Origin of the sequence: Embleya sp. NPDC005575 (assembly GCF_040605455.1) — a bacterium.
Classification (GTDB): domain Bacteria; phylum Actinomycetota; class Actinomycetes; order Streptomycetales; family Streptomycetaceae; genus Embleya.
On record NZ_JBEXCV010000003.1, the window covers coordinates 1 to 57,671 of the forward strand.

General features: G+C 69.9%; 50 protein-coding genes (1 of these 50 running past the window's edge). 36 read left to right on the top strand and 14 right to left on the bottom strand.

Annotated features, from left to right (window positions below):
* Nucleotides 1-88: 88 nt before the first annotated feature.
* Complete coding sequence (locus tag ABZS54_RS01295; RefSeq protein ID WP_355529362.1) at nucleotides 89-880, top strand: inositol monophosphatase family protein; 792 nt, start codon at nucleotides 89-91, stop codon at nucleotides 878-880.
* A gap of 154 nt (nucleotides 881-1,034) precedes the next feature.
* Here the strand turns inward: ABZS54_RS01295 and ABZS54_RS01300 are convergent, their stop codons facing one another.
* On the bottom strand, nucleotides 1,035-1,208 hold the full coding sequence (locus tag ABZS54_RS01300; protein WP_020555845.1) for a hypothetical protein: 174 nt from the start codon (nucleotides 1,206-1,208) through the stop codon (nucleotides 1,035-1,037).
* A gap of 331 nt (nucleotides 1,209-1,539) precedes the next feature.
* On the opposite strand from ABZS54_RS01300, the gene ABZS54_RS01305 reads away from it, so the two are divergent.
* The 3 genes from ABZS54_RS01305 to ABZS54_RS01315 all read left to right on the top strand — a co-directional run bounded on the left by ABZS54_RS01305 (nucleotide 1,540) and on the right by ABZS54_RS01315 (nucleotide 4,853).
* On the top strand, nucleotides 1,540-2,193 hold the full coding sequence (locus tag ABZS54_RS01305; RefSeq protein ID WP_020555846.1) for a response regulator transcription factor: 654 nt from the start codon (nucleotides 1,540-1,542) through the stop codon (nucleotides 2,191-2,193).
* A gap of 308 nt (nucleotides 2,194-2,501) precedes the next feature.
* The gene (locus tag ABZS54_RS01310; protein ID WP_355529631.1) at nucleotides 2,502-3,686 is read left to right on the top strand and encodes a HAMP domain-containing sensor histidine kinase; all 1,185 of its coding nucleotides are present in this window, start codon (nucleotides 2,502-2,504) and stop codon (nucleotides 3,684-3,686) included.
* A gap of 216 nt (nucleotides 3,687-3,902) precedes the next feature.
* A complete protein-coding gene (locus tag ABZS54_RS01315) occupies nucleotides 3,903-4,853 on the top strand; it encodes an acyl-ACP desaturase (protein WP_020555848.1) in 951 nt (316 codons plus the stop codon).
* 72 nt (nucleotides 4,854-4,925) lie between these two features.
* Here the strand turns inward: ABZS54_RS01315 and ABZS54_RS01320 are convergent, their stop codons facing one another.
* The 3 genes from ABZS54_RS01320 to ABZS54_RS01330 form a co-directional block, all read right to left on the bottom strand.
* Nucleotides 4,926-6,122: an ABC transporter permease gene (locus tag ABZS54_RS01320; protein ID WP_355529367.1), complete on the bottom strand. Its 1,197-nt coding sequence runs from the start codon at nucleotides 6,120-6,122 to the stop codon at nucleotides 4,926-4,928.
* Complete coding sequence (locus tag ABZS54_RS01325) at nucleotides 6,119-7,024, bottom strand: ATP-binding cassette domain-containing protein (RefSeq protein ID WP_355529370.1); 906 nt, start codon at nucleotides 7,022-7,024, stop codon at nucleotides 6,119-6,121. Before ABZS54_RS01325 ends, ABZS54_RS01320 begins: the two co-directional genes overlap by 4 nt.
* Before the next feature lie 122 nt (nucleotides 7,025-7,146).
* Nucleotides 7,147-7,665 carry a gamma carbonic anhydrase family protein gene (locus tag ABZS54_RS01330; protein ID WP_355529373.1) on the bottom strand — a complete coding sequence of 173 codons (519 nt, stop codon included), beginning with the start codon at nucleotides 7,663-7,665 and terminating at the stop codon, nucleotides 7,147-7,149.
* A gap of 248 nt (nucleotides 7,666-7,913) precedes the next feature.
* On the opposite strand from ABZS54_RS01330, the gene ABZS54_RS01335 reads away from it, so the two are divergent.
* Complete coding sequence (locus ABZS54_RS01335) at nucleotides 7,914-8,210, top strand: DUF4193 domain-containing protein (RefSeq protein WP_020555852.1); 297 nt, start codon at nucleotides 7,914-7,916, stop codon at nucleotides 8,208-8,210.
* Nucleotides 8,211-8,488: 278 nt separating this feature from the next.
* Here ABZS54_RS01335 and ABZS54_RS01340 read toward each other — a convergent pair whose 3' ends face one another.
* Together ABZS54_RS01340 and ABZS54_RS01345 are read right to left on the bottom strand one after the other, a co-directional pair.
* Entirely contained in the window at nucleotides 8,489-8,938 is a 450-nt protein-coding gene (locus ABZS54_RS01340) for a DUF3093 domain-containing protein (protein ID WP_355529376.1), read from the bottom strand.
* Between the two features lie 32 nt (nucleotides 8,939-8,970).
* Nucleotides 8,971-9,864, bottom strand: a complete 894-nt coding sequence (locus tag ABZS54_RS01345; RefSeq protein WP_355529379.1) for an SDR family oxidoreductase — start codon at nucleotides 9,862-9,864, stop codon at nucleotides 8,971-8,973.
* Between the two features lie 137 nt (nucleotides 9,865-10,001).
* Between ABZS54_RS01345 and ABZS54_RS01350 the strand changes: the two genes are divergently transcribed.
* The 12 genes from ABZS54_RS01350 to ABZS54_RS01405 all read left to right on the top strand — a co-directional run bounded on the left by ABZS54_RS01350 (nucleotide 10,002) and on the right by ABZS54_RS01405 (nucleotide 23,182).
* Nucleotides 10,002-10,544: a PaaI family thioesterase gene (locus ABZS54_RS01350; RefSeq protein ID WP_355529634.1), complete on the top strand. Its 543-nt coding sequence runs from the start codon at nucleotides 10,002-10,004 to the stop codon at nucleotides 10,542-10,544.
* Entirely contained in the window at nucleotides 10,541-11,068 is a 528-nt protein-coding gene (gene dut, locus ABZS54_RS01355; RefSeq protein WP_355529382.1) for a dUTP diphosphatase, read from the top strand. Before ABZS54_RS01350 ends, dut begins: the two co-directional genes overlap by 4 nt.
* Before the next feature lies 1 nt (nucleotide 11,069).
* Entirely contained in the window at nucleotides 11,070-11,888 is an 819-nt protein-coding gene (locus ABZS54_RS01360; protein ID WP_355529384.1) for a DUF3710 domain-containing protein, read from the top strand.
* A 382-nt stretch (nucleotides 11,889-12,270) separates the two neighbouring features.
* Nucleotides 12,271-12,360 carry a K(+)-transporting ATPase subunit F gene (gene kdpF, locus ABZS54_RS01365; RefSeq protein WP_020555859.1) on the top strand — a complete coding sequence of 30 codons (90 nt, stop codon included), beginning with the start codon at nucleotides 12,271-12,273 and terminating at the stop codon, nucleotides 12,358-12,360.
* A complete protein-coding gene (kdpA, locus tag ABZS54_RS01370) occupies nucleotides 12,361-14,025 on the top strand; it encodes a potassium-transporting ATPase subunit KdpA (RefSeq protein ID WP_355529387.1) in 1,665 nt (554 codons plus the stop codon).
* Nucleotides 14,022-16,136, top strand: a complete 2,115-nt coding sequence (gene kdpB, locus ABZS54_RS01375) for a potassium-transporting ATPase subunit KdpB (protein WP_355529390.1) — start codon at nucleotides 14,022-14,024, stop codon at nucleotides 16,134-16,136. The genes kdpA and kdpB overlap by 4 nt, the downstream gene beginning before the upstream one ends.
* Nucleotides 16,137-16,141: 5 nt before the next feature.
* Entirely contained in the window at nucleotides 16,142-16,876 is a 735-nt protein-coding gene (locus ABZS54_RS01380) for a potassium-transporting ATPase subunit C (RefSeq protein ID WP_355529393.1), read from the top strand.
* A gap of 77 nt (nucleotides 16,877-16,953) precedes the next feature.
* Entirely contained in the window at nucleotides 16,954-19,518 is a 2,565-nt protein-coding gene (locus tag ABZS54_RS01385; protein ID WP_355529396.1) for a sensor histidine kinase KdpD, read from the top strand.
* On the top strand, nucleotides 19,515-20,189 hold the full coding sequence (locus tag ABZS54_RS01390; RefSeq protein ID WP_020554145.1) for a response regulator: 675 nt from the start codon (nucleotides 19,515-19,517) through the stop codon (nucleotides 20,187-20,189). The genes ABZS54_RS01385 and ABZS54_RS01390 overlap by 4 nt, the downstream gene beginning before the upstream one ends.
* Nucleotides 20,190-20,278: 89 nt before the next feature.
* Nucleotides 20,279-20,680: an OB-fold nucleic acid binding domain-containing protein gene (locus tag ABZS54_RS01395; protein WP_079026800.1), complete on the top strand. Its 402-nt coding sequence runs from the start codon at nucleotides 20,279-20,281 to the stop codon at nucleotides 20,678-20,680.
* Nucleotides 20,681-20,696: 16 nt separating this feature from the next.
* Entirely contained in the window at nucleotides 20,697-21,434 is a 738-nt protein-coding gene (locus tag ABZS54_RS01400) for a DUF3159 domain-containing protein (RefSeq protein ID WP_355529401.1), read from the top strand.
* A 362-nt stretch (nucleotides 21,435-21,796) separates the two neighbouring features.
* Nucleotides 21,797-23,182, top strand: coding sequence for a transcriptional regulator (locus ABZS54_RS01405; protein WP_355529404.1), 1,386 nt, complete (start codon nucleotides 21,797-21,799; stop codon nucleotides 23,180-23,182).
* A 24-nt stretch (nucleotides 23,183-23,206) separates the two neighbouring features.
* On the opposite strand, the gene ABZS54_RS01410 is transcribed toward ABZS54_RS01405, so the two are convergent.
* Together ABZS54_RS01410 and ABZS54_RS01415 are read right to left on the bottom strand one after the other, a co-directional pair.
* On the bottom strand, nucleotides 23,207-23,863 hold the full coding sequence (locus tag ABZS54_RS01410; RefSeq protein ID WP_355529407.1) for a TrkA family potassium uptake protein: 657 nt from the start codon (nucleotides 23,861-23,863) through the stop codon (nucleotides 23,207-23,209).
* Nucleotides 23,863-24,525: a TrkA family potassium uptake protein gene (locus tag ABZS54_RS01415; protein ID WP_355529409.1), complete on the bottom strand. Its 663-nt coding sequence runs from the start codon at nucleotides 24,523-24,525 to the stop codon at nucleotides 23,863-23,865. The genes ABZS54_RS01410 and ABZS54_RS01415 overlap by 1 nt, the downstream gene beginning before the upstream one ends.
* 149 nt (nucleotides 24,526-24,674) lie before the next feature.
* Here ABZS54_RS01415 and ABZS54_RS01420 point away from each other — a divergent pair, with 149 nt between their 5' ends.
* The gene (locus ABZS54_RS01420) at nucleotides 24,675-26,732 is read left to right on the top strand and encodes an APC family permease (RefSeq protein WP_355529412.1); all 2,058 of its coding nucleotides are present in this window, start codon (nucleotides 24,675-24,677) and stop codon (nucleotides 26,730-26,732) included.
* A 253-nt stretch (nucleotides 26,733-26,985) separates the two neighbouring features.
* On the top strand, nucleotides 26,986-28,344 hold the full coding sequence (locus ABZS54_RS01425; RefSeq protein WP_355529415.1) for a class I SAM-dependent RNA methyltransferase: 1,359 nt from the start codon (nucleotides 26,986-26,988) through the stop codon (nucleotides 28,342-28,344).
* A gap of 414 nt (nucleotides 28,345-28,758) precedes the next feature.
* Here ABZS54_RS01425 and ABZS54_RS01430 read toward each other — a convergent pair whose 3' ends face one another.
* Nucleotides 28,759-30,039, bottom strand: a complete 1,281-nt coding sequence (locus ABZS54_RS01430) for a hypothetical protein (RefSeq protein WP_355529418.1) — start codon at nucleotides 30,037-30,039, stop codon at nucleotides 28,759-28,761.
* The gene (locus ABZS54_RS01435) at nucleotides 30,036-30,392 is read right to left on the bottom strand and encodes a hypothetical protein (RefSeq protein ID WP_355529421.1); all 357 of its coding nucleotides are present in this window, start codon (nucleotides 30,390-30,392) and stop codon (nucleotides 30,036-30,038) included. Before ABZS54_RS01435 ends, ABZS54_RS01430 begins: the two co-directional genes overlap by 4 nt.
* A 399-nt stretch (nucleotides 30,393-30,791) precedes the next feature.
* On the opposite strand from ABZS54_RS01435, the gene ABZS54_RS01440 reads away from it, so the two are divergent.
* A complete protein-coding gene (locus ABZS54_RS01440) occupies nucleotides 30,792-31,343 on the top strand; it encodes a hypothetical protein (protein WP_355529424.1) in 552 nt (183 codons plus the stop codon).
* Nucleotides 31,344-31,481: 138 nt separating this feature from the next.
* Nucleotides 31,482-32,405 carry an LLM class F420-dependent oxidoreductase gene (locus ABZS54_RS01445; protein WP_355529426.1) on the top strand — a complete coding sequence of 308 codons (924 nt, stop codon included), beginning with the start codon at nucleotides 31,482-31,484 and terminating at the stop codon, nucleotides 32,403-32,405.
* Nucleotides 32,406-32,536: 131 nt separating this feature from the next.
* Here the strand turns inward: ABZS54_RS01445 and ABZS54_RS01450 are convergent, their stop codons facing one another.
* The 3 genes from ABZS54_RS01450 to ABZS54_RS01460 form a co-directional block, all read right to left on the bottom strand.
* Nucleotides 32,537-34,219 carry a hypothetical protein gene (locus ABZS54_RS01450; protein WP_355529429.1) on the bottom strand — a complete coding sequence of 561 codons (1,683 nt, stop codon included), beginning with the start codon at nucleotides 34,217-34,219 and terminating at the stop codon, nucleotides 32,537-32,539.
* Between the two features lie 21 nt (nucleotides 34,220-34,240).
* On the bottom strand, nucleotides 34,241-35,011 hold the full coding sequence (locus ABZS54_RS01455; RefSeq protein ID WP_355529432.1) for a hypothetical protein: 771 nt from the start codon (nucleotides 35,009-35,011) through the stop codon (nucleotides 34,241-34,243).
* A gap of 368 nt (nucleotides 35,012-35,379) precedes the next feature.
* Nucleotides 35,380-36,345, bottom strand: a complete 966-nt coding sequence (locus ABZS54_RS01460; RefSeq protein ID WP_355529435.1) for a substrate-binding domain-containing protein — start codon at nucleotides 36,343-36,345, stop codon at nucleotides 35,380-35,382.
* 371 nt (nucleotides 36,346-36,716) lie between these two features.
* On the opposite strand from ABZS54_RS01460, the gene pstC reads away from it, so the two are divergent.
* From pstC to ABZS54_RS01535, 15 genes are all read left to right on the top strand, one after another.
* A complete protein-coding gene (gene pstC / locus ABZS54_RS01465) occupies nucleotides 36,717-37,733 on the top strand; it encodes a phosphate ABC transporter permease subunit PstC (protein WP_355529438.1) in 1,017 nt (338 codons plus the stop codon).
* Between the two features lie 56 nt (nucleotides 37,734-37,789).
* Nucleotides 37,790-38,965, top strand: coding sequence for a phosphate ABC transporter permease PstA (pstA, locus tag ABZS54_RS01470; protein ID WP_355529441.1), 1,176 nt, complete (start codon nucleotides 37,790-37,792; stop codon nucleotides 38,963-38,965).
* On the top strand, nucleotides 38,962-40,560 hold the full coding sequence (gene pstS / locus ABZS54_RS01475) for a phosphate ABC transporter substrate-binding protein PstS (RefSeq protein ID WP_355529444.1): 1,599 nt from the start codon (nucleotides 38,962-38,964) through the stop codon (nucleotides 40,558-40,560). The genes pstA and pstS overlap by 4 nt, the downstream gene beginning before the upstream one ends.
* 181 nt (nucleotides 40,561-40,741) lie before the next feature.
* Entirely contained in the window at nucleotides 40,742-43,009 is a 2,268-nt protein-coding gene (locus tag ABZS54_RS01480) for a hypothetical protein (RefSeq protein WP_355529447.1), read from the top strand.
* Nucleotides 43,006-43,968: a class D sortase gene (locus ABZS54_RS01485; protein WP_355529449.1), complete on the top strand. Its 963-nt coding sequence runs from the start codon at nucleotides 43,006-43,008 to the stop codon at nucleotides 43,966-43,968. Before ABZS54_RS01480 ends, ABZS54_RS01485 begins: the two co-directional genes overlap by 4 nt.
* Before the next feature lie 181 nt (nucleotides 43,969-44,149).
* Nucleotides 44,150-44,866 (top strand): phosphate ABC transporter ATP-binding protein, encoded by a 717-nt coding sequence (locus ABZS54_RS01490; protein ID WP_355529637.1) that lies wholly within the window; start codon nucleotides 44,150-44,152, stop codon nucleotides 44,864-44,866.
* A complete protein-coding gene (locus ABZS54_RS01495) occupies nucleotides 44,844-45,230 on the top strand; it encodes a hypothetical protein (RefSeq protein ID WP_355529452.1) in 387 nt (128 codons plus the stop codon). The genes ABZS54_RS01490 and ABZS54_RS01495 overlap by 23 nt, the downstream gene beginning before the upstream one ends.
* A 107-nt stretch (nucleotides 45,231-45,337) precedes the next feature.
* Nucleotides 45,338-46,222, top strand: a complete 885-nt coding sequence (locus ABZS54_RS01500) for a MerR family transcriptional regulator (protein ID WP_355529455.1) — start codon at nucleotides 45,338-45,340, stop codon at nucleotides 46,220-46,222.
* A 133-nt stretch (nucleotides 46,223-46,355) separates the two neighbouring features.
* Nucleotides 46,356-48,146, top strand: coding sequence for a 3' terminal RNA ribose 2'-O-methyltransferase Hen1 (locus ABZS54_RS01505; protein ID WP_355529458.1), 1,791 nt, complete (start codon nucleotides 46,356-46,358; stop codon nucleotides 48,144-48,146).
* Nucleotides 48,143-50,743 carry a polynucleotide kinase-phosphatase gene (locus ABZS54_RS01510; RefSeq protein WP_355529461.1) on the top strand — a complete coding sequence of 867 codons (2,601 nt, stop codon included), beginning with the start codon at nucleotides 48,143-48,145 and terminating at the stop codon, nucleotides 50,741-50,743. The genes ABZS54_RS01505 and ABZS54_RS01510 overlap by 4 nt, the downstream gene beginning before the upstream one ends.
* Before the next feature lie 273 nt (nucleotides 50,744-51,016).
* The gene (locus ABZS54_RS01515; protein ID WP_355529463.1) at nucleotides 51,017-52,444 is read left to right on the top strand and encodes an amino acid permease; all 1,428 of its coding nucleotides are present in this window, start codon (nucleotides 51,017-51,019) and stop codon (nucleotides 52,442-52,444) included.
* A gap of 220 nt (nucleotides 52,445-52,664) precedes the next feature.
* Nucleotides 52,665-53,891 (top strand): arginine deiminase, encoded by a 1,227-nt coding sequence (locus ABZS54_RS01520; protein ID WP_355529466.1) that lies wholly within the window; start codon nucleotides 52,665-52,667, stop codon nucleotides 53,889-53,891.
* Nucleotides 53,892-54,020: 129 nt separating this feature from the next.
* Nucleotides 54,021-55,022 carry an ornithine carbamoyltransferase gene (argF, locus tag ABZS54_RS01525; protein WP_355529469.1) on the top strand — a complete coding sequence of 334 codons (1,002 nt, stop codon included), beginning with the start codon at nucleotides 54,021-54,023 and terminating at the stop codon, nucleotides 55,020-55,022.
* A gap of 157 nt (nucleotides 55,023-55,179) precedes the next feature.
* Nucleotides 55,180-56,115: a carbamate kinase gene (gene arcC / locus ABZS54_RS01530; protein WP_355529472.1), complete on the top strand. Its 936-nt coding sequence runs from the start codon at nucleotides 55,180-55,182 to the stop codon at nucleotides 56,113-56,115.
* A gap of 205 nt (nucleotides 56,116-56,320) precedes the next feature.
* On the top strand, nucleotides 56,321-57,364 hold the full coding sequence (locus ABZS54_RS01535) for a hypothetical protein (RefSeq protein ID WP_355529475.1): 1,044 nt from the start codon (nucleotides 56,321-56,323) through the stop codon (nucleotides 57,362-57,364).
* 206 nt (nucleotides 57,365-57,570) lie between these two features.
* Here the strand turns inward: ABZS54_RS01535 and ABZS54_RS01540 are convergent, their stop codons facing one another.
* Nucleotides 57,571-57,671, bottom strand: the final stretch of a protein-coding gene (locus tag ABZS54_RS01540) for a TerD family protein (protein ID WP_355529477.1). The gene runs 1,195 nt beyond the window's last position; the window shows 101 of its 1,296 coding nt (coding positions 1,196-1,296); the start codon falls outside the window, past its right edge — the gene reads right to left on this strand; it ends in the stop codon at nucleotides 57,571-57,573.

Sequence of the window (57,671 nt, forward strand, 5' to 3'; positions counted from 1 at the left end):
GCGGGCGCTGCGCGCCGACCCGGAGGCGGCCGCCCGGGCGCCGCGCGGAGCGGCGCTGCTCGGGTAGTCGCGCCGGCAGGATGGGCCCATGACGATCGACACCGCGGAACTCCTGGCCATCGCTCGCGACGCGGCCCGGCACACCGGCGGCTTCCTGTTGCACGAGCGTCCCGCCGACCTCGGCGTCGCGGCGACCAAGAGCAGCCCCACCGACGTGGTCACCGAGATGGACACGGCCGCGGAGAAACTGATCATCGAACGGATCCGCGCCCACCGACCGCACGACGGCTTCCTCGGCGAGGAGGGCGACGAGAGTGCGGGCAGCAGCGGCGTGCGCTGGGTGATCGACCCGATCGACGGCACCGTGAACTACCTGTACGACCTGCCCGGCTGGTGCGTGTCGATCGCCGCCGAGACGGCCGAGGGCACCCTGTTGGGCGTGGTCGAGGTGCCGGTGGTCGGCGAGACCTTCCACGCCGTGCGCGGCGGCGGCGCCTATCGCAACGGCAAGCCGATCCACTGCCGCCCCGCGTCGGCGCCGGCCCGGGCGCTGGTGGCGACCGGATTCGGCTACACCGTCGAGCGGCGCACCCGGCAGGCCGTGGTGATCGGTGCGCTGCTGCCGCGCGTGCGCGACCTGCGCCGGGGCGGTTCGGCCGCGATCGATCTGTGCTCGGTGGCCGCGGGCCGAGTCGACGCCTACTACGAGCGCGGCCTGAACCCCTGGGACATCGCGGCGGGCGCGCTGATCGCCCGCGAGGCCGGCGCCGAGGTGATCGAGGACCTGTGGCCCGAGGCCGACGGGTCGAGCGTGTGCCTGGCCGCGCCCACCGGGCTGCGTGCCGAACTCGAGACCGCCCTGGCCGCCCTGCACGCGTAGACCCGGAGCGTGCACGGGGCCCGGATCGCGTGATCCGGGCCCCGCCCACGCTCGGCCCGACAGCCGAACCCCCGGCGTCCGCTCGGGGACCTCGCCGGGGGAAAGAAACCGTGTGCCTGGTGTTCGCCTGTGATTCGGGTGATCTCGCCGTGGCTCAGGCGCTTTCGGGAAGCACCCGCACGCCGTGCTCCGACGCCATCCGCAGGAGGTCGTCCAGCTCCGACTGCTCGACCTCGACGAGGAAGTCGTCGCCGGTGTCGCAGGCCTGCTTCAGCGCTTGCTCGGTCTCACGTATGCGTCGCAGTACGCCGGCCGTGAATTCGTCCATAAGGCCGCCCCAATGTCACTCGTCGTCGCCGGTTTCGGATGTCCTCCCCCCGCACAACGCCGGGGAAACACCGATCCGGGCCTTTGGCGAAGCCCGGTCGAGGGGTCTGACCAGGGGACTTGTCCTACCCAACGGCACGGTGTCGGACTTTCCGGGGCGTACCGGAATCCTTCCCTCCCTCGGGGGGTGCCGTAACGTTCGCGACCCGACCGGCTCGACCGGCCGGCCCCGCCCGCCCCGGGCCGCCGGTCGGCTTACCGGGGCTTTACCGGGGCGCGGGGGAAGATGGACAACGGATCCATCCCCTTTCTTCGAGCAGGAGGCACAGCCGGTGCGGGTTCTCGTAGTCGAGGACGAGCAGCTCCTGGCGGACGCGGTCGCAACCGGGTTGCGCCGGGAAGCCATGGCCGTCGACGTCGTGTACGACGGGGAGGCGGCGCTGGAGCGGATCGCCGTCAACGACTACGACGTGGTGGTGCTCGACCGGGATCTGCCGATCGTGCACGGCGACGATGTGTGCCGGGCGGTGGTGGAGACCGGCATTCCGATGCGGGTGCTGATGCTCACCGCTGCCGGCGACGTCAGCGATCGGGTCGAGGGCCTGGAGTTGGGCGCGGACGACTACCTGCCCAAGCCGTTCGCGTTCAGCGAGCTGATCGCCCGGGTGCGCGCGCTCGGCCGACGGGCCGTCTCCCCACTGCCGCCGGTGCTGGAGCGGGCCGGCATCCGGCTCGACCCGAACCGGCGCGAGGTGTTGCGCGAGGGCGTCCCGGTGCACCTTTCGCCCAAGGAATTCGCGGTGCTGGACGTGCTGATGCGCGCCGACGGTGCCGTGGTCTCGGCCGAGCAACTGCTCGAGAAGGCCTGGGACGAGAACACCGACCCGTTCACCAATGTCGTCCGCGTCACCGTCATGACGCTGCGCCGCAAGCTCGGCGAGCCGCCCGTCATCCTGACCGTGCCCGGCGCCGGATACCGCATTTGAGGACCGCCATGAACGACAGCTCTCGGGCCGTCCCGGCGGAAGCCGGAAGTACCGCAGCCGGCTCCGCGCAGCCGGCTGCGGGCGCCTCGACCGCGCCCGCGAAGCCGATCTCGACGCCCGCGAAGCCGAGCCCGGCGCCCAAACCCGGTCCACCGCCGCGTCCGGGCCGCCCACCCCAGCCGCCGCGTCCCAGTGCGCCGCCCGGCGCGCCGCCCAAGCCCAACCGCGAGCCCGCCCGCGACCCGCAGCGCCCGACCACCGGCGGTCGGCGGCTGATCCTGGGCCGGGACGCCGACGACGCGGCGGAGATGTCGCGGCTGTCGCGGATGGCCCCCTCGCAGCTGCCCGCGCTGCTGCGGTCCACCATCAAGATGCGACTGACCGCGCTGTACGGCGGGATGTTCCTGATCGCCGGCGTGCTGCTGCTCAGCACCGTCTACCTGCTCGTGCGGCAGAGCCTGAACGAGGGCCGGCTGAACCTGAGCCTGGCGCCGAACACGTTGATGACCATCAACGGCGTGCCGATGACGCCCGAACAGTTCGAGCAATGGCAGACGATCCAGCAGATCCACCAGCGCGACGCCGCGCTGAACTCGCTGCTCCAGCAGTCGCTGCTGGCGTTGTTGTTGTTGTCGGTGATCGCCTTCGGCTTCGGCTACGTGATGGCGGGCCGGGTGTTGCGCCCACTGGAGCGGATCACCTCGATCGCCCGCGAGGTGGCCGGATCCAACCTGCACCGCCGGATCGACCTGGACGGGCCGGACGACGAGTTCAAGGAGCTCTCGGACACCTTCGACGACATGCTGGACCGGCTGGATCGTTCGTTGGAGTCGCAACGCAAGTTCGTCGCCAACGCGTCGCACGAGTTGCGCACGCCACTGGCGATCAACCGCACCCTCCTGGAGGTCGCGCTCGGCGACCCGGACGCGTCCGTCGAGCTCAAACAGCTCGGCAAGACGCTGCTGGCCACCAACGAGCGCAGCGAGGGCCTGATCGAGGGCCTGCTGCTGCTGGCCCGCAGCGACAACGAGCTGACCGAGCGCAAGCCGGTGGATCTGGCCGAGGTGGCCCGCCGCGCGGTGGACCAGACCGGCGCGGAGGCGGCCGAGCGCAAGGTGCGCCTGCACGACGAACTCGGTCCCGCCGTGCTCCAGGGCAACGGCGTGCTGCTGGAACGGGTCGCGATGAACCTGATCCAAAACGCGGTGCGCTACAACCGGCCCGACGGCACGGTCGACATCTCCACCGAGTCCGCCGCGGGCGTCGCGGTGCTGACCGTGGTCAACACCGGGCCGGTGGTGCCCGGCTACGAGGTGGACAACATGTTCGAGCCGTTCCGGCGGCTGCGCACGGAGCGGATCGCCAGCGACAAGGGCGTGGGGCTCGGGCTGTCCATCGTGCGCTCGATCGTGCGCGCGCACGGTGGCTGGATCGAGGTCGAGCCGCGGGAAGAGGGCGGTCTGATGATGCGGATCGGCTTCCCGGTGGGCTGATCGACGCCGGCCGCCGCCCGGTGCGGTCGGCAGCCGCGACCCGATTTCGTCGTACATACGTACGAGAGTCGTGGATCACATTTCCGTCTTGGGGTGGAACCAACCTACGCTGTCGTAAGTTACGGAATCGTAGGGACGCGTCGTGCGGGCGATGCACAGCGCCGTCCTCCGTGTCTGCCGCTGTACGACGTTGTCTGCCTATGCCCTGGAGAGCCGATGAACCTTCTCGCCCCCGCCCCCACCGGTGAGCACCTGCTTCGCGAGTTGGAGCAGGTCGTCGCCGTCGAGCTGGACCGCCACCTCGCGGTGGCCAAGGAGTGGTTCCCGCACGAGTACGTGCCGTGGAGCGCCGGTCGCGACTTCGACGGCGTGCTCGGAGGCGAGGCGTGGACCCCGGAGGAGTCCGGGCTCACCGACGTCGGCCGGATAGCGCTGACCCTGAACCTGCTGACCGAGGACAACCTGCCCAGCTACCACTACGAGATCGCCGCGATGTTCGGCCGCGACGGCGCGTGGGGCACCTGGGTGCACCGCTGGACGGCGGAGGAGGGCCGGCACGGCATCGCGATCCGCGACTACCTGATGGCCGCCCGCGCCGTGGACCCGGTCGCGCTGGAGCGCTCGCGGATGGAGCACATGGAGGCCGGCTACCAGGGCGACCACATGGACAATCCGCTGCATGTGATCGCCTACGTGACCTTCCAGGAGCTGGCCACCCGGGTCTCGCACCGCAACTCGGGCCGCACGTGTGGCGACCCGATCGCCGAGCAGCTGCTCGCGAAGGTGGCCACCGACGAGAACCTGCACATGGTCTTCTACCGCAACCTGCTCAAGGCCGCCTTCGAGATCGCCCCGGACCAGGCGATGCGCGCGGTCACCGAGATGGTCACCGACTTCCGGATGCCCGGGCACGGGATCAGCGGCTTCGAGCGCGCGGCGGCCAAGCTCGCGGTGGGCGGCGTGTACAACCTGCCGATCCACCAGAACGACGTGATCCTGCCGGTGCTGCGGAACCTCAAGATCATGGAGCGCACGGACCTGGGTCCGGAGGGCGAGAAGGCCCGTGAGGAGCTCGCGTTGTTCCTGGGCGGCCTGGACTCCCAGGTGGTGCGCTTCGAGGAGCGCCGGCTCGCCCTGGAGGCTCGCAAGGCGGCCAACCGACGCTGAGTCGGCCCGACCGGAACACGACAAGGCCCGTCGCCCCCTCGGGACGGCGGGCCTTGGCATGCGCGCTCCGGTTCAGCGCTTGCGGGCCGGGCCGCCGAGCGACTCCTTGAAGCCGACCTTGCCGCCCATCCGCAACACCGCGCCTTCGTACATCCGGGCCGCGAGCCGGATCAACCCCACGAGGGCGAGCAGCGCGATCGCGAACGCGGCCAGGTTCTCCGGCACGGAGACCTCGTCCGCCGCGGTCATCGTCGGTTGCAGCATCGCCGAGAACGGCGGCACATACGCCAGCACGTGGGCGAGCGTGCCGCCCTTTTGGCCGAGGACGACGGCGGCCACGAAGGAGGCGATCAACAGTGAGGTCATCGGCGTGATGACGTTCTGCAGGTCCTCCTGGCGCGAGACCCGGGCCGCGGCGGCGGCGAACATGCACGCGTAGATCGCGTAGCCCACCACGAACCACAGCAGCACCAGCGTCACCGGATAGATCATCGCGCCGGTCAACTCGATCGAGCCCAGCGCGGACGCGGCGGCCAGCCCGACCACCGCGGTGACCAGCATCTGGAGCAGGCCGAGCAGGCCGATCCCGAGGATCTTGCCGGTCAGCAGCGCGCGAGCGGGCACGGTCGCGAGCAGGATCTCCACGATCCGACTGGACTTCTCCTCGACCACGCCACTGGCCACCCACATGCAGAACAGCATGAGCATGCCGTAGAGCACGAACGTGCCGATGAAGGCGATGCCCTTGCGCGCGTCGCGCTGGTCGGCGTCCGGATCCAGGGTGGTCTTGGGCATCGGCGCGATCGCCGACGCCTGGTTCACCGCGCTCGGGTCGATGCCCGCCGCGCCCAGGCGTTGGTCGCGCTCCACGGTGGCCCACGAGCTCTGCAGGACGGCCGCCAACGGATCGGCCAGCTTGCTGTCCACCAGTATTCGGCCGTTGTCCACGACCGCGTCCAGCTTTTTGTCGGAGAGCGCCTGCTCGGCCGCCGCACGGTCGGCGACGGAGCCGACCCGCACGTCCACGTCCAGCAGCGTCGCCTGACGTTGCGCGGTCTGCGCCAACTGCGTCTGCTGCGGGCCGAGGAAGGCCACGTCGTACTCGTCCGAGTCGCCGCCGAGCGCGGCCGGGATGGCCACCGACGCGAGCAGGATCGCCAGCATCACCCCGACCGAGATCTGAAAGCCCCGGTCCCGGATGCGCTCGGTGAACTCGCGGCGCGCGACCAGACGCACGGCGGACCAAAACGTGCTGCCGCCGGTGCTCACGCGCCGACCTCCGTCCCGTTGACGACCTCGCGGAAGAGTTCGGCGAGCGAGGGGGTCGCGGGCGCGAAGGCCAGCACCCGGCCCGCCGCCCGGGCCGCGTCGAGCAGCGCCTGCTCGCTCGTCCCGGCAAGCAGTTCGACCAGCACCGTGTCGTCCTGCGCGGAGAGCACCTTCAGCCCGGGCAACTCGTCCGCCCAGCCCGTCGGCGCCTGCGCGAGCCGCACCCGGTAGCGCACCGCCCGATCGTCCCCGCGCAGCTCGGCGACGGTACCGACGGCGTGCATGCGCCCGTTGTTGATGATCCCGACCGCGTCGCACAGCGACTCGACCAGTTCCAGCTGATGGCTGGAGAAGACCACCGAGGCACCCGCGGCGGTGCGCTCGCGCAGCACGCCGGCCATCACGTCCACGCCGACCGGGTCCAAGCCGGAGAACGGCTCGTCCAGGACCAGCAGCTCCGGCTCGTGCACGAGCGCGGCGGCCAGCTGGACCCGCTGCTGGTTGCCCAGCGAGAGGGTCTCCAGCCGGTCCGCGGGCCCGCCGGCCACCTGGAGCCGGTCCAACCAGCGCTCGGCCGACTCGTGCGCCCGGGCGCGGGTCATCCCGTGCAGCTCGGCCAGGTAGACCAGCTGATCCCGGATACGCATCTTCGGATACAGACCACGCTCCTCGGGCATGTAGCCCCAGCGTCGCCGCACGCCGCGATCCACCGGCGCGCCGCGCCAGTGGATCGCGCCCGCGTCCGGCGCCGACACGCCCAGCGCGATACGCATGGTCGTGGTCTTTCCGGCACCGTTGGTACCGACAAAACCAAACATTTGGCCTGGTTGTACGGTCAGTGACAGATCGTCGAGGACGACCTTTTCACCGAATCGTTTGTCCAGGCCGGCCAACTCGAGCACAACACTCCCCGTGTGATTCCCAGCCCCCGTGTCGCACTTATATACGGGGGCGAACGGGGCCTTCAAGCCGAAGCGGACGTGTGCGATCCGACACACCCCGGCGATCGCGAGCGACCCGCCGATCAGTCGATCCGGCGCAGGTCCCGACGGAATCGGCGACCGTTGTCGACGTAACTGCGCACCGCCTCGGCGAACGCGCCCGGCGAAACGGCGTTCTCGCGAATCTTGGCCGGCACTCCCAGCGCCATCGCGTAGGGCGGCACCTCGATCCGATTTCCGACCACCGCACCTGCTCCCACCAGGGCACCTGTGCGCACCACGGCCTGATGCATGACCACCGCGCCGTTGCCCACCAGGCAGCGATCCTCGATCACGCAGCCCTCCAAATGCACAATGTGACCGATCACGCACTCGTCGCCCACTACCGTCGGCCACGGCGCCGTCGTGTGCAGTACGCACCCGTCCTGTACCGACGTACGCTCGCCGATCACGATCCGGCCGTGATCGGCGCGCAGTACGGCACCCGGCCACACCGTAGAATCCGCGCCGATCTCCACGCTGCCGATCACGACCGCATCCGGGTGCACGTATGCATCGGGATGCACCTTGGGTATTTGATCACCCAGCGCGTAGACCGTCACGATTCCTCCTGGTTGTGCAGGGCGGTACGGGGTTACAGTGGCCCCCCATCCAACCAAGTCACCTCTTTGGGGGTTCGGTTGGGTGTCGATTGCGTAACGAGCCTTGATGTAAGGCAAAATCTGCGCTTCGGGTCGGGCACAACTCCGGCCCCTCGCGCGTTACGTGCGCTGAAGGCATCGTCCACGAAGGTCCTCGGGCGATGTCGCACGATTGAGCACCGCAGATCCACCCGGAGGGGGAGAGGTACATGGCAACCGACTACGACACCCCGCGTAAGACCGATGACGACATCAACGAAGACAGCATCGAGGAGCTGAAGGCTCGGCGCGTGGACAAGTCGGCCGGTTCGGTCGACGTCGACGAGTTCGAGCAGGCCGAGTCTCTCGAGCTTCCCGGTGCGGACCTCTCCAATGAGGAGCTGTCCGTCCGGGTCGTCCCGAAGCAGGCCGACGAATTCACGTGCTCCAGCTGCTTCCTGGTGCACCACCGCAGCCAGCTGGCCAAGGAGAAGGACGGCCAGGCGATCTGCAGCGACTGCGCCTGATCGTGTGCGGTCGAGGACGACCGGCGATGAACGGCAACCCTGCACACGCCATACGGGTACCGGCAGGAGTTGGACCGTCGACGTTCGCCGAGAGTCCTTGAGCGCGAGAGCACGATACGGAGCGTGGGATGTGATGAAGCCGCACGCATGACGTACGAAGTCGAACGTCCGCCGACTCACCGGCGGGCGTTCTTGACTGTCCGGTGACCACCCGGCCACCGGACGATTCGCTCACTCCCGGCTCGCCCGAGCCGGGATCGAGCCCGTCCGCACCCGGGTCAGGCGCGGGCGCGCAGCGCGGCCACGACGTCGACCAGACGTTGCGGGTTGCGCGAGGACAGATAGAGATAGGGCGTGGGGTCGGCCGGGTCGGTGACCTCGATCCGCGCGGCCCATGGGATGTACGCGCGCAGCACCATGAACGCGCGCGGATCCGCGTTCTCCATCCGCAGCGAGCGGGCCTGCTCGGCGTCGAGCGCGACGCCCGCTCCGAGCGCGGTCAGCGGAATCCTGGCCCGACCCGCCAGCAGCTCGGTCTCGGTCACGGTGATCCGCGCCGCGCCGTAGGCAGCGGTGGCCCACGCCGTCAGGGCACCCAGGGCCAACGCGAGCACGATGGTCGCCGCGATGCCGAAGGCCAAGCCCACCAGCCCGCCCGAGATGCCCATCAGGACGGTCAGGGCCCACCAGGAGGCCGGCACGCCGAGTCGTTCGCTGTACGCCTGCATGGCACCAGCCTGTCATGCGTGGCCCACACGGTTCAGCGGGGGCCGTGCCGTCGGGTCAATCGGGCCAGGGCGCGGGTGACCCGCTCCGGAGGCGTACGCAGGCCGGTCGCCACCCCTTTGGCGTAATCCGAAAGAGCGGTCGGCGCCACCAGGTCGAGCAGCGCACCAGCCCTGGCGTCGTTGCCCACCAGGTAACGAGGCCGCGGTCGCGGCACGCTCAGCGCGACACGTACCGCGTGTGCGACCGGCGCCGGAGCGGGCAGGGTCTTGGCCCGGCGCACCACGGCGTCGGCGAGGTCGTAGGAGTCGTTGTAGGCCGACGTCTTGCGCGGCGGCAGTCGGGACATGCCGCGCTCCCAGATGTCGGTGCCGAAGCTGCCCGGCTCGATCAACACCACCTTGACGCCGAACCCGGCCGTCTCGATCCGCAGCGCGTCGGTGATCGCGGCCAGCCCCTGCTTGCTCGCGCAGTACCAACCCACGAACGGTGACGAGACCCGGCCGGAGACGGACGAGATGTTGACGATCCGCCCGTCCCGACGCCGGCGCATCTGCGGCAGCACCAGGCGGGCGATCCGGGCGGGCGCGATCAGGTTGGTCTCCAACTGGGCGCGGATCTGCTCGTCGTCCACGTCCTCGATCGCACCCGGCTGCGCGATCCCGGCGTTGTTGACCACGGCCCACGGGCCGCCGGCGGTCATCTGGGCGATCTCGGTGAAGGCCCGCACCGTCGATGTGGCGTCGGCGACGTCGAGCAGGACCGTGCGCACGCCCACCTCGGCGCGCTCGGCGGCCTCGCGCAGGCGCTCGGCCCCTTCCTGGGTCCTGGCCGTGCCGATCACGTCGAAGCCGGATCCCGCCAGCTCCAGGGCGATGGCAAGGCCGATCCCACCGGTAGCCCCGGTGACGACCACGCTCTTGGTCATGCGCTTCCTTCCGTCCCGCGCCCCTTTCGGGCCGCGGCGCTGGAGGCCCCCGAGCCTCTGCGCGGGTGTCGGTCGCAACGACGGTAGTGTCCTTCGGCGTGAGTCGACCAACATCCCTGACCCCGCCTCCGGATGCGGTGGTGCCCCAGCCCCACCCGGACGCACCTCCTCCCGGCACCGAGCTGGGCGAGCACTACAGCGACTGCTTCGGCTGCGGCGAGGCCGCCCCCGGCGGGCTGCGCATTCGCGCGCGCGCCGGCGAGGGCGTGTCCGTGGACGCCGAGTTCACCGTTACCGCGCTGCACCAAGGAGCCCCGGGCCTGGCCCACGGCGGGCTGCTGACCTGCGCGTTCGACGAGGCGCTCGGGGCGATCGGGTACATGCTGCACACCACGGCGGTGACCGGGCACTTGGAGACGGACTTCCGCCGCCCGGTGCCGGTGGGGTCCACGCTGTACATCCACGCGTGGTGCGAGGCGGTGGCCGGCCGCAAGATCTACTCGCGCGCGGTGGGCCGGCTCGACGCCCCGGACGGGCCGGTCGCGGTCGAGGCCGCGGCGCTGTTCGTGAGCGTGGGACTCCAGCACTTCGTCGACAATGGACGTACGGAGGACGTACAGCGCGTCATGGACAACCCCGACCTGATGAAGGCGGCCCGAGCGTTCGAGGTGAACCCGTGAGCACGAGTGTGGACATCCTGGTGCGCCGGCTCGACCCCGGGCTTCCGCTGCCCGCGTACGAGCACCCGGGCGACGCCGGCGCGGACCTGGTGACCGCGCAGGACGCCGAGATCGCTCCCGGTGAGCGGATGGTGCTGCCCACGGGCATCGCGATCGCGCTCCCGGACGGCTATGCCGCGTTCGTGCACCCACGCTCCGGACTCGCCGCGCGGTGCGGAGTATCCCTGGTGAACGCCCCAGGCACCGTCGATGCGGGATACCGTGGCGAAATCAAGGTTGTCGTGGTCAACCACGACCTGCGTACGCCGGTCGTTTTTCGTCGCGGCGACCGAATCGCCCAACTCGTGATCCAACGGGTCGAGCGAGCGGGGTTCCACGAGGTCGCCGAGTTGCCCGGTTCCGGGCGCGGCGAAGGCGGCTTCGGATCCACCGGCGGGCACGCCGCGATCGGCGTTTCGAGCGCCGTGGCGGCGGGCAACGCGGGCATCGTGCAAGACTCGGCTTCCGACAGGGAAGGACTGTGACGTGTTCGGTCGTCGTCGACGCAGCGAAAAGGATGATCTGCCCGTCGAGGAGCGCGAAGACCTCGACGACATCATCGAAGACGAGGGCGATGCCGACGAGGTGTCGAGCGACGGGGCAGCGCAAGCCTCCGACGACTCGGACCTCGACGAGCTGAGCCGACCGATCCCGCCCGCGCCCCGGCCGGACGGTCCGTGGGACTTCGACGAGCTCGAGGACCCGCACGAGGACCGCATCGACCTCGGCGGGATGCTCATCCCGAGCGATCCCCGGATGGAATTGCGGGTCGAGGTCTCCAACGACCTGATCATCGCCGCCACCGTGGTGCTGGAGGACAGCGGTCTGCAGCTGCAGGCGTTCGCCGCCCCGCGCAACGAGAGCATCTGGCACGAGGTGCGCGCCGAGATCGCCTCCGGGATCACCCAGCAGGGTGGCATCGTGGACGAGCAGGACGCCGGCCTCGGCTGGGAACTTCGGGCCCAGGTGCCGGTCCAGCTTCCGGACGGCACGCAGGGCCACCAGCTGGTCCGCTTCGTCGGGTGCGACGGGCCGCGCTGGTTCCTGCGCGGAGTGATCTCCGGTCGCGCTGCGGTGGACCCCGGCGTGGGTGCCGACCTGGAGACCATGTTCCGCGACACCGTGGTGGTGCGCGGCAACGAGCCGATGGCGCCGCGTGACCCGATCCTGCTGCGCCTGCCGGAGAACGCCCAGGTCGACCCGAACAGCGGGCTCGCGGTGCCGCCGCAGGGCGCCGACGAGGACCGCTTCGCGGGCGATCTGGACCCGTTCCAGCGTGGCCCGGAGATCACCGAGGTCCGGTAGCGGCGAAAAACCCGAAGACACCGAAGCCCGGTTCCGCCGAAAGGCGGGGCCGGGCTTCGTGCGTTCCGGCGCCGGGTTCGTGGGGGTGTGGGCGACGGGCGGCGTCGGCCTTGCGGTGTTCGGTTTCGGGTTGCTTCGAATCTTGACGTCAAGGGCGCATCAAGAAGGCATATGGGGGCGTTAGGGCGCCGCCAACGCTTTGGGTTTTGCCCGATTAATGGGGATTTTTGACGGCTTGGAAGTGCTATCAATGTCCTCGCTACGGGCGATCAAGCGCCTGTCCGTCCCAAGGAGCATCCGCGATGGCTGATCTGGCCTTCGTATTCCTGACGATCGCGTTCTTCGCGTTGGTCGTCTTGATCGCCAAGGGGGTGGCGAAGCTGTGAACGCGGACAGCATCGTCGGCCTGAGTGTTGCCATCGCCCTGCTCGGCTACCTGGTCCTGGCCCTGATCTTCCCCGAGAGGTTCTAGGTGAGCGTCACGCTCGCGGGGATACTCCAGCTGTCCCTGCTGATAGCCGTCCTGGCCGCGGTCCATCGCCCCTTCGGCGACTACATGGCCCGTGTGTACTCCAGCGACAAGCACCTGCGCGGTGAGCGCGTCCTGTACAAGCTGATCGGCGCCGATCCGAACGCCGAGCAGCGCTGGACCGTCTACCTGCGCAGCGTGCTCGGGTTCTCGATGTTCTCGCTGCTGGGCCTGTACGCCCTCCAGCGGTTCCAGGACCACCTCCCGTTCGACCTCGGGATGAAGCCGATCACGCCGGACCAGGCGTTCAACACCGCCGCTTCGTTCACCGCGAACACGAACTGGCAGTCGTACTCCGGTGAGACCGCGATGGGCCACACGGTCCAGATGGTCGGCCTGACCGTGCAGAACTTCGTGTCGGCCGCGGTGGGCATGGCGGTGGCGATTGCCCTGGTGCGCGGGTTCGTTCGGGTCCGCTCGGGCGAGATCGGCAACTTCTGGGTCGACCTGATCCGCGGTTCGATCCGGATCCTGCTGCCGATCGCGATCATCGGCACGATCGTGCTGGTCGCATCCGGCACGATCCAGAACCTGGCCGATCCGCAGACCGTGCAGACGCTCTCCGGCGGGTCGCAGACCATCCCCGGTGGTCCGGTGGCCTCGCAGGAGGTGATCAAGGAACTCGGCACCAACGGCGGCGGCTTCTTCAACGCCAACTCCGCGCACCCGTTCGAGAACCCCAACGCGTTCACCAACGTCTTCGAGATCTTCCTGATCCTGGTGATCCCGTTCTCGATGCCCCGCACCTTCGGTCGCCTCGTCGGCAACCTCAAGCAGGGTTACGCGATCCTCGCCGCGATGTTCGTGATCTGGTTCGTCGCCGTCCTGCTGATGTGGTGGACCGAGGCGCACGGCAACGGCGCGGCCCCGGAACTGGCCGGCGGAGCGATGGAGGGCAAGGAACAGCGGTTCGGCATCCCCGGCTCGTCCGTCTTCGCGGTATCCACCACGATGACCTCCACCGGCGCGGTCAACTCGTTTCACTCGTCCTTCACCGGACTGGGCGGCGGGATCACCATGCTGGGCATGATGCTCGGCGAGATCACGCCGGGCGGCGTGGGCTCGGGCCTGTACGGGATCCTGATCATGGCGATCCTGGCGGTCTTCGTGGCCGGCCTGATGGTCGGCCGCACGCCCGAGTACCTGGGCAAGAAGATCGGCGCCGGCGAGATGAAGCTGGTCGCGATGTACATCCTGGTGGTGCCCGCCACCATCTTGACCTTCACCGGCATCGCCATCGCGCTGCCCGGTGAACAGGCCGCGATCCTCAATTCGGATTCGCCGCACGGCATCTCCGAGGTGCTCTACGCGTTCACGTCGGGCGCCAACAACAACGGCAGCGCGTTCGCCGGGCTCGGTGCGAACACCGAGTTCTACAACACGATGATCGGGTTGGCCATGCTGATCGGCCGCTTCGTGCCGATCTGCCTCGTGCTCGCCCTCGCCGGTCGACTCGCCGAGCAAAAGAGCATCCCGGACACGGCGGGCACCCTGCGGACGCACCGGCCCCTGTTCGTGGGCCAACTCGTCGGCGTGATCCTGATCATCACCGGCCTGACCTTCTTCCCCGCCCTGGCTCTCGGGCCGCTTGCCGAGGGATTGGCATGACAGATACCGCAATACGCCCCACCGAAGAACACGTCGAGTCGCCCACCGGCCCCGGCCGGGTCTCGGCCGGCCTGTTCGAACCCCGCCAACTGCTCAAGTCGCTGCCCGGAGCCCTGCTCAAGCTCGACCCCCGGGTCATGGTCCGCACGCCGGTCATGTTCGTGGTCGAGATCGGGTCGGTCATCACGACCGTCATGGCGATCAAGGACCCGAGCGTGTTCGCCTGGGTGGTCACCGTCTGGCTCTGGCTGACCGTGGTGTTCGCCAACCTGGCCGAGGCCGTCGCCGAAGGGCGCGGCAAGGCGCAGGCGGACACGCTGCGCAAGGCCAAAACCGACACGGTCGCCCGGCGCATGGTCGGTGGCAACGAAGAGCGGGTGGCGGCCACCGAGTTGGCCATCGGCGACCTCGTGGTGTGCGAAGCCGGCGACATCATCCCCGGTGACGGCGACGTCGTGGACGGCGTGGCCAGCGTGGACGAGTCGGCGATCACCGGTGAGTCCGCGCCGGTGATCCGCGAGTCGGGCGGCGACCGGTCCGCGGTGACCGGCGGTACGAAGGTGCTGTCCGACCGGATCGTCGTCAAGATCACCACCGAGCCCGGCAAAACCTTCATCGACCGGATGATCGCCCTGGTCGAGGGCGCCGCCCGGCAGAAGACGCCGAACGAGATCGCGCTCAACATCCTGCTCGCGTCGCTGACCATCGTCTTCCTGTTCGCGGTCGTCACGCTGCAGCCGATCGCGATGTACGCACATGCCGAGCAGTCGATGATCATCCTGGTCGCGCTGCTGGTCTGCCTGATCCCCACGACCATCGGGGCGCTGTTGTCGGCGATCGGCATCGCCGGTATGGACCGGCTGGTGCAGCGCAACGTGCTGGCCATGTCGGGGCGTGCGGTGGAGGCGGCGGGCGACGTGTCGACGCTGCTGCTGGACAAGACCGGCACGATCACCCTGGGCAACCGGCAGGCGTCCGAGTTCGTCCCGGTGGACGGGGTGACCGAGGCCGAGCTGGCCGACGCCGCGCAGTTGTCCTCGCTCGCGGACGAGACGCCCGAGGGCCGCTCGATCGTGGTGCTCGCCAAGGAGCGGTACGGGCTGCGCGAGCGGCACCAGGGCGAACTCGCGCACGCCGAGTGGATCGCGTTCACGGCGCAGACCCGGATGTCGGGTGTGGACCTGAGCGAGGACAAGGGCGTGCGGATGGTGCGCAAGGGCGCCGCCTCCGCGATCAACGCGTGGGTGTCCGAGCGCGGCGGCGCAGTCCCGGCCCGGTCCGGCGAACTGGTCGACGGCATCTCCGCCGCCGGTGGCACGCCGCTGCTGGTCGCGGTCGAGGACGTGGACGGCGCCCGGATCCTGGGCGTGATCCACCTCAAGGACGTGGTCAAGGAGGGCATGCGGGAGCGATTCGACGAGCTGCGCCGGATGGGCATCCGCACGGTGATGATCACCGGTGACAACCCGCTGACCGCCAAGGCGATCGCGGACGAGGCCGGCGTCGACGACTTCCTCGCCGAGGCCACCCCCGAGGACAAGCTCGCGCTGATCAAGCGCGAGCAGGCGGGCGGAAAGCTGGTCGCGATGACCGGCGACGGCACCAACGACGCGCCGGCGCTGGCCCAGGCCGACGTGGGCGTCGCGATGAACACCGGCACCTCGGCGGCCAAAGAGGCCGGGAACATGGTCGATCTCGACTCCAACCCGACCAAGCTGATCGAGATCGTCGAGATCGGCAAGCAGTTGCTGATCACCCGCGGCGCACTCACCACGTTCTCGATCGCCAACGACGTCGCGAAGTACTTCGCGATCATCCCGGCCATGTTCGCGAGCATCAAGGGCGCCGAGGCGCTCGGCCCGCTGGACAAGCTCAACATCATGCAGCTGGCCACCCCCGAGTCGGCGATCATCTCGGCGGTCATCTTCAACGCCCTGATCATCGTCGCGCTGATCCCGCTGGCCCTGCGCGGTGTGCGCTACCGGCCGATGTCGGCCGACAAGCTGCTCGGTCGCAACCTGCGGATCTACGGTCTCGGCGGCCTGATCGCCCCGTTCGTCGGGATCAAGCTCATCGACCTGCTCGTCTCGCTCATCCCCGGAATCGGCTGATTCAGATGGCAACCAACTTCAGTACCCGTATCCGTGTCCTGGGCGCGTCCCTTCGGGCCTTCCTCGTGCTCACCGTGATCCTGGGCATCCTCTACCCGCTGTCCATGACCGGGGTCGCACAGGCGTTCTTCAAGGACAAGGCCGACGGCTCGATGGTGAGCGTCAACGGCAAGGAAGTCGGCTCCAGCCTGGTCGGCCAGTCCTTCGACCTGGTCGACGCCGAGGGCAACGCGCGCAAGTTCGACGCGGACGGCCGCGAGGTGATCGCCACGGCGGACGGCGAGGGCTACACCTACTTCCGAGGCGGCGGCGCGCTGACCACCGAGCAGGCCGCAGGCGTCGGCACGCAGCCGGACCCCAAGTGGTTCCAGCCGCGTCCGTCGGCCGCCAACTACGACGGCCTGGCCTCGGGCGCGTCCAACTACGGTCCCGAGAACGCTGACTTCGTCAAGCTTATCGGCGACCGCAAGGCGCAGGTCGCCAAGTTCAACGGCGTGAGCGAGGACCGGGTCCCGGTGGACGCGGTCACCGCGAGCGGATCCGGCCTGGACCCGCACATCTCCAAGGCCTACGCGCTGCTTCAGGTGGAGCGGGTGGCCAAGGAGCGCGGCGGTCTTGACGTGGCCAAGGTACGCGCCCTGGTAAACCAGCACGTGGACGCTCCCGACGTCGGGTTCATCGGCCAGGAGCGCGTGAACGTGCTGGACCTCAACATCGCGCTCGCCAAGCTCGCCGGCTGACCCGGCGGTCGTGGTGGGCACGGAGCCGGGGAGTGCCGGTGTCGGTACTCCCCGGCCCGAGGCAGAGAATGGGTGACATGGCACGCGGCAAGCTCCGGATCTATCTCGGTGCGGCGCCCGGCGTCGGCAAGACCTACGCGATGTTGGGCGAGGGACAACGTCGGTGCAGGCGCGGCAGCGACGTCGTGGTCGGGTTCGTGGAGTGCCACGGCCGACCCGCCACCGAGGAAGCACTCGAAGGTCTGGAGGTCGTCCCCCGGCGGGACATGGTTCACCGAGGCGGCTCGTTCACCGAGATGGACGTGGACGCCGTTATCGCCCGGCGACCCAAAATCGCCCTCGTGGACGAACTCGCGCACACCAATGTGCCCGGTTCGCGCAACGAGAAGCGCTGGCAGGACATCGAGGAACTCCTCGACGCCGGGATCGACGTGATCTCGACGGTGAACGTGCAACACCTCGAATCGCTCAACGACGTGGTCGAGTCGATCACCGGTGTGCCGCAGCGCGAGACCGTGCCCGACGAGGTGGCCCGCCGGGCCGACCAGATCGAGCTGGTCGACATGGCGCCGGAGGCGCTGCGCCGGCGGATGGCGCACGGCAACGTGTACGCGCCGGAGAAGGTCGACGCGGCACTGTCCAACTACTTCCGGGTCGGCAACCTGACCGCGCTGCGCGAACTCGCGCTGCTGTGGACCGCGGACCGGGTGGACGAATACCTCCAGCAGTACCGCAGCGAACACCAGATCGACGCCACCTGGCCGGCCCGGGAGCGGATCGTGGTCGGGCTCACCGGCGGCCCGGAAGGTGAAACGCTCCTGCGTCGGGCCGCGCGGATCGCCACCCGCGGCTCCGGCGGCGAGCTGCTCGCGGTGTACGTCTCGCGCAGCGACGGGCTCACCGGCGCCTCCCCGGAGGCGCTGGCCAGGCAGCGCGCGCTGGTCGAGTCGCTCGGCGGCACCTTCCACTCGGTGGTCGGCGAGAACGTGCCCACCGCGCTGCTGTCCTTCGCACGCGGGGTGAACGCGACCCAGATAGTGCTCGGCAGCAGCCGACGCAAGCCCTGGCAGTACCTGTTCGGCCCGGGCGTGGGCGCCACCGTCGCGGCGCAGTCCGGCGACATCGACACGCACATCGTCACCCACGAGCACGCGGGCGTGGGACGGGTGCTGCGCCCGATGCGCTCCCCGCTGGGTCGCGGCCGGCGAATCGCGTCGTGGGCGGTGGCGGTGATCGGTCCGGCCGCGCTCACCTACACGCTGGACGCGACCCGCGACAGTCACGGCCTGTCCACCGAGATGTTGCTGTTCCTGACGGTCACCGTCATGGTCGCGCTGATCGGCGGACTGTGGGCGTCGGTGCTCACCGCCGTGGTGTCCTCGATCCTGCTCAACTACTACTTCACGCCGCCGCTGCACAACCTGACCATCGACGACCCGGAGAACATGCTCGCGCTGGGCATCTTCGTGCTGGTCGCGCTGTCGGTGGCCTCGGTGGTGGACCTGGCGGCCAGACGTACCCATCAGGCCGCGCGAAGTCAGGCCGAGGCGCAGACACTGAGCTTCCTGGCGGGCAGTGTGCTGCGTGGCGAGCAGGCGCTGCCCGCGTTGCTGGACCGGGTGCGCGAGACGTTCGCGATGGAATCGGTGGCGCTGCTCCAGCGCGAGGAGCACCACAGCCCGTGGATGTGCGTGGGCAGCGTGGGGCCGCATCCGGCGGTCAGGCCCGAGGACGCGGACGTGGACGTGCCGGTGTCCGACTCGCTGGCGCTGGCCCTGTCGGGGCGGGTACTGCCCGCCGAGGACCGCCGGGTGCTCGGCGCGTTCGCCGCGCAGGCCGCAGTGGTCCTGGAGCGCCGACAGTTGGTCGCCGAGGCGTCCCAGGCGCGCCGGCTCAAGGAGGGCAACCGGATCCGGACCGCGCTGCTGGCCGCGGTCTCACACGACCTGCGCACGCCGCTGGCCACGATCAAGGCCAGCGTGTCCAGTCTGCGGGCCGAGGACGTGAGCTGGTCGGAGGAGGACGAAGCCGAGCTGTTGGCGGCGATCGAGTTCGGTGCGGACCGGCTGGACACACTGATCGGGAATCTGCTGGACATGAGCCGGTTGCAGACCGGGACGGTGACCCCGCTGATGGGCGACATCGGCTTGGACGAGGTGGTGCCGGGCGCGTTGGCCGGGGTCGCCGAGGATCGGGTGGCGCTGGACATCCCCGAGACGCTGCCCGCGGTGTGCGCGGACGCGGGCCTGCTGGAGCGGGTGCTGGCCAACGTGATCGAGAACGCGGTCAAGCACAATCCGCCGGGCCGCCGGGTGCACGTGTCGGCGGGCGCGCTCAAGGATCGGGTCGAGCTGCGGGTGGCCGACCGCGGGCCCGGCGTGCCGGACGAGTCCAAGGAGCGGATCTTCGAGCCGTTCCAGCGCTTGGGCGACGCGCCGAAGGGCAATGGGGTGGGACTCGGGCTCGCGGTCGCGCGTGGCTTTGCCGAAGCCATGGACGGCTCGCTGACGGCCGAGGACACTCCCGGCGGGGGACTGACGATGGTGCTGGCGTTGCGCACGGCCGAGCCGGCGGGCGCGGGCGAAGCCGAGGGGCGAACCCCTGCGGCCGAGGAGCGAACCACTTGGGAGGAACAGCGATGACAAGGGTCCTGGTCGTCGACGACGAGCCACAGATCGTGCGGGCCCTGGCCATCAACCTCAAGGCCCGGGGCTATGACGTGGACACCGCGGTGGACGGCACCGCGGCGCTGACCGCCGCCGCCGACCGGCATCCGGACGTGGTGCTGCTCGACCTGGGTCTGCCGGACATCGACGGGGTCGAGGTGATCAAGGGACTGCGCGGCTGGACCAGGATCCCGATCATCGTGCTGTCCGCGCGGCACGCGTCGGCGGAGAAGGTCGCGGCGCTGGACGCGGGTGCGGACGACTACGTGACGAAGCCGTTCGGGATGGACGAGCTGCTCGCGCGCCTGCGGGCGGCGGTGCGCCGCGCGGTGCCCGAGGAGGAGGCACCGGTGGTGGTCACCGACTCGTTCACGGTGGATCTCGCGGCCAAGCGGGTCTCCCGGGACGGCGCCGACGTGCGGCTGACGCCGACCGAGTGGCATCTGTTGGAGGTGCTGGTTCGGCACGCAGGTCGGCTGGTCAGCCAGCGTGCGCTGTTGCAGGAGGTGTGGGGGCCGCAGTACGGGACGGAGACGAACTACCTGCGGGTCTACATGGCCCAGCTGCGCCGCAAGCTGGAGCACGACCCCTCGCACCCTCGGCATCTGTTGACCGAGCCGGGGATGGGATATCGGTTCGAGGGGTAGCTCGCGGCCTCGCCCGGTCGGGCACAGGCCCGCTCGGCGGGCAATTTCGGGCAGCGGAGGGCCGTTGGATAGGCGGTACCCTTGCCGGCATGAGTGGTAGCGCAGCCGGGGTGGAGCGTCGGACCGGACGATTGCGGCGGATGCTGGATCGGTGGACCTCCACCCATGAGGAATTGCACGCCGAGGAGCTGCTGCACGATACCCAGCGGCTCGGCTGCACCAAGATCGTCGACGTGGTCGAGCGCGACCTGATCACGGTCGGCGGCACGCTGCGGACGGTGACCTTCCGGCCGCGAGCGGGCGTGCCCGCGCTCGAGGCCGAGCTGTACGACGGCTCGGCCGCACTGTCGGTGGTCTGGCTCGGTCGGCGGCGGATAGCCGGGATCGAGCCGGGGCGGCAACTGGTCGCCCACGGGCGGGTGAGCACCACTGCGGGCCGCCCCGTCCTGTTCAACCCCAGGTACGAGCTGCGCCCCGTCGGCCGAGAGTGAACGAGTGACCGCCCACATGGAAAAACCCACCTCCGACGCGGCCGGCGAGCAGCCGGCCCCCACCGACAGCGCGGCCTCGATGATCGCCGCCTTCGGCGGCGTGCGCGGCATGATCGACATGACCGTGCCGGGGCTGGTCTTCGTGATCGCCTACACGATCAGCCACTCCACGTGGACCTCGGCGATGAGCGCCGGCGGCGTCGCGCTGGTGTTCGCGATCGTGCGGATCGTGCGCCGGGAGACCCTGCAACACGCGCTCGGCGGCTTCCTGGGCGTCGCGCTGGCCGGCTGGATCGCGGTCAAGTCCGGCAAGGCCGAGAACTTCTACGCGTTCGGGATGCTGCTGTCCGGCGGCTATGCGCTCGCCTACCTGATCTCGATCCTGGTGCGCTGGCCGCTTATCGGTATCGTGCTCGGCCCGGCACTGGGTGAGAACTTCACGTGGCGACAGATCCCGGCCCGGTACGCGGCGTACCGCAAGGCCACCTGGGTCTGGTTCTTCATGTTCGTGCTGAAGATCGTGATCCAGATCCCGATCTACTGGACCGGCAACGTCACCGCGCTGGGCATCGCGAAGGTCGCCTTGGGCGTGCCGCCGTTCCTGGTGGTCTGCTACATCACCTGGTTGATCATGTCCAAGGCCCCGCCGCCGGTGAGGGTGGTCGACACCGAGGACGACGAGGATGCCGAGGACGGCTCGGCGGCGGCGGTCGAGCAGCGGGGCGAGCGACGGGAAGACCGCGTCGCGGATTGAGCGGGTCGGCTCGGGGCGAAGCGGCGCGGGCCGGCGGCGGCGGTGCCGGCGCGGGCCGGGTCGGCTCGGAGCCAAGCGGATCGGTGCGGGCGGGTCGGGTGGTGGATGCCCCGGCTCGCCCGTGTGGGTGACCCGCCCGCCGGCGGTGTCGTCGCCTTGCCGCGGCGGGTGATTCGAGCCGTACCGTGCCCGGGTGTGGTGGGTGCCGAAATGATCACCCGCGTGATCATTCGAGTGACTTGCCCCGGTCGATTCCGGAGAATTTGGGCCATGTGCGGTCCAATCGGCCATTCCTGCATGATCCCGTAACCGTGCGATTAGCGTCCCCGTTAGACCTCCAGTGGACGAAGGAGGCGGGGACGGTGGCCGGAAACGGTGACCTCATCGCATTGGTGGCGGAAGCCGGTCTCTCCCGGCGCGAACTGGCCCGTTGGGTCAACTCGGTCGCCGAGCGGCGCGGGCTGCACCTCGGGTGCAGCCACACCTCGGTGGCTCGTTGGCTGGAGGGCGCGCAGCCGCGTTGGCCGATTCCGGAGCTGTTGGCCGAGGCTCTCGGCCGGCGCCTGGGATGCGAACTCACGGTTGCGGACCTGGGGCTGCGCGATCGGCGGCCACCGAACCCCGACCCCTTCGACGGGCTGAAAGTCGCCCGGACCGCGGCCGAAGTCAGACACGCCGTGGCCGAATTGTCGGAGAGAGACATGAACCGCCGTACCTTCCTGGCCAACACGGCCTTCGGCGTAGGAGCGTTCGCCGCTCCCGCGCTGTTCTGGTCGACCGCGTCCCGGGCCGATGGTGAGCCCGAGAAGCTCGCCTCGCGCGGCCCCACCACCGTGCGCGACGCGGACGTCCTACGCATCCACCAGACCGTCCTGGCCTTTCGCCGCCTCGACCGTGCGCAAGGCGGGGGGGATCTGCGGGACACCGTCGTCAACCACCTCAACGGCGTCGCCCGCACCAAGCTGGCCGGCTCCTACGGCGACGAGGTGGGCCGCAGGCTGTTCCGCGCCGTCGCCGAGCTCACCGAACTGGCGGGCTGGTTGTCCTTCGATTCCGGCCGGCACGCGCTCGCCCAGCGCTACCACATCCAGGCGCTGCGGCTGGCGCAGGCGGCCGACGACCCGGCCTACGGGGCGTACGTGATGGCCAACATGGCCTGCCAGTCGGTCTACCTGGGTCATGGCTGGGAGGCGGTGCAACTGGCCCGGGCCGCCGAACAGGGGGCCGGCGCCAAGCTGAGCCCGCGGGCGCGGGCGATCGTGGCCGCGATGGAGGCGCGCGGCTATGCGGCGCTGGGCGATCGGCGCGGGTGCGAGCGGGCGATGGGCATCGCCGAGCGGCACCTGGACGCGGCCGGTCCGATGGAGGACGACCCGTCCTGGTGCAACTACTTCGACGAATCGGAGCTCCAACACGAGTTCGCGCACAGCCATCGCGACCTCGGCCTGCCGGACAAGATCCACGGCTTCGCGGGCGAGTCGATCAAACTGCGCCGGGCCGGCGCGTCCCGCCGGTGCGCGCAGGACACCACCTTCATGGCCGCGGCCCACCTGGCCCAGGGCGACCTGGACGCGGCCTGCGGCAAGGCCACCGAGGCGCTGCGGATCGCGGGCAACCTCTCGTCCGCACAGTGCGACGACTTCCTCGCGGACTTCCGCAGGCGGCTGCGCCCGTACGGCAGGGAGCCGATCGCGCGCGCGTTCAGCGAGGAGGCGGACCAGGTCATGGGTGACCTGGCCGCCGCCTGAGCGTCTGCTTCACCGCGCCGTCGGTCAGGCCGACAGCAGCTCTTCCAGTTCCTCTTCGCGGTGCGGCGCCGCGACGAACAGCAGTTCGTCGCCGGCCTCGAGCGAATCGTCCTTGCCGGGTACCAGCACCCGGCCCTCGCGGATGATCGTCACGAGCGCCGTGTCCTCGGGCCACGACACGTCACCGACGCGCGTGCCGACGAGGGCGGCGTCGCCCGGGAGGGTCAGCTCGACAAGGTTGGCGTCGCCCTGGCTGAACCGCATCAGGCGGACCAGGTCGCCGACGCTGACCGCCTCCTCGACCAGTGCCGACATCAGCCGCGGCGTGGACACCGCGACGTCCACGCCCCACGCCTCGTTGAACAGCCACTCGTTCTTCGGGTTGTTCACCCGGGCGACCACGCGCGGGACCCCGTACTCGGTCTTGGCCAGCAGCGAGACGACCAGGTTGACCTTGTCGTCCCCGGTCGCGGCGATCACCACGTTGCAGCGCTGGAGCGCGGCCTCGTCGAGCGAGGAGATCTCACACGCGTCGGCGAGCAGCCACTCGGCCTGCGGCACGCTGTCCACCTTGATGGCGTCCGGTGCCTTGTCGACGAGCAGGACCTCGTGGCCGTTCTCCAACAACTCGGCCGCGATGGAGCGGCCCACCGCACCCGCGCCCGCGATTGCGACCCGCATCAGCTCTCCTCCGGCGCTTTTTCGAAGGCCGCCTCGACGGCGGCCACATCCGCCTGGTGCATGACCACGTGCACGAGGTCGCCCTCCTGGATCACGGTCTCGGAGGTGGGCAGGATGCCTTCGCCCAAACGGGTGACGAAGGCGACGCGCGCGCCCGACGCCTGTTCGAGCCGGTTGACCCGGTGGCCCACCCACGCCGAGTTCACGTGCACCTCGGCCAGCTGCACGCTCCCGGACGGGTCGCGCCACAGCGGCTCCGCGCCGCTGGGCAGCAGCCGGCGCAACATCTGGTCCGCGGTCCAGCGCACGGTGGCCACCGTCGGGATGCCCAGGCGTTCGTAGACCTCGGCCCGCCGCGGGTCGTAGATTCGCGCGGCGACGTTCTCCACGCCGAAGGTCTCGCGGGCGACCCGCGCCGCGATGATGTTGGAGTTGTCGCCGCTGCTGACCGCCGCGAATGCGCCGGCCTCTTCTATACCGGCCTCGCGCAGGGTGTCCTGGTCGAAGCCGATGCCCTTGATCCGGCGGCCGGAGAAGTGCGACCCCAGCCGGCGGAACGCGGACGGATCGCGGTCGATGACCGCCACCGAATGCCCCAGTTCCTCGAGCGTCTGGGCCAGCGTGGATCCCACGCGCCCGCAGCCCATGATGACGATGTGCACGGCCGTCCTTCCGGATTTGGTCCGTTGTGCCCGGTCTGATGCTCGTTTGTGGTGTTACCAGGGTGGCAGACCTCGCCGAGACGTTACACGTGAGCGCCTTACGGCATGCCCCCGACCCGGCGAAAGTCGATGGGCTTACGATCACCTGCGTGTCAAGACTGACCGATCTGTCCAAACGAGTCCTCGTCGGCCGAGCCCTGCGCAGCGACAAGCTGTCCGAGACGCTCCTGCCGAAGCGCATCGCGCTGCCCATTTTCGCCTCCGACGCACTGTCCTCCGTCGCGTATGCGCCGGACGAGATCCTGCTCACCCTTTCCATGGCGGGAATGGCGACCTACCACTTCTCGTGGAAGGTCGGTCTGGCCGTCGTCGTGGTCATGCTGACCGTCGTCGCCTCCTACCGCCAGAACGTGCACGCCTATCCCAGCGGCGGCGGTGACTACGAGGTCGCGAGCGTCAACCTTGGGCCCAACGCCGGTTTGACGGTCGGCAGCGCGCTGCTGGTCGACTACGTGCTGACCGTGGCGGTATCGGTCTCCTCCGGGGTGGCCAACATGGCCTCTGCGGTGCCCGCGCTGGAATCGAACAAGGTGCTGTTGGCGGTCGGCCTGGTGCTGTTGTTGATGGCGATGAACCTGCGCGGTGTCCGCGAGTCGGGCAAGCTCTTCGCCGTTCCCACCTACGCGTTCATGGCGGCCATCCTGGGGATGACGCTGTTCGGCCTGGTCCGGGCCGCCACCGGCGCGAACATGGAGGCCGAGAGCGCCGGATTCCACATCGAGGCCGAGGACAGCTTCAGCGGCTTCGCCCTGGTGTTCCTGCTGCTGCGCACCTTCTCCTCCGGCTGTGCGGCCCTCACCGGTGTCGAGGCGATCAGCAACGGCGTCCCGGCCTTTCGCAAGCCCAAGAGCAAGAACGCCGCCTCCACGCTGCTGCTGATGGGCACCATCTCGGTGACCATGCTGATGGGCATGCTGGCGCTGGCCAACATGACGAAGGTGCGGTTCGCGGAGAACCCGGCCAGTCAGATCCAGGGAGCGCCCGCCGACTACGAACAAAAGACCGTGGTGGCGCAGGTCGCCGACGCGGTCTTCGGCGGCACGTTCGCGTCGCCGCTGTTCTATCTCGTGCTCGCGGTCACCGGCCTGATCCTGATCCTGGCCGCGAACACCGCGTTCAACGGCTTCCCGGTACTGGGCTCGATCCTGGCCCAGGACCGCTACCTGCCCCGGCAACTGCACACGCGCGGCGACCGGCTCGCGTTCAGCAACGGCATCATCATGCTGGCCGCGTTCGCGATCGTGCTGATCATTGCCTTCGACGCCGAGCCCACCAAGCTGATCCAGCTCTACGTCGTCGGCGTCTTCGTGTCCTTCACGATGAGCCAGGCGGGCATGATCCGGCACTGGACGCGGCACCTGAAGACCGAGACCGACCCGGCCACGCGGGGCCGGATGATGCGCAGCCGGGTGATCAACGCGTTCGGTCTGTTCATGACCGGCACGGTGCTCGTGATCGTGCTGGTGACCAAGTTCGCGCAGGGCGCCTGGATTGCGATAGCGGCGATGGGCGTGCTGTTCGTGCTGATGAAGCAGATCCGCCGGCACTACGACCGGGTCGCCGCCGAGCTTGCCGCGGTCGAGACGGACGACACCAAGCTGCCCTCGCGCGTGCACGCGATCGTGCTGGTGTCCAAGCTGCACAAGCCGTCCCTGCGGGCACTGGCCTACGCCCGGTACTCGCGCCCCAACGTGGTCGAGGCGGTCACCGTCAACGTCGACCCGGCCGAGACCGAGGCGCTGCGCCGGGAGTGGGACGAGCGCGGGATAGAGGTGCCGCTCAAGGTGCTCGATTCGCCGTACCGCGAGATCACCCGACCGGTGATCGAGTACGTGAAGTCGGTGCGCCGGTCCAGCCCGCGCGACGTGGTGAACGTGTACATCCCCGAGTACGTGGTCGGGCGCTGGTACGAGCAGATCCTGCACAACCAGAGCGCGCTGCGGCTCAAGGGCCGGCTGTTGTTCACGCCCGGTGTCATGGTCACCTCGGTGCCGTGGCAGCTGGAGTCGTCCGAGCGGCTCAAGGAGCCCAAGGCGTGGGTCGCGCCCGGGTCGGTCCGGCGCGGGCCGGCGCGGACGCCGCGGGGCGGGGACACCAAGCGGGGAGCCGGCGAGCGGCCGGAGCAGCGGCCGCGCGGGGAGTCCTGAACTGAGAGTCCCGGGCGGGGGGTCCTGAGTGGAGAGTTCGACTGGGGAGTTCGGGTGAGGGGATGTGGAGCGGGGGCGCGGGCGGCGTGTCATGACGGTGGGCGCGGCTTGTTCGGGTAGGGACTACCCTGGATGCGCGCCCACCTCCGTGAGGCGCTTTCTTTGTGTCGCCGTGTCGTCCCCGGGCGTCGCCGTCGGGCGCCGCCGGCCGCGGGACCACTGTCGATGTTGTACGAGTTGTACGAGGAGTGCCGTGCCTGTCGGATCGACCACCCCCGAATCGGACCAGTCCCTGCGGGGTGAGCGGTACGAGGTCGAGATCGGCCCGGTTGCTCACGGCGGGCACTGCGTGGCCCGCCACGAGGGCCGCGTCATCTTCGTCCGGCACGGGCTCCCGGGCGAGCGGGCCGTCGTGGAGATCACCGACGGTGGGCCCACCTCGCGCTTCCTGCGTGGCGACGTGGTCGAGGTACTGACCGCTTCCCCGGACCGGATCACCCCCGCGTGTCCGGTGGCCGGCCCCGGCATGTGCGGTGGCTGCGACTGGCAGCACGCCACGCCCGCGGCGCAGCGCCGGCTCAAGGCGGACGTGGTGGCCGAGCAGTTGTTGCGGCTCGGCAAGGTCGACGTGGACGTCGAGGTCGAGGCCGTGGACAGCCCGCCCGGGATGGCCGAGGGCCTCGGCTGGCGCACCCGCGTGCAGTTCACCGTGGACCCGGCGACCGGCCGCGCGGGGCTGCGCAAGCACCGCTCGCACGACGTGCAGCCGATCGACTCCTGCCCGATCGCGGCGCCCGGTGTCGAGGAACTGGGCATCGAGGCGCACGAGTGGCCCGGCGTGGCCTCGGTCGAGGCGGTCTCCGCGACCGGGTCGCTGGACCGCGCGGTCACCGTGGTGCCCGCGGAGGGCACGGACGGGCGGATGCCGATCGTCGAGCTGAACCGGGCGGTGTCGGTGTTCCGGGCCGACGACAAGGGCCGAGTACGTAAGGTGCACGGCCGACCGGCGGTGCGCGAGGTGGCCGCGGGCCGCACCTGGAAGGTCTCGGCGGGCGGCTTCTGGCAGGTACACCCGGCTGCGGCCGACGTGCTCGTGCAGGCCGTCGTGGAGGGGCTGGAGCCGCGACCGGGCGACCTGGCGCTCGACCTGTACTGCGGGGTCGGGCTGTTCGCGGGCGCGATCTCCGAGCGGCTGGCGGACAGCGACACGATCATCGGGATCGAGAGCTCCAAGCAGGCAGTCGAGGACGCGATCCACAACCTTCGGGATGTGCCGGGTGCGCGCTTCGAGACCGGCACGGTGGAGAAGGTGCTGAGCCGAGCCGGCTTCCTGCGTCGCGCCGACATCGTGGTGCTCGACCCGCCGCGTGCGGGTGCGGGCAAGGCGGTCGTCGAGCGGATCGCCCGGCTGACCCCGCGCCGGGTGGCGTATGTGGCGTGCGACCCGGCGGCGCTGGCGCGGGACGTGGCGTACTTCGCGGGCTTCGGGTTCAAGCTGCGGTCGGTGCGGTCGTTTGACCTGTTCCCGAACACGCATCACGTGGAGTCGGTGGCGATCCTGGAGCCGGCGCCTCGGGAGGCCAGGCGCGACGGTGGGCGGGGGCGGCGTTGAGGGTCGGCGGCTGAGGGGCTGAGGGGCTTGCCGGCCTGAGGGCTGGGGGCTCGCGGGGCTTGCCGGCTTGAGGGCCGGGGTCGCTGGGTGGCTGGTCGTCGGGGTTGCCGGGCTGCCGGGCGCTGTCGTGGGGTGGGGCTCGTGGCGGTCGTGGTGAGGGTCGACTGAGGGTTGTAGGGCGTTTTTGTACAGGGCCGTCCCGGCTTGGTCGGGGCGGCCCTGGTGCGTGTTCGGGTGGGTGCGTGGGTCGGGTCGGCATGTCATGGTCGGGCTTGGCTTTGCTCTGGTTGGTCGGGCTCGGTTTGGTTGAGGTCGGTTCGGTTGAGCATGGTTTGCCCGGGATTGGGGTGCGTGCCGGGGTTGGGGTGCCGGCTGTGGGCGTGGGGCGGGCTGTGGTGTCCGGGTGTGCCCTGGTCAGGTGGGTTGTGGGGGTGCTTGCGGGTCGGTCCACCAGTCTTCGGCCGGGTGGGTGGCGTAGCGGCTGCCTGGGCGGGGGCGGGGGCGTGGGCCGGCGGATGTGGATGGGGTGGTGAGGGCGCCGGGGGTGGTGGGGGTGGTTACCCACGTGGGTGACACGGGGGTGAGGGAGGCGCCGTCCCGGGCGGTGCCGCCGAGGAGGTCGGGCACGGGCCCGGCGGCGTGCGCGGCGTCGTGGGTGGCCGCCGGGCGGCCATCGATGCCACTGCCGCCGCGCAGGCCGGGTGCGACCCGAATGCCGGTCACCGGGGCGACCGGGGTCGAGGGCGGCGGGGCCGCGCGGCGTACGCGAGGGCCGATCCCGGCGGGCCGGACCTGGCGTGGTTCGCGGGACAGCGGGGTGCCCACGACTGGCGGAGGCGGCAATGCGGGTGGGAGCGCGCAGGCGATCGCGGGGGGTGGGAGGAGAGCCGCCGCTGGGGCGGTCGGGGGGTCGGGTGGGGGCATGACCGGCGTGGTGGCGGTCATGCAGGTGGCCACCGGTGAGGGTGGCGGTAGCGGGGACGGCGGCGCCGGCGGTGCTGCGGGTGCCTCGGGCTCCGCGAGCGCCTCGGATGCCGCAGGTACCGCGGGTTTCGGGGTTTCCGGCGGCTCGCAGGATGCCGTTGGGGTAGCGGGGGATGGGGGCAAAGGCCGGTTCGGGGTGTCCGTCGACGTCGGGACGGCTTCGACGGACGCGGGGCTGACGGGATCGACGGGATCGGTGGCAACGGCGGAGTCGGCGGGATCGATGGGCGAGGTGGTGGCTGCGCCGCACGGTCGGGCGGGGTTCGGGTCGCCGGCGGTCGCGGCCGGTCGTGTGGCGCCCGACGCGCTGTCGGCGCGCGGTGGCCGGGGCAGGACGGGCAGCCGCTCGCCGAGGTCGCGATACACGCCCTCCAGCCGCGTCGCGGCGGCCTTGGCGGCCGTCGGGTCGGTGGCGTGCGCCTGGGCCAGGCACAGCGCATGGGCCGCCTCGTCGAGGTGCTCGTGCAGCGCGGTGCCCTGGGCGGCGAGCCGATCGGCGGCGTCGGCCAGCGCGTGACAGCGCTCGGTGAATTGCTCGGCGCCGCCGCCGGTCCAGATCTGCGCGCCGCGTCGGCCGGTTTCGGCGAGCGCGTCGCGCAACTCGGTCAACCGGGCGGCGGCCAGCCGCCAGCCCTCGGCCGCGGCGCCGACCTCGCCGGGCCGGGCCGCGTGAATCGCCGCGTACGCATCCACGGCTTCGGGGGCGCTCATCGCGGGGCCGCCGTACGCAGCAGCGTGCCGACCTCGGATTCGGTGGCGGTGAACCGGTCGGCCGTGCGCCCGAGTTCGGTCCGGGTGGTGGCCAACTCGGCGTGGATCTGCGCCAGCAGCTCCACCATCCGGGACGCCGCGTGGCGGTGACGGTCGGTCAACTCGGCGGCGCCCGGGAGCGCGCCCAGGGCTTCGGTGCCCAGTGCGGTGTCGGCCGCGACCCGGGCGGGCTCGGCGAAGCAGCCGCGTGCGAGATAGTCGGCGCCGATGTTGTGCAAGCGTCGCACCAGCCCGTGCAATTCGCCGGTATCGACCGCGTAGCCCGTCGTGCCTTCGCCGTCGGTGCGGGACATGCCACCACCCCCTGATCTGTGCTCGAGCCGGGTGCTCGTGCTGCGTGTTGCGTGTTGCGTGCTGCGCTGTGTGCTCGTGCCTGTGTGCCTGTGTGCCTGTGTGCCGGTTGCCCGCGGGCGCCGGGCCGGCGTGAAGGCGACCCTCGTTCGGGAATCGATGGAGGCGCCTTCTCGGGAAACGATCAGGTTGACACGTGGTCACTCTGTGTGCCGACTTCCTGTGGACAACTCGGAATCACATCACCCCGAAGGGTGAAACCCCGCCGAAATCCGCTTGGTTGTCCACAGATTGTTCGATGGCGGGCGATTCGTCCGACTCTCGGGCGCAACCTGGAGACGTCGTGAACACACCGGACGGACTCCGAGCGAGCCGGACAAGCACTGCACGAGGGAGCGATCATGCACACCATCGAGAACTTCGCCGAACTGGACGACGAGCTGGCCACCGTCGATTCCACGCCACGCGCGCTGGCCGCCGTCGTACTCGCGCTGCACACCGTGCAGGAGGTGGTGCACGCATGGAGCGGCAAGCCGGACCGAGGCGGCTGCCTGTGTCGGGTCGCCGACGAACTCGGGGACGCGCGGGAGATCGTCGGCCGAATCGTGGGCCCCGACACCGCCACGGTCGTTCCGCTGCCGGGCGGGGATCCGGCCGGCGTGCCGATCGCAGGCGCCGCCCGGGTGCTCGGGCGGGCGGCCAAGGTGCTCACCCTGCTGGCCCGGCAGGGAGTGGCGGACAACCCCTGCGGGGACTGGGCCCGGTTGCAACCCGCCGAGCGTCGGGCCTGCGCGGCGGCATGGGCGATCGTCTTTCGCAACCTTGTTCGGCTGCGTGCGGCCGAGGAGAGCGCGACATGGTCGGGCCGACCGCATCGGCACGCCCCGGCGATCCCGCAGCGCCGACGACGCGGTGTGGCACACGTGGTGCCCTTTCCGGCGCGGCCGGCATGATCGAGTCCCGGGCGGTGCGCACGATCCTGCCCCTGGGGGCCGGCCCGATCGGCGCCCGCGTGGCGCGTGCGGTCGCGCCCCGCGTGGTGCGAGAGCTCGGGGCCCGCGTGACGCTCGTCCTCGGGAGAGGATGGGCGTATGGATCTTCGTATCTTCACCGAACCCCAGCAGGGCGCGACCTACGACACGCTCCTGAGCGTGGCCAGAGCCACCGAAGACCTGGGCTTCGGGGCCTTCTTCCGCTCGGACCACTATCTGCACATGAGCGGCGACGGCCTGCCCGGTCCCACCGACGCGTGGATCACCCTGGCCGGCCTGGCCCGGGAGACCAAGCGCATCCGGCTGGGCACGCTGATGACAGCGGCGACGTTCCGGCTGCCCGGAGTGCTCGCGATCCAGGTCGCGCAGGTCGACGCGATGTCCGGCGGTCGGGTCGAACTGGGCATCGGCGCGGGTTGGTTCGAGCAGGAGCACACCGCCTACGGGATTCCGTTCCCACGCGAGAAGTTCGGCCGGCTCGAGGAACAACTGGACATCCTGACCGGCCTCTGGGACACCCCGGTCGGCGACACCTTCCACTACGGCGGGCGCTACTACTCGCTGGCCGACTCGCCCGCCCTGCCCAAGCCCGCGCAGCGTCCGCACCCACCGATCCTGATCGGCGGCTTCGGCGCCAAGCGCACGCCGGTGCTGGCCGCGCGCTTCGCGAACGAGTTCAACGTCCCGTTCGGATCGGTGCAGACCAGCGCGCAGCAGTTCGACCGGGTGCGCGACGCGCTCGTCGAGCACGGCCGCAAGGCCGAGGACATGGTCTTCTCGAACGCGCTCGTGGCCTGCGTGGGCAAGGACGACGCCGAGGTGGCCCGGCGCGCCGAGGTGATCGGCCGCGAAACCGCCGAACTCAAGGAGAACGGCCTGGCCGGTTCGCCCGCCGAAGTGGTCGACAGGATCGGCCGATTCGCCGAGGTCGGCTCGACCCGGATCTACTTCCAGATCCTGGACCTGCACGACCTGGACCACCTGGAGTTGATCGCCTCGGAGGTGATGTCGCAGCTCGGCTGAGCCGACGGGCCGAGGACCGCCCGGGGTATGGGAAAGGGCCCTGTCGCAGCCCGTGCGCTGCGACAGAGCCCCTGTCTCACCCCACCGCCCCGGTGCCGCAGCGGGCGGTCGTTCGGTGTGTTCCTTCGTGGTCAGACGGTCGCGGGAGTGTCCCCGTCGTCCTTGCCGAAGGTGCCGCTGCCGGCAAGCAGCTCGCTGCGGGTGCCGCGTGCGCGATACCACATGACGCCGCCGATCATCAGGAGCGTGCCGCCGGCGGTGCCCAGCAGCCGCGGGTCCAGCAGGGCCCCGGTGTGCGCGAGCCCACCGCCACCACCGCCGTTACCGCTTCCGGCGGAGCTGCCGGAGGTGGTGCCGGTCGTGGTGCCGGTCGTGGTGCCCGTGGTCGTTCCGGTGGTGGTGCCGGCAGTGTCCCCCGCGGTCGTCCCGGTGGTGGTGCCCGCCGTGGTGCCCGCTGTCGTACCGGCGGTGGTTCCGGCCGTCGTGCCGGTTGTCGTGCCGGTGCTCGAACCGTTGGTCGCCCCGGCGCGGACTCGCCGAAGTGTGAACGCAATCTCCACCTTGGTAGCGGAGGGAGTCGCGGTGACGGTCAGAACGTAGTTCCCGTCGACCCACGGTGCGGCGTCTCGCGGGAAGATCGCCTGATTGGCGACGAAGTCGCCCTTGTCGCTCGTCTTGTCCTTCAACAGTTCCGTGGACGGGAAGGTGGTGTCGCCCTGCTTCGTGATGACGGCGGTGAAGTCTTCCTTGGCCGGGAAACCGTTCAGGCTCAGGTGGACGTTCACCGGGACCGCGTCCGGGATCGACACGCTGTCGTCGAAGCGCCCGGACGGGATGACCCGCTCGACGACCTTCCAGGTGCCGTTGGTCGCGAACAGGTCGACGCGCGCGAGGTCTTCGACCACCACGGTCCCGCTGTCGTCGAGGCACTGGGCGCGAACGTGGTAGTTGCCGTTCTGCGGAGACTCGATCTGGAAGATGCGCTTGTTCGCAAGAACGGGCTTGCGGTCCGTGGGCAATGCCGGCGGCGTGAACCCGCCGAGGCGCTCCTCCGCGTCGCTACCGGGGGACTTCAGCCAGAACAGGAACTTGGTCGCCGTCGAGGGGCACGCCTTCGAGGAAGCGAGGGTGATCTTCTGGTCCATCGGCCCCGTGTCGGGCGTGACCACCAGCGTCTCCTCGTTCCCGGTCGACGGGGTGGTCGGCGGTGTCGTGGGCGGTGTCGTGGGCGGGGTGGTCGGGGGAGTTGTCGGCGGCTCCGTGGTCGGCGGTGGGGTCGGCGGAGCGACCGCGGTCCACGTCCTGCCGTTGGGGCCGTCGGCCGTCGTGATGTCGATCGACGCGAGCTCGTTCAGCACGAGTCCCGCGTTGTCCAAGCATTCCGAAGCCAGCTTGAACGTGCCGGTCAACACCGTGCTCCCCAAGAAGAGCCGGATTTCCGTGGGCCGAACCGGGATCCGGTCCTCGGGCAGCGCGTCGCCCAGGGATCCGCCGATCAACCGCGGCGTGGTCAGGGTGCCGCCGGACACGACCCAGCGGAAGTTGGTGGCCGGTTGAGGGCACGGCGCGGTGGCCTTCAACGTCACAAGGGTGGCGCTGGTACCGGTGCCCGGGTCGACGATGATCGTCGGCGCGGGCGAGCCCCCGTCGGCGGCCGCCGCGATGGCCGGCAGCGCCGACAGCACGAGCAGCCCGGCTCCGCACGATGCCAACACGCGCGCGAGTCTTAGGCTCATCTGGTCAACTCCGTTGAGAAGTAAAGGAAACGGGGACGGATCGCAAGTGGGCCACCGGGATGAATCCCGGCGGCCCAAGGCGTTGTCACCGACGCCGCGTCACCACCACAGGCGGGACGAGTCGAGGGTGATCGCGACCGAGGAGGTCGCCTTCGAGTTCGTGCCCGAGAGCACAAGCGTGTAGGAACCGTCGGCGACGGTGGCCGGGAGCGTCAGTAGCGCGCCACCCCAGGTGCCGTCGGGCGCGATCTGCGGCTGGAGCGAGACGGGGGTGCTGGTGCCGTCGGCGGCGCGCACGGTGCCGTCCACGTGCTCACCGGGAGCGAAACCGCGGAACAGGACCAGGCCGAAGCGCAGCGCGCCGATCTTGGTCGGCAGCGCGCGGGTCTCGGGCGAAAGCGTGGACCACACACCGTTGTTGATCTTCACGTCGACCGACGCGGGCTCGGTGATCGTCAGGACCCCGTCCACGGTCGTGTAGCACTGGGTGACGAGCTTGTGCGCCACGCCCTCCTGCGTCTCGGAACCGATCGGGAACAGCGCCCGCGGACCGACGACCGAGGTGTCCGCGACGTGGTCGGCGGCCAGCGGCGTACCCAGGAACGAACCGCCGAAGACGCGGTCGATGGCGTCGGGCGAGCGCACCACGAACCGGAACGCGGTCGCTTCCGGGGCGCACGGCACGCCCGCCCGGGCGGTCGCCTTGCCGGTGCTGTCGGCCGGGCCGTACAGCGAGCTCACCTTGACGGTGCCCGCGGCGGTCGTGGCGGCCGAGGAGGAACCGCTGTCGGTCGCGGTGGCGGGCACGGCGGCGATCGCCAGTGCGGCCGGAACCGCGACCGTGAGCGCGAGCAGACGACGGAGCTTCATGAAATGCCCTTCCGGGGTCAGTGGGATCGAGCCAAACAGCACGCGGCGGCCCGTTGGGCATCCGCAAGGGAAACGTCTGGGGTTCGCGGTGGCGCATGGATGAGCGATCCGCCACCGGGAAATGAACGACGGTTCGAGGAGGCATCGGAGCGTGGATCCGCGAACCGGAGCGTCTTGGCCCATGGCCCGGCGCCGATGGGGACTCGACCCGAAGGTGGCCCGGATCGGGAGCCGGGCCGCAAACCCGGCCACTTCGTGAACGAGATCCTTGTCGCGTCCTTTCGTGACGGGACGGGCCGTCCCTCGTCCCCCGCCTCGGGACGGCCCGCCACCGATCACGTGGTGGTGCGGTTCGGCTCGGGCGTCGACTAGGCGACGAAGCCGAACGTGGCCCAGATCGGGCGCTGCGCCGAGTCCTTGGCCCAGTTGATGAAACCGAGCGCGTCGACGTCGCTCTCGGTGTCCAGCGGGTCGTAGACGTAGTAGACCGAACGGTTACCGACGAAGCCGCCGGCGTTGGGCGCCAGGCCGCCGATGCTGCGGGTGGTGAAGCCGCCGGTGTGGTTGGTCACACCCGACGCGGGGGTGGTCTGCTCGCCGTACGCGGCCTGCGAGTAGGGGATGATCGCGTTGTTGCTGAGAATCTGCGGCGCGTCGCCGCGGTTCTCCTGCGCGTTCTGGTTGACCGTCGCGGCGCACGCGCCGTTGGAGGTGGCGGTCGGGTCGAAGCCGAGCACCTTGTCGATGAACTCCTGGCGGGTGCCGGAACCGGCCTGCGGGATGTGCTTCTCGATCGTGCCCGACAGGCTGGAGTTGATCTGGTTCCAGTCGGTGATCGTGCACTTGTAGATGTTCTGAAGCTGAGCCTGGGTCAGGTTGGTCGGCGCGCCGGGCTTCTTGGTGGCCCAGGTGACGGCGTCGCCGGCGACTCGGACGAAGGTCAGCGTGGCCTCGGGGGTGCCGGCCTTCGGACCACGCGAGGAGCGCACGAAGCTCAGGCAGTTGGCGCTGGTGCCGGCGCGCTCGGCGAGCAGCGCGTTGATGCCGGCGCCGGAGCCGTTCGGCCACGGGTTGGCGGTCGAGCCGTACTGCGTGTTGCAGGCGGGCTTGCCCGTGTTGACGCCACCGGCGGCGACACCGGCGTTCACCGTGATCCAGTTGTTGCCGTTGGGATCGACGTTGTTCGCATATTCCGTCGACAGCGCCTTGGTGACGTTCTGGAGGGTGTCCGAACCGGCGTTGACGTAGGTGTTCGCGTTCGCCGAGGCGTTGGCGCCGACGACGAGGGCCATGGCGGCACCGACGGTACCCAGTACGGTGGCGGTCTTGCGCATGCTGAAGACGCTGGACATTCGAAGTCTCAACTCTCTCTTGGCATTTGCTGGCCGTCGACCGCAGTGGCCGACGCCGACAACGCTGCCGGCGGCTTGATCGTCGTGGGATGTCCGGCAGGGAAACGGGACCGGGCCGGGCGAGGCGCCGACGCGAACGGGCCGCACCTGTAACGGAAACCGGATACACCGGAACCGGCAGGGCACGGATACGACGCCTGCCGTACACCCTCGGCACCGGTTGTTTCCGTAGCGGACAGTCGCCGAGGGGCTGCGCTCTGGTTGTCTCCAGGCGAGGGGTATCCGGCTTGATCGCCGGGCGACATGACGAACGGTCAGGTCGGTTCGCCACCCGCCTTCAGGAGCCGACAGCCATGGCACATCCGCCCGTGTTCGCACCCGAATCGCCGGAGCTCATCGATTCGCCCCGGCGGATCGTGGTACGTCGGACCAGGGCCGACCACGCGTTCCGCTGGACCACGCGCGGCGTGGCGATTCTGGTCCTGGGACTGCTCGTCGCGATCGGCGGCTACCTGCTCTACCAAGGCAGCAGCGCGCTCGATCGGGCCGGGTGGGGATTCCTCACCGAGGATGTGTGGGAGCCCAAGAGCGGCACCTTCGGGGTTCGCGGTCTGCTCACCGGCACCATCCTGGTGGCCATCGTCGCGCTCGTCGTCGCCGTACCGATCGCACTCACCGCGGCCCTGTACATCACCGAGTTCGCGCCCCGGCGACTGCGCGGCCTGCTCACCTCGACCGTGGACCTGATGGCCGCGGTGCCCAGCATCATCTACGGCATCTTCGGCTTCTTCGTGTTGCAGCCCCAACTGATCCCGGTCAGCCGGTGGTTGGCCACCAATGTGGACTTCCTGCCGATCTTCGAGATCCGCACGATCGACGTGAAGGCCCGCTTCGTGGACAGCCAGTTCAGCTCCTCGCTGTTCATCTCCGGCGTCGTGGTGTCAACCATGGTCATCCCGATCTGCTGCTCGGTCAGCCGCGAAGTGTTCGGGCAGGCGCCGCCCGGCGAGAAGGAGGGCGCGCTCGCGCTCGGCGCCACCCGCTGGGGGGTGATCCGCGCGGTGGTCCTGCCGTTCGGACGCGGCGGCATGATCGGCGGCATCATGCTCGGCCTGGGTCGAGCCTTGGGCGAGACCATCGCCGTCGCGATGATCATCTCGTTCAACACCGACTTCTCGTTCCGCATCCTCGACGGTCAGGGCTCGACGATCTCCTCGTTGATCGTCTTGAAGTACGGCGAGGCCGACACCGAGTCGATCTCCGCGCTGATGGCCGCCGGCCTCGCGCTCTTCGTCCTCACCCTCGCCGTCAACACCGTGGCCGGCGTCCTTGTCGCGCGCTCGCGCAGCGGCAAGTCCACCGAGATCTGAACAAAGACAAGCAGCCGCCGGCCCCACCAGACCCACCACCGAGGGGATCCACGACGATGACCGTCACCGAGCCGATCGTTCGGCCCGGACCCGACGCGCCGCCGCCCGCGCCGCGACCACCGGAGGAAGCCCGCGTGGCGCTGCGCCGCGTGGCCCCCGACGACATCGGCGTCGCGCTCGGCGCGGCGGTCGCCGGCGCGAGTTTCGCGTGGGTGCTGTACGGGCGGATCCTGCCGGTCTCCGGCTGGCAGGGCTACCTGATCACGGCCTACGCGAGCTTCCTGTTGCTGTACGCGATCGCCACCCGCATGCGCCTGGGCCGAGTCGCCGCCGGCGACCGGGTGGCCGGCGCGGTGATCTCCACCGGTGCGGCCTTGATGGTCGGCACGGTGGTCACCGTCATCGGCTATGTCTTCGTCAAGGGCTTCGGCCGGATGTTGCACGCCGACTTCTTCACCGCGACCCAGCGGCACTTCAGCGCGCTGAGCGCCGACGGCGTCGCGGTCGGCGCTGCGCACGCCATCGTCGGCACGTTCGAACAAATGGGCATCGCGATCGTGCTGAGCGTCCCGCTCGGGGTGATCGCCGCGATCTACATGAACGAGGTCGGCGGCCGGTTCGCCGGGGTGGTGCGGGTGGTGGTCGAGGCGATGACCGCGATCCCCTCGGTGGTCGCGGGCCTGTTCGTCTACGCCTTCTTCGTCATCTCGCTCGGCCAGGGCTTTTGCGGTCTGGCCGCGGGTCTGGCGCTGTCGGTGGAGATGATGCCGGTGGTCACGCGCGCCACCGAAGTGGTGCTGCGACTGGTGCCCAACGGCCTGCGCGAGGCCTCGCTGGCGCTGGGCGCGGGCGAGTTCCGCACGCTGTGGAACGTCGTACTGCCCACCGCCCGCAGCGGCCTGGTCACCGCCGTCATCCTCGGTTGCGCCCGCGTGGTCGGCGAGACCGCGCCCGTACTGCTGGTCGCGGGCGGCAGCGCCGGGATGAACTGGAACCCGTTCAGCGGTGTGCAGAACTCGCTGCCGTACTTCATCTGGGTGAACTACAAGTCGCCCAGCGACGAGCTCAACTCCCTCGCGTGGGGCGCCGGCGTGGCCCTGCTGCTGATCGTCCTCGTGTTGTTCACCCTCGCGCGCCTGATCGGCGGGCGCGCCCCCGGTGAGTCCGGTCGTCGCAAGCGGCGGCGTGCCACCGCTGTCGCCAAGTCCCTCACCCCGGAGCCCACTTCATGACCCAGATCAAGCGCGGCCCCGCGCTCTTGCTCAGACTGGCGATCGCCTCCCTGCTCAGTGTCCCGCTGCTCACCCTGCCGACCGGCACCGCCTCGGCCGCAACCGGAATCCACGGCAGCGGGTCGACGTGGAGTGCGCCCGCGACCATGCAATGGGCGGTCGACGTCGCCGCCCGCGGTCTGGCAGTCGACTACACCCCCAACGGATCCACCGCCGGACGCACCGACTTCATGCACCACCTGGTCGACTTCGCCGTCTCGGAGATCCCCTTCCAGGGCAATTACGTCGACCGCACCGGAGCCTCGACCAACGAACTCGCCGCCCTGGCGGGCTCGAACACCAGGTTCAAGTACCTGCCGATCGTCGCCGGCGGCACCTCGTTCATGTACAACCTCAAGATCCGCGGCCAACAGGTGCGCAACCTGCAACTGTCGCCGCGCACCATCGCCGGCATCTTCACCAACCAGATCAAGGTGTGGAACGACAAGGCGATCAAGGACGACAACCCTGCGCTGGCCCTGCCGGCGACCCCCATCACGCCGGTCGTGCGCTCCGACGGGTCGGGTACCACCGCACAGTTCACCGCGTTCCTCACCAACCAGGTCAACGACATCTGGCGACCGTTCTTCCCCGGTGGAATGACCTCGGAGTTCCCGGTCAAGGGCGCGACCAAGGCGCAGGCCGGGTCCGAGGGCGTGGCCAACTACGTCGCGGCCGGCTACGGCGAGGGCGGAATCACCTACGTCGAGACCGCCTACGCCATCCAACGCCAGTTCCCGGTGGCCTCGGTCAAGAACACCGCGGGCGTGTACACCCAACCCACCTCCGACGCGGTGTCGGTCGCGCTCACCAAGGCCCGGCTCAACCAGGACAGTACGCAGGTCCTGGACGACGTCTACACCAACGCCGATCGGCGCGCCTACCCGATCTCCAGCTACAGCTACATGATCGTGCCCGCCGCGAAACAGTTCGGCTTCGACGAGGCCAAGGGCGAGACGTTGGGCAAGTTCATCAAGTACTTCCTGTGCGCCGGACAGGCCAGGGCCCCGGAACTGGGCTACTCGCCGCTGCCGCCCAAACTGGTCAGCTTCGGCTACGACGCGATCAAGTCGATCCCCGGCGCAGCCGACCCCGGCGCGCTGCCGGCGAACCTGACCAAGCCGACCAAGGCGGAGTACGACGCCTGCCCGAACCCGACCTTCGACCCGGCCTGGGTGCCGCCGGAGCAGAAGCAGCAGCAACAGCAGCCCCAACAGAATGCTCCGGGTGGTGGCACGAACAACCAGAACAACAACGGCAACGGTGGCAACACACCCAAGCCCGGTGAAACGCCCGGCGCAACCGCCCCCGGCACTCAGGGTCCGGACAATGCCGGCGGCACCGTGGACCAGGGCACCGGTGAAGTCGTGGCCGGCGGCGACAAGTCCAGCCCCGCCGGACCGGTCAGTGCCGGATCGGTGGAAGCAGGCGACTCGCCGCCGCTGCCGCCGGTGTGGTTCTACGCGCTGACCCTGGTGTGCCTGGCGGCCGCCGTGTTCGGTGCGCCGTTTCTGTACAGCCGCATCGGTCGAGGGCGTGGGCCCGATGTCCGTTGAATCGCGTGAGTGGGCCGAGTCGGGTGACCGGGAGGTGTCCGGTCCGTGCGGCGCAGACGAACTTTCGAACACCGTGTCGATTTCCGCTCCCCTGGTGTCGCCGCGCCGCGCGAGGATCGGCGCGGGTCGTCCTCGTCGGGGGGAGCCGATCCCGAATGCGGGTGAGAGAAGTGGAGTTGCCGTGAGCGGCACCGAACGATCCACCGCCTCGCAGGGACGCGCCCTGTCCGTCGCCGGTGTCATCGCGCTGTGCGTCGCGCTGCTCGCGGGCTGGCTCGGCGTGGTCGCCGGCTCGGCCGGCGCAGCCGAGCCGGGCCGCCCGGCCGTGACGGTGTCGCAGAGCACCAACCTGGTCAACCAGCGCATCCTGGTCAAGTGGACCGGCTTCACCTTGGCGGCCGGCACCAACAGCGTCGTCGTGATGCAGTGCAAGGGCACCTCGCCTCAGCCCCGGGACTGCTGGGCGCCGCGCTGGACCGAGAAAGGCGAAGAGGTCAAGCAGCCCGACTCGGTACCGCCGGGAGCCTCCACCAAACAGACCGGACTGCCCACCGCCGCAGACGGATCCGGGCAGGCGTGGATCCAGGTACGGCCGGCGCTGCGACTGCCCGAGCTCGGCTGCTCCGACCGCCAGGTGTGCTCGATCGTGGTGTTCGTGACGCCGGCCGAGGGAAGCACGGCCTCCTCGTTCAAGCCCTTGGAAAACGTGGAGTTGGGCCTGTCGTACGGTCCCAAGGACACCGAGATGGCGCTGGCCTTCGCCGCCGGCCAGTATGCGCTCACGCCGTTGTCCTTCGTGCCCGCGCCCGACGCGTGCCCCGGCATGGAGCACCCCGACCTCTCGGTCAACGGGGCCGGCGAGTTCACCCAGGCGGGTTCCTCATGGGTGTTCGGGCTGTGTACCGCCCGAACCAACACCGTCAACATGACGGTGAGTGCGGGCTCCGGCCCCAGCGGGCGCGAGGTCTTCCTCAACAAGAGCGTCGACGTCGGTGTCACCCAACAGCCCATCGCCGGCCCCCTCGACAGCGCCCGCCCGGTGCCGCTGGGGGGTATCCGAGACAAGGCGAAGACGGTGTACGCGCCGCTGACCAACGGCGCACTGGCGTTCTCGTTCAATATCGACGACGTGCAAACGCACCTGCCCGTCACATCGATGAAATTGACCCCACGCCTGGTCGCGAAGCTGATCACCGGGGCATACCCGGCCGCGCCGCACGGTCCCGGTGCGATTCTGCAGTTGTCCCAGGACCCGGAGTTCACGGCCATCAATGAAGAGCACGCCTGGCCCGTCGCCGTGCGCACCCCGATCCTGCGGGGGGTCCAGGACGACACCATCTGGGCGCTGACCCAATGGCTCGTCTCCGACCCGGAGACGCTCACATGGCTCTCCGGCACGCCGGACGCCAACGGCATCGTGTGTCCCGCCGAGTGGCGGGTCGGCCCAGCGACCTACCCCATGGCGGTGTACACCAACCGACTGGAGATGCTCGCCAACACGAACGTGCCGCAGTCGGTGTACGAGGACATCGTCAACCGGCTGGGCAACTCGGTGCCGACCAACCGCAGCATCACCGACGTCGGCCCGAAGGACGACGGTCAGGACAAGTACGGCTACCACAACGTCATGGCGATCACCTCGGTCGAGGCGGCCACGCGCATGGGCACCCCGATGGCCAAAATCCGCAACGCCGCAGGCAACTTCGTCGATCCGACCGACCCCGCGACCGTACGCGCCGGCCTCGCCGCCGCCAAGCCGGGCCCGGACGGAGTCACCCTGACCAACGACTTCCGCAGCACGGTCGCGAACGCCTACCCGCTCACCGTCACCAATGTGGCGATGGTCTCCACCGACAAGCTCACCGCCGCCAAGGCGACCAAGATCGACACCTTCCTCGCCTACGCGGCGACGGCCGGCCAGATACAGACCGGAAGCTTCCAGCCCGGCGCGCTGCCGCCCGGCTACATCCCGCTCAGCGCCGCGCAGAAACAGCAGATCACCGACGCCCGCAAGAAGATCGCCGACGCGCCCAAGTGGACCGGCGAAACGCCGCCGCCCACCACCGCGCCCGTCGCCCAGGGCAACAACGCCGGCAGCTCGGCCGGTTCGAGCGCCGGCAACAACGGCGGCCCGAACACCCCGGGCACGGTCGACCCCAGCGGCACTCCCACCGCCGCGCCCTCGACCGCACCCTCCACCGCCCCCATCGGCGCGGCTGCCCCACCCACCGACAAGGGTCCGTTCCCCTCGGTCGCCAACGTGATCAAGGACGCGCTCGACGGCGACCCGTCGGCGCTCGTGCTCCTGGTCCTGATGTGCGTCAGCGGGGCCGCGCTGATCGCATGCCCGGTACTGCTCTCGCTCGGACACAAGCGCCGCACCGGTGGCTGGCCACCACCGGTGGCCGCCGTTCTGCGCCTGGTCGGTCGCCAGGGGGCTGCCACATGACCGCCGACACCGTCTCCAAGGTGCCCGCGACCGCGCCGGCGAGCGCACCCGCGACCGAACAGGCGCCCGCGAGCGCACCCGCGGGCGCCGGCGGGCAACCGCCCGCGACCGCGGACAAGCCCCGCACGGGGCACGCGGACCCGTACACGATCGCCGGCGCGTCCGTCGCGCTGCTGGCTCTGCTCATCGCGGGCTTCGTCGGCTACCTGTACGTGGTCTCCGACATCCAACAGGCCCGCGACCAGAGCATCCTGGCCGACCGGCTCTCCGACGAGCTCTACCGCGACGTCGGCCCGCTCGGCGGCAACATCGACAAGGGCAGCCCGGTCGCGATGCTGCGCATCCCCGCGATCGGCGTGCGCCAGGTCGTGGTCGAGGGCACCACCGCGGACTCGCTCGCCAAGGGGCCCGGACACCTGCGCACCAGCGGCCTGCCCGGCCAGGGCGGGCACAGCGTGATCATGGGACGCTCGCACACCTTCGGCGGCCCGTTCCGGGACCTCTCGCGACTGCGCGTCGGCCAACGCATCGAAGCCATCACGCAACAGGGTGAGTTCACCTACAAGGTGATCGAGCGCCGGCACGTGGCCAACGGCAAGGACGACGTGCTCGCGCCCGGCCGGGAGAACCGGCTCGTGCTGATCACCGCCGACTCGTGGATCCGACCCGGTGGGCGCACCGTCGTGATCGCCGAACTGCAGGGTGCCCCCAAAGCCCAGGAGGGTCGCCGCCCGCAAGGTCTACGCGCGGACGAGAAGGGCACCGGCGGCTACGCGGACGCCGGCGTGCGACTGCTTCTGTGGGCACAGGCGTTCACGCTCGTGCTCGTCGTCCTGGTCTGGGCGCTGCGCCGCCACCCCGATCGCCGAGGCACGCTCCTGCTCGGCACCCCGGTCGTGCTCGCCGTCGTGTGGGCACTGTACGAATCCGCCGCTCGCGTACTCCCGGCGACGCTCTGACGCCGGCTCTCGTCCCGTCCCACTCCACACCCCGGAGGCTCCGCACGTGACCAGCCCGGACAGCGGTGCGACGACTCTCGCTCCCGCAGCCGAGACCCAGCCTTTACCGGCTCAATCCGCCGGTGGGCGTGGCTCGACGCTCACCGCGGATGCCGTCAGCGCCTGGTTCGGCACTCACAAGGTGCTCGAACGCGTCGACCTCGTGATGGCGGCCAACTCCGTCACGGCCCTGATCGGGCCGTCCGGCTGCGGCAAGTCCACCTTCCTGCGCATCCTCAACCGGATGCACGAACTCGTGCCCAGCGCGCAACTCGCGGGCCGGGTCCTGCTCGACGGGGAGGACATCTATGACTCCACCCGCCGCCCGATCGAGACCCGGCGACGGGTCGGGATGGTCTTCCAAAAGCCCAACCCGTTCCCGGCGATGTCCATCTACGACAACGTGGTCGCCGGCCTGAAACTGACCGGCGTGCGCAACGCCGACAAGGACGCCGTCGTGGAGTCCTCCCTGGTGCGGGCCGGCCTGTGGATGGAGGTGAGAAATCGGCTCAGGCAACCCGGCGGTGCGCTCTCCGGAGGCCAGCAGCAACGTCTCTGCATCGCCCGCTCCCTGGCGGTCGACCCGGACGTACTGCTCATGGACGAGCCGTGCTCGGCACTCGACCCGACCTCCACCCGCCGGATCGAGGACACCATCGGCGAACTGCGCGACGACATCACCATCGTGATCGTCACGCACAACATGCAACAGGCCCAACGCGTCTCCGACCATTGCGCGTTCTTCCTCGCGGCGGAGAACACCCCCGGCCACATCGTCGAGGCCGGACCCACCACCGCGATCTTCGGCGCCCCCCGCGACCCTCGGACGGCCGACTATGTCGCCGGTCGCTTCGGATGAGTCGCGGGCCCCGGACGGTACGCCGGAACGGCACGCGCGCTACGACGTCCACCTGGACGCCGAGCAGCACGTGCGGTGGCGGCTCATCGCCCCGAACGGCCGCGTGCTCGCGCGGTCCGCTCGGGGCCATGTCACGGCGGGGGCCTGCCGTATCGAGCTGGACCGGCTGCGTCGCCGGGTGGTCGACCTCGTGCCCGTCATCGGACGGGCCACCGGTGCGCCGGGCTGGTTCTGGAGCGTGGCTCTCGAACCCAGTGCTCCCGTCGCGTTGTCGGCCCGCACCTACGAGCGCCTGGAGAGTTGCCAGGTGTCCTACGAGAGATTCGTCCGCCTGCTGACCGTCACCGAGCCCGACGACTGGTGACCTGGGCCGCGAGCCCGCCACGATCGCGACGGTCGTGGCGGCGCGCCCCCCGCAGTGGACTCTCCCGTTACGGGAGAGGGCACCGTGGTCGGTCGGAGGTGATGAGGATGTTCCTCGGCATCGGAGACTTCGCACGCGCCACGGGCCTGACCGTCAAGGCGCTGCGCTGGTACGACGAACAGGGTGTGCTGGTGCCCGCGGACGTGGATCCGCACACGCGCTACCGCCGCTACACGATCGGCCAACTCGAACAGGCGGGGCTGGTCCGCGCGCTGCGCACGGCCGGCGTACCGCTCGCGGCCATCCGCAGCGCGATGCGCGACGGCGGCTCCCCGCACGAGGCGCTGCGCGCGCGACGCGAGGCGGTCCTGGCCGAACGGGCGCGCGAGGATCGAGCCCTCGCGACGGCGGAGCGGGTACTCGCGGGCGCAGGTCTCGACTACGTCGTGCGCCTACGCACGACCCCGCCGCTGGCCTGGGTGGGCGTGGTCGAGTACGTCGTGCTGCCTGTGGGCGCCGACGCGGACCCGGTGGTCGCGGGCCCCGGCGGTGCCGTAATAGACGCCGACGCCGCGATCGAGGGTGCCTTGCTGGACCTGTACGCGAGCCTGCACGCGGACGGCCTCGCGCCCATTGGAGCGTTCTGGCTGGATCTGGGTCGACCCGCGGACGACGCCGGCGCCGAGGTCGGGCTGTGTGTGCCGCTCGCCGCGCCGGTGCCCGAGGGCTGGTCCGTCCCCGGACGACGGACGATCGCCGGCACGCGCCAGGCCGGCCGCGAACTGACCACCGACCACGTGGTCACCGACGACGACCCCGACGACGGCACCGCCGTGCATCCGGCGTTCGCCGCGCTCGTGCGGGCCGCCGCCGAGCAGGAGTTGTCGATCGACCTGGGCACCCTGCGGCAGCAATGCCCGCGAGAGGTCGCGGGCGCCCCCGGGGATGCCAGCCGTACGGTGGTGGGACTGTCCGTCGACGTCGACGGATGAGGGCGTAATCGAAAGCGCGATCGCAGATGCGACCGCAGGCGTGTCGGGGGACCTTCCGGAGGGCGTACCCGGAGGGTGCACACCGGCGAAAAGCTATCGTCGGCGACCGTGTGCCTGGCACATAATCGGCCTGGTGTTCCTGACCATCGCAACCACTCATCAGCCCGCCACCGACCTCGGCTTCCTGCTGCACAAGCACCCCGGGAAGGCGCAACGGTTCTCCACGACCTACGGCGAAGCACACGTCTTCTACCCCGAGGCGGACGACGCGCGCTGCACCGCGGCGCTGCTGCTCGACGTCGACCCGATCGCGCTCACGCGCGGGGTCAAGCGGGGCAAGAGCGCCAAGGGCTCGCCCGACCTGGCGCTCGCGCAGTACGTCAACGACCGGCCCTACGCCGCGTCGTCGCTGCTCGCTGTCGCGCTCGGTACGGTCTTTCGTACCGCGATGCAGGGGCGCTGCGATGCACGCCCCGAACTTCCGGCGATGCCGATGCCGTTGGAGATCGAGGTGCCCGCGCTGCCCGCGCGCGGCGGCGAGGAGATGGTCCGGCGGCTGTTCGAGCCGCTGGGATGGCAGGTGGCGATCGAGTCGATCCCGCTGGACCCGCGCTTCCCGGCGTGGGGTGAATCGCGTTATGTGCGGCTCGCGTTGAGCGGCACGATGCCGCTCGCGGACGCACTGCGGCAGCTGTATGTGCTGCTCCCGGTCCTGGACAACGCGAAGCACTACTGGGTCGCGCCCGACGAGGTGGACAAGCTGCTCCGAGCCGGCGAGGGCTGGCTGTCCGCGCATCCGGACCGCGACCTGATCGCGAGCCGCTACCTCTCGCGCCGTCCCACCCTCACCCGCAGCGCGATGGAGCGCCTCGCCGAGATCGACGAGACCGCGCCGGAGAACCTCGACAACGCGATACCGGACGACGCCGGCGAGGATGCGGAGGCGGGCGAGGACTCGGGTGCGGTCGCAGGCGTGACGCCGGCGGGTGTGCCTGCGAGTGTGGGGTCGGTGGCGACCGAGGGTGTCGCACCTGCGCGTGCGGCCGCAGGCATCGTGGCTGCGGGTGTGACCGAGGGACCTGGGGGTGCGGTCGCGGCTGCGCCTGCGGGCGTGGGTGCCGTGCCTGCGACCGAGGTCCTCGCGAATGCGCCGGCGACCGTCGACGTGGCGGTCGCCGGCGAGGGCGCGGGTGCGGACGAGCGACCTCCGACGCTCGCCAGGCAGCGACGGGACGCGATCGTGGCGGCCCTGCGGGCGGCCGGGGCCGAGCGCGTGCTCGACCTGGGCTGCGGCGACGGCAAGTTGATTGGGGCGCTGCTCAGGGAGCCGCGCTTCCGCGAGATCGTCGGCGTCGACGTGTCCACCCGCGCGCTTACCATCGCCGAGCGCAAACTCAAGCTCGCCCGGATGTCGGAACGGCAGCGCGATCGCGTGCGGCTGATCCAGGGTGCACTCACCTACACCGACAAGCGGCTCGTCGGCTACGACGCGGCCGTGCTGTGCGAGGTGATCGAGCACCTGGACGAACCGCGCCTGCCCGCCCTGGAATACGCCGTCCTCGGCTCGGCCCGGCCGGTGACCGTCGTGGTCACCACGCCCAACGTCGAGTACAACGTCCGCTACGCCCCCGAGCAAGAGGGCGGCGAGGGCCTCGCGGCCGGCGCCATGCGGCACGGCGACCACCGCTTCGAATGGGACCAGGCCACGTTTCGCGCGTGGGCCGAGAGGGCGGCGGCCAAGTACGGCTACGCGACCCGATTCGAACCGGTCGGCGAGGTCGACCCCGAGGTCGGCCCCTCGACCCAGATGGTCGTGTTCACCCGTACCGAGAGCGAAGTTGCCGGCATCCCGCACGCCCGCGACACACCCGCACCCGCACCCATTCCCACCGCCAACGACGAAGGCACCGGAGCAACGGCATGACCCACGACGCGAGCGCCCGCCGTGCATTGACCATGCCCGACCTGTGCCTGGTGGTCCTGATCGGCACCACCGGCGCGGGCAAGTCGACCTTCGCCGGCACCCACTTCAAGCACACCCAGGTGCTGTCCTCCGACTACTTCCGCGGACTGGTCGCCGACGACGAGAACGACCAGTCGGCCTCCGGCGACGCGTTCGAGCTGCTCCACCACGTCGCCCGGATGCGCCTCGCGTCCGGCCGGCTGACCGTGGTGGACGCGACCAACGTGCAACGCGAGGCCCGCGCGCAACTGGTCAAGGTCGCCCGCGACCACGACGTGTTCCCGGTCGCGATCGTGCTCGACATCCCCGAGGCCGAGTGCCAGGCACGCAACTCCGGGCGCCCGGACCGGATGCACCTGCCCCCGCACGTGATCCAGCGTCAGCACCGGGACCTGCGCCGATCGCTGCGTGGCCTGCAACGCGAGGGCTTCCGCAAGGTGCATGTGCTCACCGGCGTGGACGAGGTCGCACGCGCCGAGATCGTGCACGAGCGCCGATACAACGACCTGAGGCACCTGACCGGCCCGTTCGACGTGATCGGCGACATCCACGGCTGCCGCGCCGAGTTGGAATCGCTGCTGGTCGAACTCGGCTACGGGATCACCCGCGACGAAGCGGGGCGACCGGTCGACGCCGCACACCCCGAGGGCCGAACCGCCGTTTTCGTCGGCGACCTGGTCGACCGCGGACCGGACACCCCGGGCGTACTGCGCCTGGTGATGGGCATGGTCGGTGCCGGGCACGCGCTGTGCGTGCCGGGAAACCACGAGAACAAGCTGGTGCGAGCGCTCAAGGGCCGGCAGGTCAAGACCACCCACGGACTCGCCGAGTCGCTCGAACAATTGGCGTCGGAGAGCGAGGAGTTCCGCCGGGAGGTGGTCGACTTCTGCGAGTCCCTGGTCAGCCACTATGTGCTCGACGAGGGCCGACTCGTGGTGTGCCACGCGGGGTTGCCGGAGAAGTACCACGGTCGGATGTCCGGGCGCGTGCGCAGTTTCGCCCTGTACGGCGACACCACCGGCGAGACCGACGAGTACGGCCTGCCGGTGCGCTACCCGTGGGCCGACGAGTACCGGGGCAAAGCGACCGTGGTCTACGGCCACACGCCCACGCCGCGTGCCGTGTGGGTGAACAACACGATCTGCCTGGACACCGGCGCGGTGTTCGGCGGCGACCTGACCGCGCTGCGCTGGCCGGAGCGCGAACTGGTCGCGGTGCAGGCCGAACAGGTCTGGTACGAGCCGGTGCGACCGATGGCCTCACAGGCCCCGGGCGGCCGGGACGGGCGCACCCTCGACCTGGGCGACGTGCTCGACCTGAGCTCCGGCGGGGTCGGTCGCCGGCATGTCGAGACGGCCGGCGCGGGCATGGTGACGGTACGTCAGGAGAACGCGGCGGCAGCCCTGGAGGTGATGAGCCGGTTCGCCATCGACCCGCGCTGGCTGGTCTACCTGCCGCCGACGATGGCGCCGTGCGCGACCAGCACGCTGCCGGGGCTGCTCGAACATCCCGCCGAGGCGTTCGCGCAGTTCCACGCGGACGGGGTTACCGAGGTGATCTGCGAGGAGAAGCACATGGGATCGCGCGCGGTCGCCCTGGTGTGCCGGGACGAGGCCGCCGCGCGCGAGGCGTTCGGTGTGGACGAGGGGATGGGCGCGGGCGCGGTGTGGACCCGTACCGGGCGCGGCTTCTTCCCCGATCGGGCCACCACGGACGGCTTCCTGGACCGGCTGCGCGCGGCGATCGACGCTGCGGCCCTGTGGGCCGAGCTGGACACCGACTGGTTGCTGTTCGACGCCGAGTTGATGCCGTGGTCGGCCAAGGCGCAGGAACTGCTGCGGCAGCAGTACGCCTCGGTGGGTGCCGCTGCGACCTCTGCGCTGCCGGTCGCCGGCGCCGCGCTGGCGCGTGCACTCGAACGCGGCATCGACGTCGGCGAACTGGCCGACCGCATCACGGGCCGTGAGGGCAACGCGCACGCCTTCGTCGATGCGTACGGCCGGTACTGCTGGGAGACCGACGGCCTCGCGGGGCTGCGCTTCGCGCCGTTCCAAGTGCTCGCCGGGCGCGGCGGGTCCTACCTGGGCCGGGACCACGCATGGCATCTCGCGCTCGCCGACCGACTGGTGGCGGCCGACCCCTCGGGGCTGCTCGCCCCCACCGGCCGGCTGATCGTGGACGTCACCGACGACAAGCAGGTCGCGGCCGGCGTCGAGTGGTGGACCGAGCTGACCGCCGCCGGAGGTGAGGGCATGGTGGTCAAGCCGCTCGCCGGCGAGGCCGCGCGGGTGGCGAACCGGCGGGTGCAACCGGGGGTCAAGTGCCGGGGCCCGGAATACCTGCGGATCATCTACGGCGCCGACTACACCGAACCGGTGAACCTGGAGCGGTTGCGCAATCGTGGTCTGGGCCACAAGCGCTCGATGGCGCTGCGTGAGCACGCGCTGGGCACCGAGGCGCTGGACAGGCTGGCGGCCGGCGAGGCGTTGTGGCGCGTGCACGAGGCGGTTTTCGCCGTCCTCGCGCTGGAATCGGAACCGGTGGACCCCAGGCTCTGAGGCCGCGTCACCTGTTCGCAGCAAGGGCGGTATTCGTGCCGGCGCGGATACCGCCCTTGCGTACGTGATTGCCGGAAACTTTCGGGTATGTCGCTTCAGTGCCCAGTGCCGATCGAGGCGGGTCGAAGGTCCCGTGTCGATCGGTCCGAGTGTCGTCGCAGGTCGTGACCTGTGTCGGAGGTTCGCTCCCGACAGCGGGTGCAGGATCCTCATGTGGTGGAAAACGGAGCCGAACACAGGCGCCGGGCCCCCTCGACACACGGAGGAGCAGCGATGAGCCAGGCGGTGGATCCCCAGGCCCCGACGGCGTCAACCGCGGCCGAACCCGTGGCGGGCGACGCCTCGCAGGGCACCCTCGGGCTCCCGCAGGCGACCGCGCTCGTGGTCGGCGGCGTCGTGGGCACCGGGATCTTCCTGCTGCCGGCGACCCTCGCCAAGTACGGCACCATCAGTATCCTCGCCTTTGGCCTGGTCACCGTCGGCGCCCTGGCGATCGCGACGATCTTCGGCAGGTTGGGCGCACGCACACCGGCGGCCGGTGGGCCCTACGCCTACGCCCGCGAGGCGTTCGGCGAATTCCCCGGATTCCTGAACGCGTGGTCGTTCTGGATCACCGCCTGGGCCGGCAACGCCGGTATCGCGGTGGCCTGGGTCGGCTACGTGAACTACTTCCTGCACTGGGACTCCGAACCGGGCAAAATCGCGATCGCCCTGGTCGGCCTGTGGATCCCGGCCCTGATCAACCTGTCCGGGGTCAAGAACATGGGCCTGTTCCAGGTCGTCACCACCGTGCTCAAGTTCGTTCCGCTGATGTTCGTGGCCATCGTCGGGCTGTTCTTCATCAACAGTGGCAACTTCGGCGAGTTCAACGCGAGCGGCAAGAGTTTCCTCGGCGCACTGCAGGTCTCCGCGGCGCTGGTGGTGTTCGCCTACTCGGGCATCGAGGCCGCGTCGGTGGCCTCCGAGAAGGTCAAGGATCCCGAACGCAACATCGGCAGGGCCTCGATCTACGGCACGCTGGCATGCGCCGCCGTGTACATGCTCAGCACGATCGCGGTGATGGGCAACGTTCCGCGAGCCGAACTCGTCGACTCCTCCGCCCCGTTCTCCGACGCGCTGAACAACATGTTCGGCGGCGGCGTCTGGGGCGGCATCATGGCCGCGATGGCGATCGTCTCGGGCATCGGGGCGCTCAACGGCTGGACCATGCTGTGTGCGGAGATGCCGTACGCGGCGGCCAAGGACGGCGTATTCCCGCGACCGTTCGCCTCGGTCAGTCGGGCGGGCGTGCCCGTCTTCGGCATTCTGGTCGCCACGGTCTTGACCTCGGTGGTGGTCGCGATGAACTACCTGTGGTCCGAGGACGCCTTCGAGACGATCCTGCTGCTGGCCACCGTCACCACCGTGATCCCGTACCTGTTCTCCGCGTCGGCGCAGCTGTTCTGGCTGGTCACCCGCGAGCGCCTGGTCACCCACGCGGCGCCGGCCAAGGACCTGACCATCGCCGGCGTGGGCTTCCTGTTCACCCTGTGGATGGTCTACGGCGCGGGCTCGGACGCGGTGCTCAAGAGCCTGATCATGTTGCTGCTCGGCATCCCCGTCTACATCTGGGTCAAGGCCTCGCGCGGCGAATACGGCCCAGGCGGCACGGAGGCGACGAATGTCGAGGTCGAGCACGACACCGTGGACGTGCGCGAATAGCGGCGCGCGCTCCCGGCGTGCGTCGTACCCCTCGGAACCGGAAACACCATCCGCAGACGGAAGCGAAAGCGGAGCGGAAGCAAAAGCGCAAGCGCAAGCGGCACCGAGCCGGAACCGAAAACCAGAACCGAAACCACCGCCGAAAGCACCACCGAAACCAGGTCCGGTCCCGATGGCCGGAAAGCACACCGCAGTTCGAAAAGGTCAGGAGGACCATTCCATGGGGTTCCACGTCGAGTCGGAGACCGGTCGCCTCAAGCAGGTGATCCTGCACCGCCCGGATCTGGAGATGAAGCGGCTGACCCCGACGAACAAGGACGAGCTCCTGTTCGACGACGTGCTGTGGGTCAAGCGGGCCCGCGAGGAGCACGACGGCTTCGCGGACGCGCTGCGCGATCGTGGCATTCGCGTCCATCTGTTCACCGACCTGCTGCGCGAGACGCTCTCCGGCGAGCCGGCCGCCAAGAAGATGGTGCTGGACCGGGTCTTCGACGAGCGCGAGTTCGGTCTGCTGGCAGTGGACGAACTGCGCGTTCTGTTCGAGGGCTTCGACGCCAATGAACTGGTCCGCTACCTGGTCGGCGGCATCACCAAGCGCGAAATCCTCGAGTACATGCAGGAGCCGCACAGCGTCGCGTTCCACACCATGGACGTGGACGATTTCGTGCTCAAGCCGCTGCCGAACCACATCTTCACCCGCGACACCTCGTGCTGGGTCTACGACGGCGTCGCGGTGAACGCGATGATGATGCCCGCCCGCCGGCGCGAGACCGTGCACTTCGAGGCGATCTACAATTACCACCCGAATTTCGCCAAGGGTGACTTCAACGTATGGAACCCGGGCCAGAGCAGTTTCCCGGCGACGATGGAGGGCGGCGACGTCCTGGTCATCGGCAACGGCGCCGTCTTGGTCGGGATGAGCGAGCGGACCACCCCGCAGGGCGTCGAGGCGCTGGCCCGTGCACTGTTCAAGCACGGTTCCGCGACGAAGGTGGTCGCGCTGAACATGCCGAAGAAGCGCGCGTTCATGCACCTCGACACGGTGATGACGATGCTCGACGGCGAGACGTTCACCAAGTACGCCGGCATGGGCATGCTGCCGTCGTACACGATCGAACCGGGAGAGCACGAGAAGGAACTCAAGGTCACCGACCACCCGGCCCACGACATGCACAAGGCGATCGCGAGCGCCCTGGATCTGTCCGACATCCGGGTCCTGGCCGCGACCCAGGACGTGCGCTCCGCCGAGCGCGAGCAGTGGGACGACGGCTGCAACGTGCTGGCGGTGGAACCAGGCGTGGTCTTCGCCTACGAGCGCAATGTGACCACGAACACCTACCTGCGCAAGAACGGCATCGAGGTGGTCACCATCCGCGGCAGCGAACTCGGTCGCGGTCGTGGCGGGCCGCGCTGCATGAGTTGTCCGGTGGAGCGCGAGGCCGTCTAACCTGGCGGTTTGCCGATCCGTGCGACCCGTCCGAGCCTACGACCGATGCGTTGTGCGATTCGTCCGTGCGACGTCTCGCCCGACCATTTCGCGGGCCTTTCGATCCCGTCCGAAAAGAAGCCTGGAGCCATGGCCTTCAATCTGCGTCACCGCAACTTCCTCAAGGAATTGGACTTCACTCCCAAGGAGTTCAACCACCTGCTCGACCTCGCCGCGGACCTGAAGGCCGCCAAGTACGCGGGCATCGAGCGAAAGCGCCTCGTCGGCAAGAACATCGCGCTGATCTTCGAGAAGACCTCCACCCGCACCCGGTGCGCGTTCGAGGTCGCCGCGTACGACCAAGGCGCGGGTGTGACCTACCTCGACCCGGGCGGCTCGCAGATCGGGCACAAGGAGTCGATGAAGGACACCGCGCGGGTGCTCGGGCGGATGTACGACGGTATCGAGTACCGCGGCAGCAAGCAGGAGTACGTCGAGGAGCTCGGCAAGTACGCGGGTGTGCCCGTGTGGAACGGCCTGACCGACGAGTGGCACCCCACCCAGATGCTCGCGGACATGCTTACCATGCGCGAACACTCCGACAAGCCGCTGCACCAGGTCTCGTTCGCCTACCTCGGTGACGCCCGCAACAACATGGGCAACTCGCTGCTGATCACCGCCGCGATGCTGGGCATGGACGTACGCATGGTCGCGCCCAAGGAGTTGTGGAACGACCCGGCGATCGTCGACAAGGCCAAGGAGATCGCGGTCGCGACCGGTGCCCGGATCACCCACACCGCCGATGTCGGGGAAGGCGTCAAGGGCGTGGACTTCCTCTACACCGACGTGTGGGTGTCCATGGGCGAGCCCAAAGAGGTCTGGGACACCCGGATCGCGCAACTCAAGGCATACCAGGTCAACATGGACGTGGTGAGGGCGACCGACAACCCCAAGGTCAAGTTCATGCACTGTCTTCCGGCGTTCCACGACCGCAACACCAAGGTCGGCCAGGACATCTTCGAAAAGACCGGCATGGAGGCGCTGGAGGTCACCGACGAGGTCTTCGAGTCGGACTTCTCGATCGTCTTCGACGAGGCCGAGAACCGCTTGCACACGATCAAGGCGGTCATGGTCGCCACACTCGGCGACTAGAACACGTTACGAGGATCTGCGCGGCCCGGGCACCGGACCACCACCGGTACCCGGGCTGCTCGTGGTTGTGGAACGCACCATTCATCCTGATATGCCGCGACATCGCGATCAGCCGCCGGTCGATCGCGATCGCCGCCCCGGACCGAAGGGATCCACCATGCGCGTCGTCGTCGCCCTCGGCGGAAACGCGATGCTTCAGCGCGGGGACAAGCCCGACGCCGACATCCAGCTGCACAATATCCAAAAAGCGGTCAAGTCGCTGGCCCCGCTGGCTCGCGAACACGAACTCGTGGTCACCCACGGCAACGGCCCCCAGGTGGGCGTCCTCGCTCTCCAGTCCGCCGCCGACCAGTCGCTCAGCCAGCCCTACCCGTTCGACGTGCTGGGCGCGATGACGCAGGGCATGATCGGCTACTGGCTGCTCCAGTCGCTGCAGAACGCACTGCCTGGCCGGCAGGTGTGCTCGCTGATCAACCAAACCCTCGTCTCCACCGCCGATCCCGCATTCCAGGATCCGACCAAGTTCGTCGGCCCGATCTACGAGGAGGACGAGGCCAAGCGGCTGGCGAGCGAGCGCGGTTGGATCGTCAAACCGGACGGCAAGTGGTGGCGCCGAGTGGTGCCCTCACCCAAACCCGCCCGGGTGGTGGAGACCCGACTGATTCGACAACTGCTCGCCTCCGGGGCCGTCGCGGTGTGTGCGGGTGGCGGTGGCGTGCCGGTGGTGCGCAACGAACTCGGCCAACTCACCGGCGTCGAGGCCGTGGTGGACAAGGACCTGACCGCGGCTCTGCTGGCCGAGGCCCTGGACGCGGACGTGTTGTTGCTGCTCACCGACGTCCCCCGAGTGGTACGCGGATTCGGGCAGCCCGACGCGCAGGAAATCACCAACGCCACCCCCATGCAACTGCGCGCCGGTGACTTCCCGGCCGGTTCGATGGGCCCCAAGGTCGACGCGATCTGCCGCTTCGTCGAGATGACCGGTGACATGGCCGCGATCGGCGCCCTCGACCAGGCCGCCGAGATCCTCCGGGGCAACGCCGGGACGATCGTCACGCCGAGCGGCAAGTATCCGGAGACCAGCCTGTTGTAGGGGGCGATCGGGCGATGAAAGGGGCCGGGGGATGCGGCCGGCGGGTGTGTGTCGTCGACCGCGGGCGCCGGTCGACCCCCGGGGTGCGGGTGGCTTGGATCGCGGCGGACGCACGCGCGGGCGCGGGTTGTGGTGACGATCTTTTCGACTGCGGATCGGCAAAGGGTCTGGTCCGATCGGCCCGTGTGCTGTGACCATGTCGAGCATGGCCGTCTCCGTGATGCCTGCCGCCGACACACTCGCTCGAACGCTGCTCGCCGCCAGAGGCGCCGAGTGGGGTGACTGGTCCGTCGAAGCCCTCCAGGAGACCGCCGGGCGACTCGGCTGGGAGACGCGCCTGGACGAGGACGGGCACGTGGCCATCGAGACCGGCATACCCGGGCTGCTGTGCAGCGGGGAATCCGGCGAGCGTGTCGAGGGCGCGCCGTGCGTACGCTTCACCGCCCCGCTACCGGTCCGGGTGGATCCGCCGCCGCCGATGCCCGGGCTCCAGGGGCCGTCCGTGCCCGGCCAGTACGCCTACGGTGCCGGTGCCTGGGGCGCCGTGCCCTATGTCCGGGATCGCGGGCGGGAGTTGGACGCCGCGCACACCAGGCTCGGCGCGGCGCTGACCGCGACCCTGGGCCCGGCACCCTGGCGGGGCGGCCCCGCCGCGTGGCTGCGCTGGCGATCGCGACGGATCACCCTGCGGCTCTCCCGAGACGACGCGAACGAGGCGCTCGTCATGGAGTTGTTCCCCACGCGCGCCGGCGAGGCGTTCGAACGGCGCGGTTTCGAGCGGGCCGGTTCGCTGGCCGACCTGCCCTACATCTGGTGCGTAAGCAGGCCCGACATGAGCCTTGCCGAACTTTTCCTGCCGTTCGGGCCGGACCCGCGCGACTGGGAGGACTTTTGTGACGCGCTGCCGCGCGTACTGTCCTCGTTGGTCGTGGACATGCCGCTGGTCGGCTGGGTGGAACCAGTCCTGCTGGTGCTGGGCGACGTCGCCGAGCCCGCGCACACGGTCGAGATCCGGGTCGGGCAGGACCGCCTCGAACTTGGCAACGTGCCCGGCAATGGGCGCCAAGTGTGGCTGCGCCCGGGTGCCGAACACGCGGTCGCGGCGGCCGAGTCGATCCTGGAGGCGTTCGCGTTCTGGAGCATCGACGGCGTGCGTCGGCTGCGCACCAGAGCGTGGACGTCGGGCGGCTACGTCGACCTGCCCGGCATCGGAGTACGCCCCGAGGGGACACACCCGGACGACGCGTGACCACAACGGCGCGACGCGCGATGCCCGACCCGTGAGCGGAGTGCGCTCGCACCCGCGACCGCGACCGCGACCGTGCCCGCATCAGCGCCTGCGCCCGTGCCCACGCGTGCGCTCGCGTACCTGACCGGACGCACCCGCGACCGTCTCCCGCGCGCGCTCGCGACCGCACCCGTGTCGCGGGCCGGGCTCGTGCAGGGCTCAGTTCGTCAGTCCTTGGTGCCCGCCCGCCACTGCAGGCCCCAGCCGTACGCCTGGTCGACCTTCTGCTGGTTGCCCTTGATGTAGCGCACCTCGCGCTGGATGGTCA

Excerpts from the sequence above, each read along its gene's own strand:
- ABZS54_RS01295 (WP_355529362.1), top strand. The coding sequence starts at position 89 with ATGACGATCGACACCGCGGAACTCCTGGCCATCGCTCGCGACGCGGCC.
- ABZS54_RS01300 (WP_020555845.1), bottom strand. The coding sequence starts at position 1,208 with ATGGACGAATTCACGGCCGGCGTACTGCGACGCATACGTGAGACCGAG.
- ABZS54_RS01310 (WP_355529631.1), top strand. The coding sequence starts at position 2,502 with ATGTCGCGGCTGTCGCGGATGGCCCCCTCGCAGCTGCCCGCGCTGCTG.
- ABZS54_RS01315 (WP_020555848.1), top strand. The coding sequence starts at position 3,903 with ATGAACCTTCTCGCCCCCGCCCCCACCGGTGAGCACCTGCTTCGCGAG.
- ABZS54_RS01335 (WP_020555852.1), top strand. The coding sequence starts at position 7,914 with ATGGCAACCGACTACGACACCCCGCGTAAGACCGATGACGACATCAAC.
- ABZS54_RS01340 (WP_355529376.1), bottom strand. The coding sequence starts at position 8,938 with ATGCAGGCGTACAGCGAACGACTCGGCGTGCCGGCCTCCTGGTGGGCC.
- ABZS54_RS01345 (WP_355529379.1), bottom strand. The coding sequence starts at position 9,864 with ATGACCAAGAGCGTGGTCGTCACCGGGGCTACCGGTGGGATCGGCCTT.
- kdpB (WP_355529390.1), top strand. The coding sequence starts at position 14,022 with ATGACAGATACCGCAATACGCCCCACCGAAGAACACGTCGAGTCGCCC.
- ABZS54_RS01380 (WP_355529393.1), top strand. The coding sequence starts at position 16,142 with ATGGCAACCAACTTCAGTACCCGTATCCGTGTCCTGGGCGCGTCCCTT.
- ABZS54_RS01385 (WP_355529396.1), top strand. The coding sequence starts at position 16,954 with ATGGCACGCGGCAAGCTCCGGATCTATCTCGGTGCGGCGCCCGGCGTC.
- ABZS54_RS01390 (WP_020554145.1), top strand. The coding sequence starts at position 19,515 with ATGACAAGGGTCCTGGTCGTCGACGACGAGCCACAGATCGTGCGGGCC.
- ABZS54_RS01395 (WP_079026800.1), top strand. The coding sequence starts at position 20,279 with ATGAGTGGTAGCGCAGCCGGGGTGGAGCGTCGGACCGGACGATTGCGG.
- ABZS54_RS01400 (WP_355529401.1), top strand. The coding sequence starts at position 20,697 with ATGGAAAAACCCACCTCCGACGCGGCCGGCGAGCAGCCGGCCCCCACC.
- ABZS54_RS01410 (WP_355529407.1), bottom strand. The coding sequence starts at position 23,863 with ATGCGGGTCGCAATCGCGGGCGCGGGTGCGGTGGGCCGCTCCATCGCG.
- ABZS54_RS01430 (WP_355529418.1), bottom strand. The coding sequence starts at position 30,039 with ATGAGCGCCCCCGAAGCCGTGGATGCGTACGCGGCGATTCACGCGGCC.
- ABZS54_RS01435 (WP_355529421.1), bottom strand. The coding sequence starts at position 30,392 with ATGTCCCGCACCGACGGCGAAGGCACGACGGGCTACGCGGTCGATACC.
- ABZS54_RS01440 (WP_355529424.1), top strand. The coding sequence starts at position 30,792 with ATGCACACCATCGAGAACTTCGCCGAACTGGACGACGAGCTGGCCACC.
- ABZS54_RS01445 (WP_355529426.1), top strand. The coding sequence starts at position 31,482 with ATGGATCTTCGTATCTTCACCGAACCCCAGCAGGGCGCGACCTACGAC.
- ABZS54_RS01455 (WP_355529432.1), bottom strand. The coding sequence starts at position 35,011 with ATGAAGCTCCGTCGTCTGCTCGCGCTCACGGTCGCGGTTCCGGCCGCA.
- ABZS54_RS01460 (WP_355529435.1), bottom strand. The coding sequence starts at position 36,345 with ATGCGCAAGACCGCCACCGTACTGGGTACCGTCGGTGCCGCCATGGCC.
- pstC (WP_355529438.1), top strand. The coding sequence starts at position 36,717 with ATGGCACATCCGCCCGTGTTCGCACCCGAATCGCCGGAGCTCATCGAT.
- pstA (WP_355529441.1), top strand. The coding sequence starts at position 37,790 with ATGACCGTCACCGAGCCGATCGTTCGGCCCGGACCCGACGCGCCGCCG.
- pstS (WP_355529444.1), top strand. The coding sequence starts at position 38,962 with ATGACCCAGATCAAGCGCGGCCCCGCGCTCTTGCTCAGACTGGCGATC.
- ABZS54_RS01485 (WP_355529449.1), top strand. The coding sequence starts at position 43,006 with ATGACCGCCGACACCGTCTCCAAGGTGCCCGCGACCGCGCCGGCGAGC.
- ABZS54_RS01495 (WP_355529452.1), top strand. The coding sequence starts at position 44,844 with ATGTCGCCGGTCGCTTCGGATGAGTCGCGGGCCCCGGACGGTACGCCG.
- ABZS54_RS01500 (WP_355529455.1), top strand. The coding sequence starts at position 45,338 with ATGTTCCTCGGCATCGGAGACTTCGCACGCGCCACGGGCCTGACCGTC.
- ABZS54_RS01510 (WP_355529461.1), top strand. The coding sequence starts at position 48,143 with ATGACCCACGACGCGAGCGCCCGCCGTGCATTGACCATGCCCGACCTG.
- ABZS54_RS01515 (WP_355529463.1), top strand. The coding sequence starts at position 51,017 with ATGAGCCAGGCGGTGGATCCCCAGGCCCCGACGGCGTCAACCGCGGCC.
- ABZS54_RS01520 (WP_355529466.1), top strand. The coding sequence starts at position 52,665 with ATGGGGTTCCACGTCGAGTCGGAGACCGGTCGCCTCAAGCAGGTGATC.
- argF (WP_355529469.1), top strand. The coding sequence starts at position 54,021 with ATGGCCTTCAATCTGCGTCACCGCAACTTCCTCAAGGAATTGGACTTC.
- arcC (WP_355529472.1), top strand. The coding sequence starts at position 55,180 with ATGCGCGTCGTCGTCGCCCTCGGCGGAAACGCGATGCTTCAGCGCGGG.
- ABZS54_RS01535 (WP_355529475.1), top strand. The coding sequence starts at position 56,321 with ATGGCCGTCTCCGTGATGCCTGCCGCCGACACACTCGCTCGAACGCTG.